This is a genomic window from Streptomyces sp. V3I8 (assembly GCF_030817535.1).
Taxonomy (GTDB): Bacteria; Actinomycetota; Actinomycetes; order Streptomycetales; family Streptomycetaceae; genus Streptomyces.
Genome location: NZ_JAUSZL010000002.1, coordinates 4,733,867 through 4,789,533, shown reverse-complemented (window position 1 = coordinate 4,789,533; position 55,667 = coordinate 4,733,867). Strand labels below are relative to the sequence as shown.

The 55,667-nt window shown below is 71.4% G+C and carries 53 protein-coding genes, 1 tRNA gene and 1 pseudogene (2 of these 55 running past the window's edge); 26 read left to right on the top strand and 29 right to left on the bottom strand.

The window, feature by feature from the left end:
- Both QFZ75_RS21325 and bldG read right to left on the bottom strand, forming a co-directional pair.
- Positions 1 to 236 carry the 5' portion of an ATP-binding protein gene (locus tag QFZ75_RS21325; protein WP_307539199.1) on the bottom strand. The gene continues 208 nt to the left of window position 1, outside the view, so the window shows 236 of its 444 coding nt (coding positions 1–236); it begins with the start codon at positions 234 to 236; the stop codon falls past the left edge of the window.
- A 151-nt stretch (positions 237 to 387) separates the two neighbouring features.
- A complete protein-coding gene (gene bldG, locus QFZ75_RS21320) occupies positions 388 to 729 on the bottom strand; it encodes an anti-sigma factor antagonist BldG (protein WP_003975386.1) in 342 nt (113 codons plus the stop codon).
- A gap of 80 nt (positions 730 to 809) precedes the next feature.
- Between bldG and QFZ75_RS21315 the strand changes: the two genes are divergently transcribed.
- Complete coding sequence (locus QFZ75_RS21315) at positions 810 to 3,410, top strand: DEAD/DEAH box helicase (protein ID WP_307539198.1); 2,601 nt, start codon at positions 810 to 812, stop codon at positions 3,408 to 3,410.
- On the opposite strand, the gene QFZ75_RS21310 is transcribed toward QFZ75_RS21315, so the two are convergent.
- The 7 genes from QFZ75_RS21310 to ssd all read right to left on the bottom strand — a co-directional run bounded on the left by QFZ75_RS21310 (position 3,407) and on the right by ssd (position 8,891).
- Complete coding sequence (locus QFZ75_RS21310; protein WP_373465913.1) at positions 3,407 to 3,775, bottom strand: Rv3654c family TadE-like protein; 369 nt, start codon at positions 3,773 to 3,775, stop codon at positions 3,407 to 3,409. The two genes, QFZ75_RS21315 and QFZ75_RS21310, sit on opposite strands and share 4 nt — an antisense overlap.
- Before the next feature lie 185 nt (positions 3,776 to 3,960).
- Positions 3,961 to 4,311, bottom strand: a complete 351-nt coding sequence (locus QFZ75_RS21305) for a TadE family type IV pilus minor pilin (protein WP_307539194.1) — start codon at positions 4,309 to 4,311, stop codon at positions 3,961 to 3,963.
- An 82-nt stretch (positions 4,312 to 4,393) separates the two neighbouring features.
- Positions 4,394 to 4,531: a DUF4244 domain-containing protein gene (locus QFZ75_RS41165; RefSeq protein ID WP_373465912.1), complete on the bottom strand. Its 138-nt coding sequence runs from the start codon at positions 4,529 to 4,531 to the stop codon at positions 4,394 to 4,396.
- 202 nt (positions 4,532 to 4,733) lie between these two features.
- Positions 4,734 to 5,615, bottom strand: a complete 882-nt coding sequence (locus QFZ75_RS21295) for a type II secretion system F family protein (RefSeq protein WP_307539190.1) — start codon at positions 5,613 to 5,615, stop codon at positions 4,734 to 4,736.
- Positions 5,612 to 6,487, bottom strand: a complete 876-nt coding sequence (locus QFZ75_RS21290; protein WP_307539188.1) for a type II secretion system F family protein — start codon at positions 6,485 to 6,487, stop codon at positions 5,612 to 5,614. Before QFZ75_RS21290 ends, QFZ75_RS21295 begins: the two co-directional genes overlap by 4 nt.
- A gap of 14 nt (positions 6,488 to 6,501) precedes the next feature.
- Positions 6,502 to 7,698 (bottom strand): TadA family conjugal transfer-associated ATPase, encoded by a 1,197-nt coding sequence (locus QFZ75_RS21285; RefSeq protein WP_307539186.1) that lies wholly within the window; start codon positions 7,696 to 7,698, stop codon positions 6,502 to 6,504.
- A gap of 89 nt (positions 7,699 to 7,787) precedes the next feature.
- A complete protein-coding gene (gene ssd, locus QFZ75_RS21280; RefSeq protein WP_307539184.1) occupies positions 7,788 to 8,891 on the bottom strand; it encodes a septum site-determining protein Ssd in 1,104 nt (367 codons plus the stop codon).
- A gap of 571 nt (positions 8,892 to 9,462) precedes the next feature.
- Between ssd and QFZ75_RS21275 the strand changes: the two genes are divergently transcribed.
- A complete protein-coding gene (locus QFZ75_RS21275; RefSeq protein ID WP_307539183.1) occupies positions 9,463 to 10,287 on the top strand; it encodes an HAD family phosphatase in 825 nt (274 codons plus the stop codon).
- Positions 10,288 to 10,624: 337 nt separating this feature from the next.
- On the opposite strand, the gene QFZ75_RS21270 is transcribed toward QFZ75_RS21275, so the two are convergent.
- A complete protein-coding gene (locus QFZ75_RS21270) occupies positions 10,625 to 11,476 on the bottom strand; it encodes an oxidoreductase (RefSeq protein WP_307539182.1) in 852 nt (283 codons plus the stop codon).
- 101 nt (positions 11,477 to 11,577) lie between these two features.
- On the opposite strand from QFZ75_RS21270, the gene QFZ75_RS21265 reads away from it, so the two are divergent.
- Positions 11,578 to 12,558, top strand: coding sequence for an ATP-binding protein (locus tag QFZ75_RS21265; RefSeq protein ID WP_307539181.1), 981 nt, complete (start codon positions 11,578 to 11,580; stop codon positions 12,556 to 12,558).
- A gap of 97 nt (positions 12,559 to 12,655) precedes the next feature.
- Here QFZ75_RS21265 and QFZ75_RS21260 read toward each other — a convergent pair whose 3' ends face one another.
- Positions 12,656 to 13,948, bottom strand: coding sequence for a hypothetical protein (locus tag QFZ75_RS21260; protein ID WP_307539180.1), 1,293 nt, complete (start codon positions 13,946 to 13,948; stop codon positions 12,656 to 12,658).
- A 270-nt stretch (positions 13,949 to 14,218) separates the two neighbouring features.
- On the opposite strand from QFZ75_RS21260, the gene QFZ75_RS21255 reads away from it, so the two are divergent.
- The 6 genes from QFZ75_RS21255 to QFZ75_RS21230 all read left to right on the top strand — a co-directional run bounded on the left by QFZ75_RS21255 (position 14,219) and on the right by QFZ75_RS21230 (position 22,370).
- Complete coding sequence (locus QFZ75_RS21255) at positions 14,219 to 16,588, top strand: bifunctional SulP family inorganic anion transporter/carbonic anhydrase (RefSeq protein ID WP_307539178.1); 2,370 nt, start codon at positions 14,219 to 14,221, stop codon at positions 16,586 to 16,588.
- A gap of 253 nt (positions 16,589 to 16,841) precedes the next feature.
- Positions 16,842 to 18,800, top strand: coding sequence for an acetate--CoA ligase (gene acs / locus QFZ75_RS21250; RefSeq protein ID WP_373465911.1), 1,959 nt, complete (start codon positions 16,842 to 16,844; stop codon positions 18,798 to 18,800).
- A gap of 314 nt (positions 18,801 to 19,114) precedes the next feature.
- A complete protein-coding gene (gene nhaA / locus QFZ75_RS21245; protein ID WP_307544649.1) occupies positions 19,115 to 20,464 on the top strand; it encodes a Na+/H+ antiporter NhaA in 1,350 nt (449 codons plus the stop codon).
- Positions 20,465 to 20,567: 103 nt separating this feature from the next.
- Entirely contained in the window at positions 20,568 to 21,056 is a 489-nt protein-coding gene (locus QFZ75_RS21240) for a phage holin family protein (RefSeq protein WP_307539176.1), read from the top strand.
- On the top strand, positions 21,053 to 22,003 hold the full coding sequence (locus QFZ75_RS21235; protein WP_307539175.1) for an alpha/beta fold hydrolase: 951 nt from the start codon (positions 21,053 to 21,055) through the stop codon (positions 22,001 to 22,003). Before QFZ75_RS21240 ends, QFZ75_RS21235 begins: the two co-directional genes overlap by 4 nt.
- Before the next feature lie 187 nt (positions 22,004 to 22,190).
- The gene (locus QFZ75_RS21230; protein WP_307539173.1) at positions 22,191 to 22,370 is read left to right on the top strand and encodes a hypothetical protein; all 180 of its coding nucleotides are present in this window, start codon (positions 22,191 to 22,193) and stop codon (positions 22,368 to 22,370) included.
- A 109-nt stretch (positions 22,371 to 22,479) separates the two neighbouring features.
- Here QFZ75_RS21230 and QFZ75_RS21225 read toward each other — a convergent pair whose 3' ends face one another.
- The 3 genes from QFZ75_RS21225 to nth form a co-directional block, all read right to left on the bottom strand.
- The gene (locus QFZ75_RS21225) at positions 22,480 to 23,679 is read right to left on the bottom strand and encodes a MarP family serine protease (RefSeq protein ID WP_307539171.1); all 1,200 of its coding nucleotides are present in this window, start codon (positions 23,677 to 23,679) and stop codon (positions 22,480 to 22,482) included.
- A 120-nt stretch (positions 23,680 to 23,799) separates the two neighbouring features.
- Positions 23,800 to 24,495 (bottom strand): CoA pyrophosphatase, encoded by a 696-nt coding sequence (locus QFZ75_RS21220; RefSeq protein WP_307544647.1) that lies wholly within the window; start codon positions 24,493 to 24,495, stop codon positions 23,800 to 23,802.
- 97 nt (positions 24,496 to 24,592) lie between these two features.
- A complete protein-coding gene (gene nth, locus QFZ75_RS21215) occupies positions 24,593 to 25,708 on the bottom strand; it encodes an endonuclease III (RefSeq protein ID WP_373465910.1) in 1,116 nt (371 codons plus the stop codon).
- Between nth and QFZ75_RS21210 the strand changes: the two genes are divergently transcribed.
- Both QFZ75_RS21210 and QFZ75_RS21205 read left to right on the top strand, forming a co-directional pair.
- A complete protein-coding gene (locus tag QFZ75_RS21210) occupies positions 25,683 to 26,297 on the top strand; it encodes a hypothetical protein (RefSeq protein WP_307539169.1) in 615 nt (204 codons plus the stop codon). The two genes, nth and QFZ75_RS21210, sit on opposite strands and share 26 nt — an antisense overlap.
- Positions 26,298 to 26,489: 192 nt before the next feature.
- A complete protein-coding gene (locus tag QFZ75_RS21205; RefSeq protein ID WP_016642758.1) occupies positions 26,490 to 27,164 on the top strand; it encodes a Crp/Fnr family transcriptional regulator in 675 nt (224 codons plus the stop codon).
- A 115-nt stretch (positions 27,165 to 27,279) separates the two neighbouring features.
- Here the strand turns inward: QFZ75_RS21205 and QFZ75_RS21200 are convergent, their stop codons facing one another.
- From QFZ75_RS21200 to QFZ75_RS21185, 4 genes are all read right to left on the bottom strand, one after another.
- Positions 27,280 to 28,119 carry an MBL fold metallo-hydrolase gene (locus QFZ75_RS21200; RefSeq protein WP_307539168.1) on the bottom strand — a complete coding sequence of 280 codons (840 nt, stop codon included), beginning with the start codon at positions 28,117 to 28,119 and terminating at the stop codon, positions 27,280 to 27,282.
- Positions 28,116 to 28,985, bottom strand: coding sequence for an NUDIX hydrolase (locus tag QFZ75_RS21195; protein WP_307539166.1), 870 nt, complete (start codon positions 28,983 to 28,985; stop codon positions 28,116 to 28,118). The genes QFZ75_RS21200 and QFZ75_RS21195 overlap by 4 nt, the downstream gene beginning before the upstream one ends.
- Before the next feature lie 220 nt (positions 28,986 to 29,205).
- Entirely contained in the window at positions 29,206 to 29,673 is a 468-nt protein-coding gene (locus tag QFZ75_RS21190) for a RidA family protein (RefSeq protein WP_307539164.1), read from the bottom strand.
- Positions 29,670 to 29,831 carry a DUF4177 domain-containing protein gene (locus QFZ75_RS21185; protein ID WP_014178397.1) on the bottom strand — a complete coding sequence of 54 codons (162 nt, stop codon included), beginning with the start codon at positions 29,829 to 29,831 and terminating at the stop codon, positions 29,670 to 29,672. The genes QFZ75_RS21190 and QFZ75_RS21185 overlap by 4 nt, the downstream gene beginning before the upstream one ends.
- A gap of 286 nt (positions 29,832 to 30,117) precedes the next feature.
- Between QFZ75_RS21185 and QFZ75_RS21180 the strand changes: the two genes are divergently transcribed.
- Positions 30,118 to 31,095 (top strand): ArsA-related P-loop ATPase, encoded by a 978-nt coding sequence (locus QFZ75_RS21180; protein ID WP_307539161.1) that lies wholly within the window; start codon positions 30,118 to 30,120, stop codon positions 31,093 to 31,095.
- On the top strand, positions 31,092 to 32,645 hold the full coding sequence (locus QFZ75_RS21175) for an ArsA family ATPase (RefSeq protein ID WP_307539160.1): 1,554 nt from the start codon (positions 31,092 to 31,094) through the stop codon (positions 32,643 to 32,645). Before QFZ75_RS21180 ends, QFZ75_RS21175 begins: the two co-directional genes overlap by 4 nt.
- 137 nt (positions 32,646 to 32,782) lie before the next feature.
- On the opposite strand, the gene wblA is transcribed toward QFZ75_RS21175, so the two are convergent.
- Positions 32,783 to 33,121 (bottom strand): transcriptional regulator WblA, encoded by a 339-nt coding sequence (gene wblA, locus QFZ75_RS21170; protein ID WP_055515737.1) that lies wholly within the window; start codon positions 33,119 to 33,121, stop codon positions 32,783 to 32,785.
- A gap of 407 nt (positions 33,122 to 33,528) precedes the next feature.
- On the opposite strand from wblA, the gene QFZ75_RS21165 reads away from it, so the two are divergent.
- The gene (locus QFZ75_RS21165; protein WP_307539158.1) at positions 33,529 to 35,865 is read left to right on the top strand and encodes a transglycosylase domain-containing protein; all 2,337 of its coding nucleotides are present in this window, start codon (positions 33,529 to 33,531) and stop codon (positions 35,863 to 35,865) included.
- 199 nt (positions 35,866 to 36,064) lie between these two features.
- On the opposite strand, the gene QFZ75_RS21160 is transcribed toward QFZ75_RS21165, so the two are convergent.
- On the bottom strand, positions 36,065 to 36,529 hold the full coding sequence (locus QFZ75_RS21160; RefSeq protein WP_307539156.1) for a GatB/YqeY domain-containing protein: 465 nt from the start codon (positions 36,527 to 36,529) through the stop codon (positions 36,065 to 36,067).
- A 108-nt stretch (positions 36,530 to 36,637) separates the two neighbouring features.
- On the opposite strand from QFZ75_RS21160, the gene QFZ75_RS21155 reads away from it, so the two are divergent.
- The 3 genes from QFZ75_RS21155 to QFZ75_RS21145 all read left to right on the top strand — a co-directional run bounded on the left by QFZ75_RS21155 (position 36,638) and on the right by QFZ75_RS21145 (position 38,682).
- Positions 36,638 to 37,579, top strand: a complete 942-nt coding sequence (locus QFZ75_RS21155) for a metallophosphoesterase (protein WP_307539153.1) — start codon at positions 36,638 to 36,640, stop codon at positions 37,577 to 37,579.
- Between the two features lie 161 nt (positions 37,580 to 37,740).
- Positions 37,741 to 38,559, top strand: a complete 819-nt coding sequence (locus QFZ75_RS21150; RefSeq protein WP_307539152.1) for a Pr6Pr family membrane protein — start codon at positions 37,741 to 37,743, stop codon at positions 38,557 to 38,559.
- A gap of 49 nt (positions 38,560 to 38,608) precedes the next feature.
- Positions 38,609 to 38,682 (top strand) — tRNA-Pro (locus QFZ75_RS21145).
- Between the two features lie 479 nt (positions 38,683 to 39,161).
- On the opposite strand, the gene QFZ75_RS21140 is transcribed toward QFZ75_RS21145, so the two are convergent.
- Positions 39,162 to 39,569, bottom strand: a complete 408-nt coding sequence (locus tag QFZ75_RS21140; protein WP_307539150.1) for a PIN domain nuclease — start codon at positions 39,567 to 39,569, stop codon at positions 39,162 to 39,164.
- Entirely contained in the window at positions 39,566 to 39,793 is a 228-nt protein-coding gene (locus QFZ75_RS21135) for a type II toxin-antitoxin system VapB family antitoxin (protein ID WP_307539148.1), read from the bottom strand. The genes QFZ75_RS21140 and QFZ75_RS21135 overlap by 4 nt, the downstream gene beginning before the upstream one ends.
- A gap of 239 nt (positions 39,794 to 40,032) precedes the next feature.
- On the opposite strand from QFZ75_RS21135, the pseudogene QFZ75_RS41160 reads away from it, so the two are divergent.
- Positions 40,033 to 40,134: pseudogene (locus QFZ75_RS41160) on the top strand (restriction endonuclease); the annotation flags it as partial.
- Positions 40,135 to 40,347: 213 nt separating this feature from the next.
- On the opposite strand, the gene QFZ75_RS21130 reads toward QFZ75_RS41160, so the two are convergent.
- A complete protein-coding gene (locus QFZ75_RS21130; protein WP_307539146.1) occupies positions 40,348 to 40,881 on the bottom strand; it encodes an ATP-binding protein in 534 nt (177 codons plus the stop codon).
- 177 nt (positions 40,882 to 41,058) lie between these two features.
- Between QFZ75_RS21130 and QFZ75_RS21125 the strand changes: the two genes are divergently transcribed.
- The 5 genes from QFZ75_RS21125 (at position 41,059) to QFZ75_RS21105 (ending at position 44,373) form a co-directional block, all read left to right on the top strand.
- The gene (locus QFZ75_RS21125; RefSeq protein ID WP_307539145.1) at positions 41,059 to 41,973 is read left to right on the top strand and encodes a helix-turn-helix transcriptional regulator; all 915 of its coding nucleotides are present in this window, start codon (positions 41,059 to 41,061) and stop codon (positions 41,971 to 41,973) included.
- Positions 41,930 to 42,067 carry a DUF397 domain-containing protein gene (locus QFZ75_RS21120; RefSeq protein WP_307539144.1) on the top strand — a complete coding sequence of 46 codons (138 nt, stop codon included), beginning with the start codon at positions 41,930 to 41,932 and terminating at the stop codon, positions 42,065 to 42,067. The genes QFZ75_RS21125 and QFZ75_RS21120 overlap by 44 nt, the downstream gene beginning before the upstream one ends.
- A 281-nt stretch (positions 42,068 to 42,348) precedes the next feature.
- The gene (locus tag QFZ75_RS21115; RefSeq protein WP_307539142.1) at positions 42,349 to 43,254 is read left to right on the top strand and encodes a hypothetical protein; all 906 of its coding nucleotides are present in this window, start codon (positions 42,349 to 42,351) and stop codon (positions 43,252 to 43,254) included.
- Between the two features lie 85 nt (positions 43,255 to 43,339).
- Entirely contained in the window at positions 43,340 to 43,996 is a 657-nt protein-coding gene (locus QFZ75_RS21110; protein WP_307539140.1) for a DUF433 domain-containing protein, read from the top strand.
- Positions 43,966 to 44,373 (top strand): toxin-antitoxin system, toxin component, PIN family protein, encoded by a 408-nt coding sequence (locus tag QFZ75_RS21105; protein ID WP_307539138.1) that lies wholly within the window; start codon positions 43,966 to 43,968, stop codon positions 44,371 to 44,373. The genes QFZ75_RS21110 and QFZ75_RS21105 overlap by 31 nt, the downstream gene beginning before the upstream one ends.
- A gap of 133 nt (positions 44,374 to 44,506) precedes the next feature.
- Here the strand turns inward: QFZ75_RS21105 and QFZ75_RS21100 are convergent, their stop codons facing one another.
- The 3 genes from QFZ75_RS21100 to QFZ75_RS21090 form a co-directional block, all read right to left on the bottom strand.
- Entirely contained in the window at positions 44,507 to 45,505 is a 999-nt protein-coding gene (locus tag QFZ75_RS21100; RefSeq protein WP_307539137.1) for an SMP-30/gluconolactonase/LRE family protein, read from the bottom strand.
- 164 nt (positions 45,506 to 45,669) lie between these two features.
- The gene (locus QFZ75_RS21095; protein WP_307539135.1) at positions 45,670 to 46,416 is read right to left on the bottom strand and encodes a TIGR03943 family protein; all 747 of its coding nucleotides are present in this window, start codon (positions 46,414 to 46,416) and stop codon (positions 45,670 to 45,672) included.
- Entirely contained in the window at positions 46,413 to 47,336 is a 924-nt protein-coding gene (locus tag QFZ75_RS21090; protein WP_307544642.1) for a permease, read from the bottom strand. The genes QFZ75_RS21095 and QFZ75_RS21090 overlap by 4 nt, the downstream gene beginning before the upstream one ends.
- Before the next feature lie 455 nt (positions 47,337 to 47,791).
- Here QFZ75_RS21090 and QFZ75_RS21085 point away from each other — a divergent pair, with 455 nt between their 5' ends.
- From QFZ75_RS21085 to QFZ75_RS21075, 3 genes are all read left to right on the top strand, one after another.
- Complete coding sequence (locus QFZ75_RS21085; protein ID WP_307544640.1) at positions 47,792 to 49,792, top strand: NAD(P)-binding protein; 2,001 nt, start codon at positions 47,792 to 47,794, stop codon at positions 49,790 to 49,792.
- A gap of 278 nt (positions 49,793 to 50,070) precedes the next feature.
- Complete coding sequence (locus QFZ75_RS21080) at positions 50,071 to 51,909, top strand: prolyl oligopeptidase family serine peptidase (RefSeq protein WP_307539133.1); 1,839 nt, start codon at positions 50,071 to 50,073, stop codon at positions 51,907 to 51,909.
- 118 nt (positions 51,910 to 52,027) lie between these two features.
- Entirely contained in the window at positions 52,028 to 52,894 is an 867-nt protein-coding gene (locus QFZ75_RS21075) for an SURF1 family protein (protein ID WP_307539131.1), read from the top strand.
- 78 nt (positions 52,895 to 52,972) lie between these two features.
- Here QFZ75_RS21075 and QFZ75_RS21070 read toward each other — a convergent pair whose 3' ends face one another.
- The 3 genes from QFZ75_RS21070 to QFZ75_RS21060 form a co-directional block, all read right to left on the bottom strand.
- A complete protein-coding gene (locus QFZ75_RS21070; protein ID WP_307539130.1) occupies positions 52,973 to 54,496 on the bottom strand; it encodes a hypothetical protein in 1,524 nt (507 codons plus the stop codon).
- Positions 54,493 to 55,068, bottom strand: a complete 576-nt coding sequence (locus QFZ75_RS21065; protein ID WP_307544638.1) for a SigE family RNA polymerase sigma factor — start codon at positions 55,066 to 55,068, stop codon at positions 54,493 to 54,495. Before QFZ75_RS21065 ends, QFZ75_RS21070 begins: the two co-directional genes overlap by 4 nt.
- A 519-nt stretch (positions 55,069 to 55,587) precedes the next feature.
- Positions 55,588 to 55,667: the 3' portion of an aspartate-semialdehyde dehydrogenase gene (locus QFZ75_RS21060; RefSeq protein ID WP_307539127.1), read on the bottom strand. 970 nt of this gene lie beyond the right edge of the window; the window shows 80 of its 1,050 coding nt (coding positions 971–1,050); the start codon falls outside the window, past its right edge; its stop codon occupies positions 55,588 to 55,590.

The window sequence follows — 55,667 nt, the reverse complement described above, 5'->3', positions numbered from 1 at the left end:
CCGACCTCGATGGAGAACAGCTTCTCCTCCTCGATCAACGAGACCCGCACCGGAGCCGAGATTCCGGCACTCTGGTGCAGGCCGACGGCCCGGGTGCAGGCTTCGCCGACGGCGAGCCTGACCTCGTCGAGGACGGCCTCGTCCACTCCGGCCCTGCGCGCCACCGCTGCCGCCACCAGTCGGGCGGTCCTGACGTGCTCGGGCAGCGCGCTGAAGCGGAGTTCAACGGTGGCCATGCATCCCCCTCGGAACTACGGGCGTGCGGTCGGGGGGTCGGGTCGCCGAGACCTGACCCCCCTCCATTGACTTCTGCCTCCCGGGACGGGCCCGGGTTCCGGCTGTCGGCGACTGAACCGGCCGGTCAGGGACAGGCCGGACGACAGCCGATCAGTCGGTGGCCGCCACCGCTTCCTCGACCGAGGTGTGGATCGGGAACACCTTGGTGAGGCCGGTGATGCGGAAGATCTTCAGAATGCGCTCCTGGTTGCAGACCAGCCGGAGCGAGCCCTCATGAGCACGCACCCGCTTCAGGCCACCCACCAGCACGCCGAGACCGGTGGAGTCGAGGAAGTCCACGCCCTCCATGTCGACGACAAGATGGAAACTGCCGTCGTTCACCAGCTCGACCAGCTGTTCGCGCAACTTGGGCGCGGTATATACATCGATTTCGCCACCGACCTCGACGACCGTACGATCGCCGACGGTACGGGTCGACAGGGACAGGTCCACGGATCCTCCAGCACCTTGCTATCGAGCGGTCATCCCAAGGGACACCTCGGCGGAGCCCCCGGGACGGTTCGCCAGCCGCGATGGCATTCAATCACTTACCGGCAGGCGTGCACGACGCCTTGGGTCCATTGTCCGTCACGCCGGTGACACACTCGATGCCGATGGCCAATAATCTCCGACCCGATCGCACCTCGACGGACACCGCATCCCGCCCCTCGCCGGGCGAGATCCTGGACCGGCTGGCCTCTGGGCCGAGCCGGGCTTCGCGCATCACTCATACGGAGCACTTGCCCCCACGTGAGGGTCGCCATGCCGTGTGGCCCGACCGGATCCGTTCGGAGGTCATCGCGGCGGTGCGGTCCGCCGGCATCGAACATCCCTGGGCCCACCAGGCACGCGCCGCCGAGCACGCCCTGGACGGCGAGTCGGTGATCGTCTCCACCGGCACCGCCAGCGGCAAGTCCCTGGCGTACCTGGTCCCCGTCCTGTCGGCGCTCCTCGACGGCTCCGAAGCACCGAACGGCCGCGGCGCGACCGCCCTGTACCTCGCCCCGACCAAGGCCCTCGCCGCGGACCAGCGCCGGTCCGTGAAGAAACTCTCACAACCGCTGGGCAACGCCGTGCGCTCCGCGGCCTACGACGGGGACACCCCGGTCGAGGAACGCGAGTGGGTACGCCAGTACGCCAACTACGTCCTCACCAACCCCGACATGCTGCACCGCGGCATACTCCCCTCCCATCCCCGATGGGCCTCCTTCCTGCGCGCCCTGCGCTACGTCGTCGTCGACGAGTCCCACACCTACCGGGGCGTCTTCGGGTCACACGTCGCCCAGGTCCTCCGCCGGCTGCGCCGCCTGTGCGCCCGCTACGGCTCCTCCCCCGTCTTCCTCATGGCCTCGGCGACCGCCGCCGAGCCCTCGGTCGCCGCCTCCCGCCTCACCGGTCTGCCCGTGGTGGAGGTCGCCGACGACGCGTCTCCCCGCGGGGAACTCCTGTTCGCCCTGTGGGAGCCGCCCCTCACCGACCTGCACGGCGAGAAGGGCGCCCCCGTCCGCCGGACCGCCACCGCCGAGACCGCGGACCTCCTCACCGATCTGACCGTGCAGGGTGTCCGCTCGGTCGCCTTCGTACGGTCCCGCCGCGGGGCCGAACTGATCTCGGTGATCGCCCAGGACCGGCTCGCCGAGATCGACCGCTCCCTGGTCCGCCGCGTTGCCGCCTACCGCGGCGGATACCTCCCCGAGGAACGCCGCGCTCTCGAGAGCGCCCTCCACTCCGGAGAACTCCTCGGCCTCGCCGCCACCACCGCCCTGGAACTGGGCATCGACGTCTCCGGCCTGGACGCCGTCGTCATCTGCGGCTACCCGGGCACCCGGGCGTCCGTGTGGCAGCAGGCGGGCCGCGCCGGCCGGGCCGGGCAGGGGGCGCTCGCGGTGCTGGTCGCCCGCGACGACCCGCTGGACACCTTCCTCGTCCATCACCCGGAGGCCCTGTTCGACCGGCCGGTGGAGTCCACCGTCCTCGATCCGGACAACCCGTACGTCCTCGCGCCCCACCTGTGCGCCGCCGCGGCCGAGCTGCCCCTCACCGAGGAGGACTTCGCTCTCTTCGGTCCGGCCACCGCCGAGCTGATGCCGCAGCTGGAGGCGGCAAAACTGCTGCGCCGCCGCACGAGGGCCTGGCACTGGACGCGCCGGGAACGGGCCGCCGACCTCGCCGACATCCGCGGCGGAGGCGGCACCCCGGTGCAGATCGTGGAGGCCGGTTCCGGCCGGCTGCTGGGCACGGTCGACGCCGGGGCCGCGCACACCAGCGTCCACGAAGGCGCCGTCCACCTCCACCAGGGCCGTACGTACCTGGTCAGGGAACTGCACCTGGACGACTCGGTCGCTCTCGTCGAGGAGGCCGACCCGCCGTATTCGACGGTCGCCCGCGATACCACCGCCATCTCCGTCCTGGAGACGGACGTCGAGGTCCCGTGGGGCGACGGCCGGCTGTGCTACGGCTCCGTCGAAGTCACCCATCAGGTCGTCTCCTTCATGCGTCGTCGTCTCATCACCGGCGAGGTGCTCGGCGAGACCAAACTCGATCTGCCTCCCCGCACGCTCCGCACCCGCGCCGTGTGGTGGACGGTCACCGAGGACCAGCTCGACGCCGCCCGCGTGAACCCGGAGATCCTCGGCGGCGCCCTGCACGCCGCCGAGCACGCGTCGATCGGCATGCTGCCGCTCTTCGCCACCTGCGACCGCTGGGACATCGGCGGGGTCTCCGTCCCGCTGCACCCGGACACCCTCCTGCCCACCGTCTTCGTGTACGACGGCCACCCCGGCGGCGCGGGTTTCGCGGAGCGCGCCTTCCACACCGCCCGCGAGTGGCTCACCGCCACCCGTCAGGCCATCGCCTCCTGCGAGTGCGACGCCGGCTGTCCGTCCTGCATCCAGTCCCCCAAGTGCGGCAACGGCAACGAACCGTTGCACAAGCGGGGTGCTGTACGCCTGCTGACGGTGCTCCTGCGGGGAGCCCCGGAGCCACCGCAGGCGTCGGTGTCCCCGCAGGCGTCGGATTCACCGCAGGCACCGCAGGCCCCGGATTCACCGCAGGCCCCGGAGGCACCGGAGGTGTGCGCCGACTTGGGGTCCGCCGGCCAGGAGGGTGCGCTCGGCGAGGCCGCAGGGGGCTAGGGCACGGCAGTGGGCGTGAGCCAAGGTCTCGCCTCCGCCTCCGCCTCCGCCAGCCCCGGCCCCGGCCCTCCCGTACCGGCCGGACCCGCCCGTGACCGCACCTCGGCCGTCAACGGCCCCCGTCCCGCCGCGACCGTGACGTCGGAGATGTCACCGTCGACCGCACACCGCACGATCCGTGTGTCCTGGGCCCGTGCCACCCGGCCCGCCCGAGCGCATGCCTCCGTCCTCCCGTCCATCCAGTGGTCGGCGGCCGCGAGAGCCGCCAAGTCAGCCGCACCGCCCGCCCGGTGACGGACCACCACCGCCTGTCCCATCACGAGCACGGTGCCGAAGACCACGCACAGCACCGCGATCGCGCCCACGGTCCAGACGGTCGCCGACCCTCTGTCCGAAGCAGTCCTCGACCGCGTCCTCGGCCGCACCCCCGGCGCACGCGACCTCTCCCGCACACGGAGAGCGCGCCTTCCCCGCTCCCGCATCAGGCCCCACACCGCCCCCATTCCCACCCTCTTCGCCGCTCCTGCCGCTCCCGCCGCTCCCGCCGGTCTCACCGGACCGCCCCCACCGTCTCCTCGGCCAGGGCGGTGGCCTCCTGCGTCAGGTCGAGGGCCAGCGCGTCCGGCCCCGGCGTCCCGGCCCGGACCCGTACGTGCACCAGATCGCCTTCGCGCCGGACGGAGACCCTGGCGCCGCTCGGCGCCGCCCGCCGGGCGGTCTCCATGACCGTGGCGGGCGGCTCCTGCCGAGCCGCCGCACGGGCACCGGCCCGGGCCGCGTCCACGCACTGGATCAGCGCGGCCGCGGCCAGCAACGCCCAGACCAGCGCCATCGTGAACGCAACCAGCGCGGGCAGCACCACGGCCGCCTCCGCCGTCACGAAACCGCGGTCCCCGGCCACCGCGGGCGAACCCGGGCCTCGCCTTCGTCCCCGCAGCCGCCCAGGGACGGCCGCCCCGGTCGCCGGAGCGGCCGTCCCCGCCTCAGCGCCGCTCACTGAGCGCCCGCCCCACGATGTTCTGCAACTCCTCACGGACCTGGCCACTGGTCAGCACCTCGTAGAGCAGCGCGGCGAACCCCACCGCCGCGATCAACCCCATCGCGTACTCGGAGGTCACCATCCCGGCATCCCTCCGCACCGCCCGCGCCCACCGCACACGTGCCCCGTCGCCCGGGGTCCCCGCTCGAACCCACCCCCGTACCCGCTCGACCCCGCTCCGCCCGGCCCTGCTCCGCTCCACCTTGCTCATCCGAACCCCCGTGCGTTTCTGTCCTGTTGGCCTTGCTCATGTGTCGTCCAGCCCGTCCCACCCGCTCAGTGCGTCATCCGCCGCCCCCTCCCAGCACCCCGCTCGCGAGTCCCAGCACCACCGGCAGTACGCCGATCGCGATGAAGGCGGGCAGGAAGCACAGCCCGACGGGTGCGGTGACCAGCACGCCCGCCCGCCGTGCGCGAGCCGTGGCGGCACGCTCCCGTTCCGCGCGGGCCTCCGCCGCGAGGCGCGCCACCGGTACCGCCGCGGGTACGCCCGACTCGCCGGCCCGCTCCAGCAGCCGGGCCAGCGCCCGGGCCCCCGGCAGCGCGGCCAGCCCGCGCCACGCCTCCGCCGGTTCGCCGCCGAGCCGCACCTCGGCGGCTCCCCGCGCCAGCCGTTCCCCCACGGGCCCGTCCAGGGCCTCCCCCACCGCCCGGGCGGCCAGGACCGGGCTCGCGCCCGCCGCGATGCAGGCGGCCAGCAGATCGGCGGCAAGGGGCAGTTGCCGCGCGGCCCGCACCGCGTCGAACTCCTCCACCGGTGCCGGTCTGCGCTGCCACCGCCGCATCCCGAACGCCGCCACCAGCCCCACCGCGGCCCCGGTCGTGCCCCCGATCAGCACCCAGCAGGCGCTCAGGGCGCCGATCACCGGCAGCCACCGCCGCACGGCAGCACGCGTCTGCGGAAGCCGCTCGAGGAAGACCCGCTCAAAGAAACCCCACCCAGAGAAACCCCTCCCGGAGAAGGCTCCCTCGGAGGAGGCCCTCCCGGAGGAAGCTCCCCGCACGGCTGCCGGCCCGCGCTCGGCGGCCAAGAGCGTCAGCAGCGCCGCCAACCGCCTGCGCGTCCTGCGTCCCCGCCGCGCCGCGCCCAGGGTCCGGGCCAGCGTCCACACCCCCGTCGCCACGCACAGCGCCACCCCCAGCCTGTGGACAGCCTCCGCGCTCATGCCGCCTCCGCTCCCCGTACGATCCGCAGCGCCCACCACAGGCCGACGCCCTCCAGCACCCCGCCGACCAGCAGGCAGCCGAAGCCCGCCCCGGTGTGCAGCACGATGTGCAGCGGGTCGGCGCCGAGCGCGGTCCCCAGGAGCAGGCCGAGCACCGGCAACCCCGCGAGCAGCACCGCCGTCGACCGCGCTCCCGCCAACTGGGCGCGCAGGTCCGCTCGCTGGTCGCGCTCGGCACGCAGTGCGCCCTCCAGCCGATCGAGTCCGGCCGCGAGTCCCGCGCCCCGGTCAACCGCGACGCGCCAGCACGCGGCGAGCCCCAGCAGACCTTCGGCGCCCGGCCGCCGTGCCGCTCCGGTCAGTGCGCCGGGCACGTCCCCGCCGAACCGGGCCGCCGCCAGTACCACCGTCTGCGCGTCCCCGAGCCCTCCCGAGTCCCTGGCGGCGGCGAGCAGCGCCTCGCCCGGCTGCCGACCGGCCCGGACCTCCCCCGCGAGCGTGCCGCAGAGCGCGATCACCGCTCCGGCCCGCCGGTCGTGCGCCCGGCGCGCCGCCCCGGCCCGCCGGGCCCGCCGTACCAGGGGGACCCCGAGTGCCCCCAGGACGACCGGCACCACGGACGCCCCCAGCAGGCCGACCGCCAGTCCCGCGACCAACGCCCACCATTCGCCCCGCGTGCCGTGCAGCCGCCGGAGCCGTTCCCCCACGCGTACCGCGCGCTCGGACGACGGCGACCCGACCCGCGCCGCACCACCGCCGCGGCCGACGCCGCCCGCGCACACCACCGACGCCCGCCTCGCCCCCGGACGTCGAGGACCCCCCATCAGCCAGGCGGCCGCCCCGGCACAGGCCGCCGCCCCCACCACCGACATCCCGGCGCTCCCCGTCACAGCCCCGCCCCTCTCGCACCCGAACCGCTTGCGCCCCGCACACCACCGAGCAGCTCGCGCAGCCGCTCCCACCCGGGCCCGTACGTGAAGGCCTCCGTGCCCCACCGCAGGGCCGGCACCGTCACGACCGGCCCCGCCGGATCCCGCTCCAGCACATGCACCTCGGCGATGCGCCGCCGTCCGGCCCGGTCGCGTACGAGATGGAGCACCACCGACAGGGCGGCCGCCACCTGGCTGTGCAGCGCCGCCCGGTCCAGTCCCGCGGCCGTGCCGAGGGCCTCCAGGCGGGCCGGCACGCCGGACGCGGCATTGGCGTGCACGGTCCCGCAGCCGCCTTCGTGCCCCGTGTTCAACGCGGCCAGCAGGGCGACCACTTCGGGTCCGCGCACCTCTCCGACGACGAGTCGGTCCGGCCGCATGCGCAGCGCCTGGCGCACCAGGTCCTGGAGCGTGACGAGTCCGGCGCCCTCCTGGTTGGGAGGTCTCGACTCGAGGCGTACGACGTGAGGGTGGTCGGGGCGCAGCTCCGCCGAGTCCTCGGCGAGCACGATCCGCTCGCCCGGTCCGACGAGGCCGAGCAGAGCGCTCAGCAGTGTCGTCTTGCCGCTGCCCGTGCCGCCGCTGATCAGGAAGGACAGCCTCGCGTCGAGCAGTGCCCGCAGCAGCCGGTCCCCGCCCGGCGGCACCGTCCCGGCGGCCACCAGTTCGTCCAGCGTGAACGCCTTCGGCCGGACGACCCGCAGCGACAGACAGGTCGAGCCGACGGCGACCGGTGGCAGCACCGCGTGCAGCCGGGTGCCGTCGGGAAGCCTGGCGTCCACCCAGGGGTGCGCGTCGTCCAGCCGCCGCCCGGCCACGGCCGCGAGGCGCTGCGCGAGGCGCCGTACGGCCGCCGCGTCCGGGAAGGACACGGCTGTCAGCTCCAGGCCGCCGCCGCGGTCCACCCACACCCGGTCGGGCGCGGAGACCAGTACGTCGGTCACGGCCGGGTCGTCGAGCAACGGCTCCAGCGGTCCGCTCCCGACCAGCTCCGAGCGCAGCCGCTCGGCCGCGCCGAGGACCTCGGTGTCCCCGAGCACCCGCCCCTGCTCCCGCAGGGCCTGGGCCACCCGCGCCGGGGTCGCTTCACCCCCGCTCTCGGCCAGCCACTGCCGGACCCCGTCCAGCAGCCCCGTGTCGGCAGGCACGCTCACGCCCGGCGACCCGCCCGCCTGCGCCCCCGCACCCGTACGCCCGCCTGCCGGTCCCACCGGTACGACACCACGCGGGCCCGTGCCCCCGCTCACGGCGCCCCTCCCGCAACCGCGGCCCGCTCCCAGAACGCCGAGCAGAAGCGCGCCAGCGGTCCGCGGCCGTCCCCCGCGGGCGGAGTGCCCCGGTCCTGGGCCGCGAGCAACCCGCTCTCCAGGGGCACTTCGCCCATCAGCGGCAGTCCGAGGAGCCGGGCGACCTCGCGGTCGTCCAGGCCCGATGCGTACGGCCCGCGCACCGCGACGCGCAGGTCCCGCAGGACCATGCCGACCACGGATGCGACTCGCCCGGCCGCCGCGACGGCGCGCAGCTCGGCGGGGACCACGAGCAGTCCCAGGTCGACCTGGGCCAACACCTGCGCGACCCCTTCGTCGACGCGGCGCGGCAGATCCACGACCACCACCCCGCCGCGCCGTCTGGCCGCGGCCAGGACCGCCCGGACGGCCTCGGGAGCGATGGTGACCGAGTCGCCGCGGTCCCAGCTGAGGACCCGCAGGGCGTGCAGCGCGGGCAGCGACTCCTCCAGGGCGCCGCCGCCGACCCGCCCGCGCGAGGCGGCGAAGGCGGGCCAGCGGAGCCCTTCGGCGGCCTCTCCGCCGAGGAGTACGTCGAGTCCGCCGCCGAGGGGATCCGCGTCGACGAGGAGCGTGCGCCTGCCCTGGCGTGCCGAGGTGACGGCGAGCGCGCAGGCGAGCGTGGACGATCCGGCGCCCCCGCGACCGCCGATCACGCCGACGGTGAGGGCGGGCGGTCCGACCCCCTCGGCCACGTCGGCAATCCGGTCGACCAACCATTGTTCGCCATCCGGCAGCAGCAGCACATGGTCCGCGCCGATCTCCACAGCCCGCTGCCAGACCCCGGAATCGTCCTGATCCCGCCCGACGAGCACCACTCCGCGTCTGCGTGCCGCGCCGCGCACCCGTCGCGCGGCGTCGTCACCGACGAGCACCAGGGGTGCCGTGTCCCAGCCCCCTCCGCGCTCCGGCACCCCGGGGTGGACTTCCGGCCGGGCGCCTGCCGCGGCGCACAGCCGCAGCAGGTCGTCCAGCAGATCGGCGTCCTCCGTGACGATCAACGGCCCGTCCTGCCGCCCCTCGGCGGCCGACAGCCGGTCGTGTGTGATGGCTCCCGCCATGCTCTCCAGCCCCCTTCGCTGCTTCTCCGCGAGGCCTTCGCGGCCCCGCGATTCCCGCCCGGCGCGAGAACCGGCAACCGGCCCTCCATATGAACCGCCGATACGAACCGGCCATAGCCGCCGAACAATCGGAACCGGCCATGAACTTCCGCGAGCGGTACGCGCTGGAATCACGGTGCAGCGATCCGGGAAATCGTGTGGATCTTGGTCGATAACTGTGGACATCCCGGCGGTTGTGAATATCGCCTTCACCCGAACCGGTGGCCGTTGTGCGACTTCCATGGACGACACGGCGACTACGCACAGTGATGAATCCTGTACGCACACAGAGAAACGCCGGACCCCGTGGAACGGGGCCCGGCGTTCTCGGAAACGGATGGGAAAACCCATCCGGACATGCGACGACCCCCGCCGGGGGGGAGAGCGGGGGTCGTCTCCACGGTTCGACTCGGGGGGGGAGGAGCCAAACCGGGGTAGCACGGTCGCGAACGATCCGTGACTTCCATGGTGTACCCGAGAGCTCTCTCAGGCAAACCCACACGTCCCACACTAGCCCGAATGGCGGGCGCATATGCTCAACCCCGTGGAAAACCACTCCTTGCCCCGTACAGCGGCCTTCTTTGACCTGGACAAGACGGTCATTGCGAAGTCGAGCACGCTCACCTTCAGCAAGTCGTTCTACCAGGGCGGCCTGATCAACCGCCGGGCGGTGTTGCGTACCGCATACGCCCAGTTCGTGTTCCTCGCGGGCGGCGCCGACCACGACCAGATGGAGCGGATGCGCGAGTACCTGTCCGCGCTGTGCCGCGGCTGGAACGTCCGGCAGGTGAAGGAGATCGTCGCCGAGACCCTGCACGACCTCATCGACCCGATCATCTACGACGAGGCCGCCTCCCTCATCGAGGAGCACCACGTCGCCGGCCGCGACGTCGTGATCGTCTCCACGTCCGGCGCGGAGGTCGTCGAGCCGATCGGCGAGCTCCTGGGCGCCGACCGGGTGGTGGCGACCCGCATGGTCGTGGGCGACGACGGCTGCTTCACGGGCGAGGTGGAGTACTACGCGTACGGCCCCACGAAGGCCGAGGCCGTCAAGGAGCTGGCCGCGTCCGAGGGGTACGACCTCTCGCGCTGCTACGCGTACAGCGACTCGGCGACCGACATCCCCATGCTCTCGGCGGTCGGCCACCCCCATGCGGTGAACCCGGACCGCGCGCTGCGCCGCGAGGCCCTCGCGCGCGCCTGGCCCATCCTCGACTTCAACCACCCGGTGCGGCTCAAGCAGCGGCTGTCCGCGCCGCCCCGGCCGGCCATCGTCGCGGCGGCGGCCATAGGAGCGGCGGCGGCCACGGCGGGACTCGTCTGGTACGCCAGCCGGCGCCGCGCGGCGACCACCTGAGCCTCCCGGTGCCCGATTCGCTCGGCTTTGCTCGTAAAAGTAAAGAAGTACGGCGAGGGGTTCCGCTTGCCCCGGACCAGGAGTACAAAGGGTTTAACGGCCCGCGAGACCAGGGACATCCGAAAGGAATACCTTACTAACGCAACCGAGGCCCCACGGACCGCGCATGAACGCCGGGCACCCACGCGACGTCGACCCGTCGATTACGGGCCAGCCGCACCAGGCGACGGGCAACAGTTCCCGACCTGATGGGCAACACTCCGAGGACGCTTGGTAACCCGGTGGACATGCCAGCGGCGGTACGGACATCCGTACCGCCGCAACCCTGTTCAGGGACTCAGGCGGCGCCGCGCTGCAGCGCCTCACACACGGCCGTCGACTCCCTCGCGCCGAGTTCGGCCGCCCTCCCGCAGTGCGCGATCCAGGCCGCCATCCCCTCCGGGGTTCCGGAGGCGTAGCCGTCGAGGGCGGCCGCGTAGGCCGCGCGGCCGAGTTCCGCGTGGCCGACCTCCGGCGGGCAGACCGACTTGGGGTCGAGGCCGCTGCCGATGAGGACGATCCGTTCGGCCGCGCGCGCGACCAGACCGTTGTGGGAGCCGAAGGGACGCAGCGCGAGGAGCTCGCCGTGCACGATGGCCGCGGTCACCAGCGCGGGCGCGGAACTCCCCGCGACGACGAGCCGCGCCAGACCGTCGAGGCGGCCCTCCACCTCGGCCGCGTCCGGCAGCGGGAGCCCGATCAGCGGCGGCCCGGCCGCCCCCGCCGCCGGGGTCTCCGTGACGGGCTCGCCGTCCAGGCGCGGACGTCCGACCGCGTCCCCGTCGTCGGCGGCGGCCACCAGATGCAGCCGCGCGAGCACCCGCAGGGGCGACTGCCGCCAGATGGAGAGCAGTTCGCCCGCCTCGGCGGTCAGCCTGAGGGCCGCGCCCACCACCCTGGCCTCGTCGTCGCCGCTGAAGTCGGTCCTGCGGCGCACCTCTTCGAGGGCCCAGTCGGCGCCGGACAGCGCCGCGGACCCGCGTGAGCCCCGCAGCGCGGCCTCCCCGGTGATCTCGTTGCTGCGGCGCCGCATGATGCGGTGCCCGTAGACCCGGTCCACGGCCTTGCGCACGGACTCGACGGATTCCGCCACGCCGGGCAGCGAGGCCAGCGTCGCGAGGGGGTCGGCGTTCGCACCTGTCGTACTCATGAGTACGACCCTACGCACACCCGGCCCGCACCCCACGAACGAGTGGTCTTCTTCACGTGTGGCACGCCCCGGACACCGGCACGCCACTACTCTTTATGAACATGAAAACTGCTTTCGTCGGGAAGGGCGGCAGTGGCAAGACCACCCTGTCCTCGCTCTTCGTCCGCCACCTCGCGACCACCGGCTCGCCCGTCGTCGCGGTGGACGCCGACATCAACCAGCACCTCGGCCCCGCACTCGGCCTCACCGACGCCGAGGCGCGGCGGCTGCCCGCCATGGGCGACCGCCTGGGTCTCATCAAGGACTACCTGCGCGGCTCCAACCCGCGCGTCGCCTCCGCCGAGACGATGATCAAGACCACCCCGCCCGGCGAGGGCTCCCGGCTCCTGCGGGTGCGCGAGGACAACCCGGTGTACGAGGCCTGCGCGCGGCCGGTGGAACTCGACGGCGGCGCCGTCCGCCTGATGGCCACCGGCCCGTTCACCGAGGCCGACCTGGGCGTGGCCTGCTACCACTCCAAGACCGGCGCGGTGGAGCTCTGCCTGAACCACCTCGTGGACGGCCGCGGCGAGTACGTCGTCGTCGACATGACGGCCGGCTCGGACTCCTTCGCGTCCGGCATGTTCACCCGTTTCGACATCACGTTCCTCGTCGCCGAGCCGACGCGGAAGGGGACTTCCGTCTACCGGCAGTACAAGGAGTACGCGCACGACTTCGGGATCAACCTGAAGGTCGTGGGCAACAAGGTGCAGGGCCAGGACGACATCGACTTCCTCAGGGACGAGATCGGCGACGACCTGCTGCTGACGTTCGGCCACTCGGACTGGGTACGCGCCATGGAGAAGGGCCGTCCGCCCCGGTTCGAGCGGCTGGAGGACGACAACCGCCGTGCGCTCCGCGCCCTCCAGGAGGCCGTCGACGCGACCTACGAGCAGCGCGACTGGGAGCGCTACACGCGGCAGATGGTCCACTTCCACCTGAAGAACGCGCAGTCGTGGGGCAACGAGCGGACGGGTGCCGACCTGGCCGCCCAGGTCGACCCCGCCTTCGTCCTGCGGGAGGCCGAGCCCGCGACGGCGTGACCCCGCACGCCACCGGGCCCGTGCACCGCCGCCGGGCCCGCGCACCGCGGGCCCGTACGCCACAGAGTCCGTACACCGCAGAGTCCGCAGCCGGTCGCTACGGCCTGGCGGCCGGCGCGCCCGGTACCCCCTTGGGGGCCGGGGCGGGCCGGCCGGACAGGAACGACGCCCAGTTCCGCTTCGGGGACTCGCCCACCTTGAGGGTGCGCAGCTTCGCGAGGACCTTCGGGTCCTGGGCGTCGAGCCAGTCGGCGAGCTGCCGGAAGGAGACGCAGCGCACCTCGCGCTCGGTGCAGACGCGCTCGACGGTCTCCTCGATGGCACGCATGTACGTGCCGCCGTTCCAGGACTCGAAGTGGTTCCCGATGATGAGGGGCGCGCGATTGCCCTCGTAGGCGCGCGAGAAGCCCTTGAGCAGGCCGTCACGCATCTGGTCGCCCCAGTACTCGTGCTTCGCGGGGTCGCCGTGGGACGTGGTGCCCGACTGGTTGACCATGAAGTTGTAGTCCATGGTCAGCGTCTCGAATCCGCGGCCCGGGACCGGCACGAGCTGCATCGACAGGTCCCACAGGCCTCTCTTCTTCTTGGGCCACACCTGGTCGTTGACGCCACTGGTGTCGTAGCGGAAGCCCAGCTCGCGGGCGGCCCGCATGAAGTTCTTCCGCCCCTCCAGGCAGGGTGTGCGGGCGCCGATGAGCTCCTTGTCGTAGTCGAAGGGCAGCGGGGCGGCCTTCGACGTGCCCGTGTTGGTCTTCCAGGACTTGACGAAGGACTTGGCCTGGGCGATCTCGTCCTTCCAGTCCTCGACCGACCACTCGCCGACCCCGCCTCCGCTGCCGCAGAAGTGGCCGTTGAAGTGCGTGCCGATCTCGTTGCCCTCGAGCCAGGCGCCGCGCAGCTGCTTCACGGTGTCGCGAATGCCCCGCTCGTCGTTGAAGCCGATGTCGGAGCGGCCTGGTGAGTGCCGCGGCGGCCGGTAGAGGTCGCGCTTGCCCTCCGGGAGCATGTACACGCCGCTGAGGAAGTACGTCATGGTCGCCCGGTTGTCCTTGGCCACCTCGCGGAAGTGCGAGAACAGCCGCTGGCTGTCCTCGCCCGCCCCGTCCCAGGAGAAGACCACGAACTGCGGCGGCCGCTGACCGGGTTTCAGGCGCTCGGCATGCGGCAGCCGCGGCTGCGCGCCGGTGAACGCGGTGGAGCCGTCCCCGATCAGACGGATCCTGTTCCTGGGCGCCGGAGCGCCCACGGCCTTCTTGGCGCCGTGCGCGCCCTCCCCCCGCGCGCCCCTCTCGGCGCCGGTGTCACCGCTCCCGCATCCGGCGAGCGCCGTGGCGCAGACAGTGGTGAGGGCGAGGGCGACGCCCGTGGTGGTCCTCCGAGTGGCGGCCATGTTCCGCCCACCTTCTTCCTTCGATCGGGACAAAACAGACGGCGAGGCCAAGATCGCAGGGGCTCAGGAAGAGGCCGGTATGACAAGCCGATCAAAATGACTAATCACTCTCCGGAGTGAACAGTTGCACCATATGCGCTATTTTTACTGACACGTCCTTTACTCTCCATTACGATTCATTTACTGAGCGTTGATAAATCCCGCCGCTGTACGCCGTGACCCACGGCCGCGCCCCAAGCGACCGCGTAGCCCCGGAAAGACGGGAAAGCCATGACTGCCTTCGTCCCCCTCCGCACCGACGACTCCTCGCACACCCCGGACGAAGGGCGGCCGCACAGCCCGCCCCGATCCGGCCGCCGAGCTCCCCGGATGCCCCGGCCCCCCCGTATCGCGACCGCCGACCTGTCGGCCTCCGTCGCCGTCTTCCTGATCGCCCTGCCCCTGTCCCTGGGCATCGCCCTCGCCACCGGAGCACCGCTGCAGGCGGGGCTCGTCGCCGCCGCCGCGGGCGGGCTCGTGGTCGGCCGGCTGGGCGGCGCGCCGCTCCAGGTGAGCGGCCCCGCCGCAGGCCTCACGGTGGTCACCGCCGATCTCATCCAGACCTACGGATGGCGCACGACCTGCGCCATCACCGTCCTCGCCGGACTCGTCCAACTCGCCCTCGGCTGCGTACGGGTGGCCCGTTCCGCCCTCGCCGTCAGCCCGGCGATCGTGCACGGCATGCTGGCCGGCATCGGCATCACCATCGCCGTCGCCCAGCTGCACATCGTGCTGGGCGGCTCCCCCAGCAGTTCGGTCGTCGCCAACATCCTGGAGCTGCCCGCCCAGTTGGCACATCCGCAGGTCGCGGCGCTCGCGATGAGCGCCCTGACGCTGGCCCTCCTGCTGACCTGGCCCCGGCTGCCGGGCCGCACGGGGCGGATGCTGCGCACCGTTCCGGCCGCCCTCGTCGCCGTCGCCGCGGCCACCGTGACGGCGGCCCTCGCCGGGCTGACCCTGCCCAAGGTCGACCTGCCGTCCTGGCGCAGCCACGCGCTGGCCGGGCTGCCCGAGGGGCCGGCGCTCGGGCTCGCCGCCGCCGTGCTCACCACCACGCTGGTGTGCAGTGTCCAGTCGCTGCTGGGCGCCGTCGCCGTGGACAAGCTCACGGCCGGACGGCCGGTCCAGCAGGGCCGCTCCGACCTCGACCGCGAGCTGCTCGGCCAGGGCGCCGCCAACATCGTCTCCGGGACGCTCGGCGGACTCCCCGTCGCGGGCGTGGCCGTGCGCAGTTCGGCGAATGTGCAGGCGGGCGCGGTGAGCCGCAACTCCACGATGCTGCACGGCGTCTGGGTGGTGGTGGCCGCGTTGCTGATGGTCCCGCTCCTGGAGCTGATCCCCCTGGCCGCACTGGCCTCCCTGGTGATGGCCGTCGGCATCCAGATGGTGTCCCTGCACCACATCCGCACGGTCACCCGCCACCGGGAAGTACTGGTGTACGCCGTCACCACCCTCGGCGTCGTCGTCCTCGGCGTCCTGGAAGGCGTCGCGCTCGGGATCGCCGTGGCCGTCGGCGTCGCCCTGCACCGCCTCACCCGTACCCGCATCACCTGCGAGGTGGCCCCGGACGGCGTCCATCACGTCCGGGTGCGCGGGCAACTGACGTTCCTGGCCGTGCCCCGGCTCAGCCGGGCCCTGCACCTGGTTCCCCCGGGGGCCGACGCGGTGGTCGAGCTGGACGGCTCGTTCATGGACCACGCGGCCTACGAGTCGCTGCACGACTGGCAGAGCGCGCACACCGGCCGGGGCGGCTCCGTCGAGCTGACCGGACGCACCGGAGCACGGCTCGCGGAACCGCACACCCGGGACGGCCACGGGCAGGCCTCGCACTGCCACTGCGGGCCCTGGACCCCCTGGCGCAACCACCACTGCGAGAGCCCCGAGACACCGCCGCCCGGCGGACGCCGCAGCGGGCACCAGCTGGCGAGCGGCATCAGCTCGTTCCAGCGCAACACCGCGCCGCTGGTCCGCGGTGAGCTGGCCCGGCTCGCGCGGGAGGGGCAGCGGCCCTCCCAGCTCTTCCTGACCTGCGCCGACTCCCGGCTCGTCACGTCAATGATCACTTCGAGCGGCCCGGGCGACCTCTTCGTGGTCCGCAATGTCGGCAATCTCGTACCGCCGCCCGGCGAGGAGAGCGGCGACGACTCGGTGGCCGCGGCGATCGAGTACGCGGTGGAGGTGCTGCAGGTGCGGTCCATCACCGTGTGCGGGCACTCCGGCTGCGGGGCGATGCAGGCGCTGATGAACACCGAGCCGGGCGGTGCGCGGACGCCGCTCAAGCGGTGGCTGCGGCACGGACTGCCCAGCGTGGAGCTGATGGCCGCCAAGGACCGGCCCGGGACGCGGATCGCCGGGCGGGCGCCCGCCGACGCCACCGAGCAGCTCTGCCTCACCAACGTCGTGCAGCAGCTGGAGCACCTGAAGGCGCACGGGTCGGTGGCCCGCGCGCTGGAGCAGGGCGCGCTCGAGCTGCACGGGATGTACTTCCACGTGGGAGAGGCCCAGGCCTACCTCCTCACGGAGGCCACGTCCCGCGACGCCGGGGAGGGCGAGTTCTTCGACCGGGTCGCGGCGACGGCCCTGCACGACGCTCCCGCCTGAGCCCCCGGCCTGAACCGCTCCCCTCCCCCGTCCGTGAGAACGTGTGGCCGCCCGTGTCCGCGGGCAGGCCACACGCACACAGGATCCCGGGCACATGATCCGGACACAGGTCTAAACCAATTCTCGGACGACCCTTGTCACCAGGGGTCCACGTCTGATGAGCTGTGGCCTGGGACACAACGGACACCCTGGGAAAGGGAGATGTCGTGAGCAACGAAAGCCTGGCCGGCCGGCAGAGGGAGGAGGGGGAAGCATGAGTGAGCCGTCTTCCCTCTCCAACCTGCTCAAGGAAGAGCGCAGGTTCGCGCCGCCCGCCGACCTGGCCGCGCACGCCAACGTCACCGCGGAGGCGTACGAACAGGCCAAGGCCGACAGACTCGGCTTCTGGGCCGAGCAGGCCCGCCGCCTGACCTGGGCCACCGAGCCGACCGAGACACTGGACTGGTCGAACCCCCCGTTCGCGAAGTGGTTCAAGGACGGAAAGCTCAACGTCGCCTACAACTGCGTGGACCGGCACGTCGAGGCCGGCCACGGCGACCGCGTGGCGATCCACTTCGAGGGCGAGCCCGGTGACGGCCGCGCCATCACCTACGCCGAGCTCAAGGACGAGGTCTCCAGGGCCGCCAACGCCCTCACCGAGCTGGGCGTCCAGAAGGGCGACCGGGTCGCCGTCTACCTGCCGATGATCCCCGAGGCCGTCGTCGCGATGCTGGCCTGCGCCCGCATCGGCGCCGCGCACTCCGTGGTCTTCGGCGGCTTCTCCGCCGACGCCATCGCCACCCGCATCCAGGACGCCGACGCCAAGCTGGTCATCACCTCGGACGGCGGCTACCGCCGCGGCAAGCCCGCCGCGCTCAAGCCGGCCGTCGACGAGGCGGTCTCCCGGGTCGACGGCGTGGAGAAGGTGCTCGTCGTGCGGCGTACGGGCCAGGAGGTCGCGTGGACCGAGGGCCGCGACGTCTGGTGGCACGAGATCACGGCCGCGCAGTCCGCCGAGCACACGCCCGAGGCGTTCGACGCCGAGCACCCGCTGTTCATCCTCTACACCTCGGGGACGACGGGCAAGCCGAAGGGCATCCTGCACACCTCCGGCGGCTACCTCACCCAGGCCGCGTACACGCACCACTCGGTCTTCGACCTCAAGCCGGAGACCGACGTCTACTGGTGCACGGCCGACATCGGCTGGGTCACCGGGCACTCGTACATCACGTACGGCCCGCTGGCGAACGGCGCGACCCAGGTCATGTACGAGGGCACGCCCGACACCCCGCACCAGGGGCGCTTCTGGGAGATCGTCCAGAAGTACGGCGTGACGATCCTCTACACGGCGCCGACGGCCATCCGGACGTTCATGAAGTGGGGCGACGACATCCCCGCGAAGTTCGACCTGTCGAGCCTGCGCGTGCTCGGCTCGGTCGGTGAGCCGATCAACCCCGAGGCGTGGATCTGGTACCGCAAGCACATCGGCGGCGACCGCACCCCGATCGTGGACACCTGGTGGCAGACCGAGACCGGCGCGATGATGATCTCGCCGCTGCCGGGCGTGACCGAGACCAAGCCGGGGTCCGCGCAGCGGGCGCTGCCGGGAATCTCGGCGACGGTCGTCGACGACGAGGCGCGGGAGGTCCCGGACGGCGGCGGCGGTTACCTGGTGCTGACCGAGCCGTGGCCGTCGATGCTGCGCACCATCTGGGGCGACGACCAGCGGTTCATCGACACCTACTGGTCGCGCTTCGAGGGCAAGTACTTCGCGGGCGACGGCGCCAAGAAGGACGAGGACGGCGACATCTGGCTGCTCGGCCGGGTCGACGACGTGATGCTCGTGTCCGGGCACAACATCTCGACCACCGAGGTCGAGTCGGCGCTCGTCTCGCACCCGTCGGTCGCCGAGGCGGCCGTCGTGGGCGCGGCCGACGACACGACCGGCCAGGCGATCGTGGCGTTCGTGATCCTGCGCGGTTCGGCGTCGGAGACCGAGACCCTGGTGGGCGAGCTGCGCGACCATGTCGGCAAGGTGCTCGGCCCGATCGCCAAGCCGAAGCGGATCCTGCCGGTGGCCGAACTGCCCAAGACCCGCTCCGGCAAGATCATGCGCAGGCTGCTCCGTGACGTCGCGGAGAACCGCCGGCTGGGTGACGTCACCACGCTGACCGACAGCACGGTCATGGACCTCATCCAGACCAAGCTTCCGGCGGCGCCCAGCGAGGACTGACGCGGATCGCGTACGGACGCGAAGGGGCGGGGACACCCGGCGGCGCACACGCCGGGCGCCCCCGCCCCTTCGCGGGTAGGCTGCGGAAGACGTCAACACGCGTCACCGCACGACAAAAGAAGTCCGGGCTCCGAACGGCCCGGAACCTCCATAGGTGCGCCGGGAAGTCTGGTCGGCATGCGATCAGTCCTGCCCACCGACCGGAGGTCGACCTCGTGCCCGCGCCCACCCCTTCCTCTCCCTCCCCCGCGCCGGACCACCGCGCACCCGACCACCGGGGCGCCAAGGACCGCAGAGTCCTCGGACGGCTCTCGCTGCCCGAACGGAACTCGGTCACGGACGCGCTGCGCACCGAGACGGTCGGCGGCATCCTCCTGCTCCTCGCCGCCGTCGCCGCGCTGATCTGGGCGAACACCCCGGTCCGGGAGAGTTACGAGTCCGTCCGGGACTTCCACTTCGGGCCCGCCGCTCTCGGTCTGGACCTCTCCGTCCAGCACTGGGCCGCCGACGGACTCCTCGCGGTCTTCTTCTTCGTCGCCGGCATCGAACTCAAGCGCGAGCTGGTCGCCGGTGATCTCAAGGACCCGCGGGCCGCCGCGCTCCCCGTCGTCGCCGCACTCTGCGGGATGGCCGTCCCCGCGCTGGTCTACACCCTGGTCAACGTCACCGGCGGCGGCTCGCTCGCCGGCTGGGCCGTGCCCACCGCGACCGACATCGCGTTCGCGCTCGCCGTCCTCGCCGTCCTCGGCACCTCGCTGCCGAGCGCCCTGCGCGCCTTCCTGCTCACCCTCGCCGTCGTCGACGACCTCTTCGCGATCCTGATCATCGCGGTCTTCTTCACCGACGACCTGGACTTCGCCGCGCTCGGCAGCGCCGTCGCCGGCCTCGTCGTCTTCTGGCTGCTGCTCAGGAAGGGCGTCCGCGGCTGGTACGTGTACGTGCCGCTCGCCCTGGTCGTCTGGGGCCTGATGTACAACAGCGGCGTCCACGCCACCGTCGCCGGCGTCGCGATGGGCCTGATGCTGCGCTGCACCACCCGCGAGGGCGAGGAGCGGTCACCCGGCGAGCACGTCGAACACCTCGTGCACCCGCTGTCGGCGGGTCTCGCCGTACCGCTGTTCGCGCTGTTCAGCGCCGGGGTCGCAGTGTCGGGCGGTGCACTCGGGGACGTGTTCACGCAGCCGGAGACCCTCGGCGTGGTGCTCGGACTCGTCGTCGGCAAGGCGGTCGGGATCTTCGGCGGTACGTGGCTGACGGTCCGCTTCACCAGGGCGTCGCTCTCCGACGACCTCGCCTGGCCGGACGTCTTCGCGGTGGCCTCGCTCGCCGGCATCGGCTTCACCGTGTCGCTGCTCATCGGCGAGCTCGCCTTCACCGGCGACCCGGCGCTCACCGACAGCGTGAAGGCCGCCGTCCTGACGGGCTCCCTGATCGCGACCGTCCTGTCGGGCGTGCTGCTGAAGATCCGCAACAGCAGGTACCGCGGACTCTGGGAGGAAGAGGAGCGCGACGAGGACCACTCCGGCGTCCCCGACGTGTACGAGCAGGGCGACCCGGCCTACCACCTGCGCATGGCCGAGATCTACGAGCGCAAGGCCGCCGAACACCGAAGGCTTGCCGAAGTGACGGGCGGGGCAGGCGTGGAGCACGACGGTCCGGCATGATCTGACACACACGGTCCGAAACGTACGGCCCGTACCCAAGACGCCCACTGCGCCGAACCAAAGACGAGCAAGACAACGGCGACAAGACAACAGGGAGAACGCGATGAGCGCACCCGACGGCAGCCCGGTCGGCGCCGAACGCAGCATCGGCCAGCTGGTCGCCTCGGCGACGACCGAGCTGTCCGCACTGGTGCATGACGAGATCGCGCTGGCGAAGGCGCAGCTCAAGCGGGACGTCAAGAAGGGAGCGGTCGGCGGCGGCGCGTTCAGCGCGGCCGGTGCCGTGCTGATCTTCTCCCTGCCGATGCTGAGCTTCGCACTGGCGTACGGCATCCGCACCTGGAGCGGCTGGAACATGGCCGTCTGCTTCCTGCTGTCGTTCGCCGCGAACGTGCTGGTCGCCGCGGTGCTCGCGCTGATCGGCGTGGTCTTCGCGAAGAAGGCCAAGAAGGGCAAGGGCCCGCAGAAGACCGCGGCCTCGGTCAAGGAATCGGCGGCCGTACTGCAGAACGTGAAGCCCCACCCCCGGGAGGCGGCCCCGCTGGACCGGGTCGGTGACGGAGCCGAGGCTGTGGCACGCTCGTCCTCATGACGGATTCCGCTCCATCATCGGCGCAACCCACCTCTGTCGTACGGCTCGACGTGCCCGGCGCGAAAGAGGTGATCCACCGGAACGTCGCCGCGAACGGCGCGCGCTTCCACATCGCCGAGATGGGTGACGGACCGCTGGTCCTGCTGCTGCACGGTTTCCCGCAGTTCTGGTGGACCTGGCGGCACCAGCTGGTGGCGCTCTCCGAGGCGGGCTTCCGCGCGGTCGCCATGGACCTGCGCGGCGTCGGGGGCAGCGACCGCACCCCGCGCGGCTACGACCCGGCGAACCTCGCGCTGGACATCACCGGGGTCGTCCGCTCCCTCGGCGAGCCCGACGCCGCGCTGGTCGGCCACGACCTGGGCGGCTACCTGGCGTGGACGGCGGCCGTGATGCGTCCCAAGCTGGTGCGCCGGCTCGTGGTCTCCTCGATGCCGCACCCCCGGCGCTGGCGCTCGGCGATGCTGTCGGACCGGAAGCAGACCGCAGCCGGTTCGTACGTCTGGGGCTTCCAGCGGCCCTGGATCCCGGAGCGCCGGCTGATCGCCGACGAGGGCGCGCTGGTCGGCCGGCTCATCCGGGACTGGTCGGGGCCGCGGCTGCCGGAGGACGACGTCGTGGAGACGTACCGGCGGGCGATGCTCATCCCCTCGACGGCGCACTGCTCGGTCGAGCCGTACCGGTGGATGGTCCGCTCGATGGCCCGTCCCGACGGCATCCAATTCAACCGGCGCATGAAGCGGCCGGTGCGGGTGCCGACGCTGCACCTGCACGGCTCGCTCGACCCGGTGATGCGTACGCGCAGCGCGGCGGGGTCCGGCGAGTACGTCGAAGCGCCGTACCGCTGGCGGTTGTTCGACGGACTCGGGCACTTTCCGCACGAGGAGGATCCGGTGGCGTTCTCCACGGAGCTGGTGAACTGGTTGAAGGACCCCGAGCCGGACCGCTGAGGCCCGCGCACCGGGCCGCCGGGACCCCCGCACCGCAGGTCCGGCGGCTGTCCGTGCCGCTCCTCGCACCACGCGTCACACAGGCCTCTGGAACGCCTGTTCTACGAACGCCAATTGCCCGGCGCATAGGCCAATTGGGGGGCGTGGGAGCGGTTATCGACCTTGGGGCAGGGGCAGACGTCGGTGTATGGGCTGGACGCACGACTACAGTGACGCCACACGCAACCGCCGCTCGATCGGCGGGCTGAGCTCCCACCAGAGGGGCACTCCGCAGTTGCAGGGCACCGATCCCCGATTGGGAATTCCGCGCATTCTGCGGCGCCGGGCCCGCTGGGTCTCGGCGCGCCTGCGTCATCCGCGCAGCTGAACCGCCCAGGAACCGCCGCCCGTACGGCCTTCGGAGCCGCCCGCACTGCAAGGACCGGTGCTCGCACGACAATGAGGGCGGTGCTCAGCCGTGTCCGTCGGGCGGGGTCCTAGAGCGCGCAACTGTCGCTGTCCACCTGCTGGTTGGCGGTACGGCCCTTGGTGATGTCCTCCCGGACCTCGTCCACGGTGAGCGCGTAACCGGTCTCGGGGTCGTCGAGGGACTTCGCGAACACCACTCCGTACACCTTGCCGTCCGGGGTGAGCAGGGGACCGCCGGAGTTGCCCTGGCGCACGGTCGCGAAGAGCGAGTACACCTCCCGCCGCACGGTGCCCCGGTGGTAGATGTCCGGTCCGTTGGCGGTGATGGGACCGCGCACCCGCGCCGCGTTGACCGTGTACGAGCCGTTCTCCGGGAAGCCCGCGACGATCGCGCCGTCCCCCCTGACCGCCTCGCGGCCGGCGAACTGCAGGACGGGCGCGCGCAGGTCGGGCACGTCGAGTACGGCGATGTCGCGCTCCCAGTCGTAGAGCACGACCTTCGCGGCGTGCCGCTCGCCCTCGCCGCCTATCTGGACGTAGGGCTCGTCCACGCCGCCCACCACATGGGCGTTGGTCATCACACGGCGCTGTCCGAAGACGAAGCCGGTGCCCTCGATGACCTTGCCGCAGCTCTGCGCGGTGCCGGTGACCTTGACGATGGAGCGCTGGGCGCGGGCGGCGACCGGGCTGGTCGCGAGGGCCGGGTCCGGGTCGTCCACCTTGTCGATCTGCTCGTCCGAGAAGGGGCTGAAGACCTGCGGGAAGCCGTTCTGCGCGAGGACCTTGGAGAAGTCCGCGAACCAGATGTCGGCCTGGGCGGGCAGCGTCCCCGCCACCCCGTGCAGCACCTTGGACTCGCGGACCTCCCTGCCGAGCGTCGGCAGCGTCGTACCGGCGAGGGCGGATCCGATCAGCCAGGCGACGAGGAGCATCGCCACGACGTTGACGAGGGCGCCGCCCGTGGCGTCCAGGGCGCGGGCCGGGGACCAGGTGATGTACCGGCGCAGCTTGTTGCCGAGGTGAGTCGTGAGGGCCTGGCCGACCGAGGCGCAGACGATCACCACGATCACGGCGACGACGGCGGCGGTCGTCCCCACCTTCGCGTCGTCGGTCACCGCGTCCCAGACGACGGGCAGGAGGTAGACGGCGACGAGGCCGCCGCCGAGGAAGCCGATCACCGACAGGATGCCGACGACGAAACCCTGGCGATAGCCCACGATCGCGAACCACACGGCGGCGACCAGCAACAGGATGTCCAGCACGTTCACTGCTTCGAGCCTCGCCTCGTCACTTTGCGGTAGCCACGTCCTGACCCGGGGGCCGGCCCGCCGTACGGCGGCAGGGGGACACGGAGCCCCCCGGCAGGACACAGCGCAGGTGCCACCCTGTCATGCGCGCCAGTCGAGCGGGACCTGCTTGTCGCCGTCCCAGGGGCGTTCCCAGTTCGCGTAGTGCAGCAGGCGGTCGATGATTCCGGCCGTGAAGCCCCACACCAGGGCCGATTCGACCAGAAATGCCGGACCCGTGTGGCCCCGGGGGTGGACCGCCGTCACGCGGTTGGCGGGGTCCGTGAGATCCGCCACGGGGACGGTGAAGACCCGCGCGGTCTCGGCCGGATCGACCGCGCCGACCGGTGTCGGCTCGCGCCACCAGCCGAGGACCGGGGTGACCACGAAGCCGCTCACCGGAATGTAGAGCTTCGGGAGCACGCCGAAGAGCTGCACTCCCCGGGGGTCGAGCCCGGTCTCCTCCTGCGCCTCGCGCAGGGCGGCCCGCAGGGGTCCGTCGGTCGCCGGGTCGCCGTCCTCGGGGTCGAGGGCGCCGCCGGGGAAGGCGGGCTGTCCGGCGTGCGACCTCAGCGACGTGGCCCGCTCCATGAGCAACAGCTCCGGGCCGCGCTCGCCCTCCCCGAAGAGGATCAGCACGGCCGACTGGCGTCCCGCGCCGTCCTCCGGCGGCAGGAAGCGGCTCAGCTGGCGGGGCTGGACCGTCTCGACGGCGCGCACCACCGGGTCCAGCCAGCCGGGCAGCCCGGCCGTGGTCAGGGCCGGGCCGCCGTCCCGCGTGTCGTGCGTGTCGTGCATGTCGTGCGTGTCCTGCATGTCGTGCGTGTGGCTCGCGTGCGTCATCGCCACCCCCGTTCATCTGCTCTCAACGCCCGCGGCGCCGTGATTCGTTCCGTCATCCGGTGCCCCGCGCGGGTGAACCGGGCGCGGAGACGTCGGGCGCGGTCGCTCCGAGGGGCGGGGCCGGGATGCCGCCGGCGTCCAGGTAGGACTGCGGGGGGTTGAGGCGCTGGCCCGGGAAGCCGCCCTTCTCGTACTTCAGGAGCTTCTTCGCCTTCTCCGGGTCCGTCTCGCCCTCCCCGTACGCCGGGCAGAGCGGGGCGATGGGACAGGCGCCGCAGGCGGGCCTGCGGGCGTGGCAGATACGGCGGCCGTGGAAGATCACGTGGTGCGACAGCATCGTCCAGTCGCTCTTCGGGAAGAGCTCGGCGACAGCCGCCTCGATCTTCTCGGGCTCCTTCTCCGCGGTCCACTTCCAGCGCCGTACGAGCCGCTGGAAGTGGGTGTCCACGGTGATGCCGGGGCGTCCGAAGGCGTTCCCGAGGACCACGAAGGCGGTCTTGCGGCCGACGCCGGGCAGCTTGACCAGATCCTCGAGGCGGCCCGGGACCTCGCCGCCGAAGTCGTCCCGCAGGACCTTGGAGAGGCCCATCACCGACTTGGTCTTGGCCCGGAAGAACCCGGTGGGCCGGAGGATCTCCTCGACCTCCTCCGGGTCCGCCGCCGCCAGGTCCTCGGGCGTGGGGTACTTCGCGAAGAGCGCCGGTGTCGTCTGGTTGACCCTCAGATCGGTCGTCTGCGCCGACAGGACGGTGGCGACCACCAACTGGAAGGGGTTCTCGAAGTCCAGCTCCGGATGGGCGTACGGGTACACCTCGCCGAGTTCCCGGTTGATGCGCCGGGCCCGCCGGACGAGAGCGGTGTGCGACTCGTTCCGGGGCGGGGCGACGGGGGCGACCTCGGCGGGCGCGGCCTTCTTGGCCGCCGCCGTCTTCTTGGCTGCCGCAGCCTTCTTCACGGGCGCCGTCTTCTTGGCGGACGCGCCCTTCGTGGCGGGCACGGCGTTCTCGGTGGACACGGTTTTCTTCGCGGGCACGGCTTTCCTGGCGGACGGGGGCTTCTCAGCCGGTGGGGTTCCCTCGGCGGGAGCGGATGTTTTCGCGGGCCCAGCCCTGCCGGCGGCTGCCTTCGCAGGTGTGGCCCTCTTGGCGGACGCGGACGCGGACCGCACGGCCGACGCCGCCCTTTCGCTGAGCGCGCCCTTCCCTGCGGCGGCCACAGGCTTCCTGCCGACCGCGGCCTTCTCGGCTGCCGCAGGCTTCTTGGAGGGCGCCCTGACGGACACAGCCTTCCTCGCGGACGCGGACGCAGACGCGGACATGGGCGTAGCCCTCACGGCCGAGGCGGCCTTCTTCGCTGTTGCCCCGACTTTCGCAGCCGAAGCCGACCTTCCGGCGGGCGCGGCCTTTTTGGAGGCGGTTTTCCTGGCAGCCGTCTTCCCGGCAGCTGTCTTCCTGGAGGCAGTCTTCTTGGAGGCCGCCTCGGCCGGCGCAGCCTTCCGCGCCGTCCTCTTCGCCGCGGCCGCCTTCTTGGCGACCGCCACCTTCTTCGCCGCCGCGGCCATCTCCGAGGCAGCGGCTCCCACGGCCTGCCCGGCGGCCCCGGCCGCGCTTCTCACCGGCCCCGACGCTGCCGGTTTTGTCGTTTTCTTCGCTCCACCGGAGTCCTGTTCGCCCACAGCGGAATCGCGACGTACACCCACGCTCCCAGCCCCCTTGGCCTGTGCTCTCACCGGCGATTTGGACACCCGGCCAGCCTAAAGCCCACCGCCCACATCTGCCCCGACCACCATGGATCAGCCTCCGATTGGCCCCCTGCCGCACTGCCGGACACGCCGGTGCGGCAGACTTGTGACTGATCACACTGTTTGGACCGTCCAGCAAAACGGGGAACACGGACCCCTGATACACCGGGAACAAGATCCCCTGAGCAGGTCGACAAGGAGAGAACTCGTGGACGACGTTCTGCGGCGCGCCCCGCTCTTCGCGGCGCTCGATGACGAGCAGGCCGCGGAGCTCCGCGCCTCCATGAGTGAGGTGACCCTCGCACGCGGCGACGCGCTCTTTCACGAAGGCGACCCCGGAGACCGCCTCTACGTGGTCACCGAGGGCAAGGTGAAGCTGCACCGCACATCCCCCGACGGCCGCGAGAACATGCTGGCGGTCCTCGGCCCCGGCGAGCTCATCGGTGAGCTGTCGCTGTTCGACCCGGGTCCGCGCACGGCGACCGCCTCCGCGCTGACCGAGGTGAAGCTGCTGGGCCTCGGCCACGGCGACCTCCAGCCCTGGTTGAACGCGCGGCCCGAGGTGGCCGCCGCCCTGCTGCGCGCCGTCGCCCGCCGACTGCGCAAGACCAACGACCAGATGTCGGACCTGGTCTTCTCCGACGTGCCGGGCCGGGTGGCCCGTGCGCTCCTGGACCTCTCGCGCCGCTTCGGCGTGCAGTCCGAGGAGGGCATCCACGTCGTGCACGACCTGACGCAGGAAGAGCTGGCCCAGCTGGTCGGCGCCTCCCGCGAGACGGTCAACAAGGCACTCGCGGACTTCGCGGGCCGCGGCTGGCTCCGCCTGGAGGCGCGCGCGGTGATCCTGCTGGACGTGGAACGCCTCGCGAAGCGCTCGCGCTAGCCGTACAGCACGTCTTCGGGACATTTGAGGAAGGGCCCCGTCACACGGCGGGGCCCTTCTCGTGGTGGGTTCGTCCTGGATTCGTCGTGGGTGCGTCGTGGGTGCTCGGCGCGTCTCACTCCCGGCCGATGAGCCCGTGCTCCCGGAGGTAGTCCAGCTGGGCCCGTACCGACAGTTCCGCCGCCGGCCACAGGGAGCGGTCGACGTCCGCGTACACGTGCGCGACGACCTGGGACGGGTCCGTGCAGCCGTCCTCGGCGGCCGTCTCGACCTGGGCGAGGCGGTGGGCCCGGTGGGCGAGGTAGAACTCGACGACGCCCTGCGCGTCCTCCAGGACGGGCCCGTGGCCCGGCAGGACCGTGTGCACGCCGTCGTCGACCGCCAGGGACCTCAGCCGCCGCAGCGAGTCCAGGTAGTCGCCCAGGCGCCCGTCGGGGTGGGCCACGACCGTGGTGCCCCGGCCCAGGATCGTGTCGCCGGTCAGCACGGCCCGGTCGGCGGGCAGATGGAAGCAGAGCGAGTCGGCGGTGTGGCCGGGTGTCGGTACGACCACCAGTTCCAGCCCGCCCACGGTGATCACGTTCCCGGCGGCCAGCCCCTCGTCACCGAGCCGCAGCGCCGGGTCGAGCGCCCGCACCTTCGTCCCCGTGAGTTCCGCGAACCGCGCCGCGCCCTCGGCGTGGTCCGGGTGCCCGTGCGTCAGCAGGGTCAGGGCGATCCGCCTGCCGGCCTTCTCGGCCGTGTCCACGACGTTCCGCAGGTGTACGTCGTCCAGGGGGCCCGGATCGATCACCACCGCCAGTTCGGAGTCGGGCTCGGCCACGATCCAGGTGTTCGTGCCGTCCAGGGTCATCGCGGAGGCGTTCGGGGCGAGGACGTTGACGGCGCGCGGGGTGGCGGGGCCGGAGAACACCCCGCCCCGTGGCTGGCCGGGAAGGGCTGCGGCGTCGGTCATGCGGGGGCTCCACCGGTCGGGATGTGCTTGGTGAACTCGTCGTGGCCCGGCCAGCTGAGGACCAGCTCGCCGCCCTCCAGCCGGGCCTGGGCCAGGACCGGTGTCAGGTCCCGCCCGGGTGCCGCCGCCAGGGCCTCGGCGGCGCTCGCGTACGCGCCGATCTGGCGCAGGGTCGCGATGGTGGGCGGCATCATCAGGAGCTCGCCCCTCTCGTACCCGTCCATCGCCTCCGCGGGGCGGATCCAGACGGTGCGGTCGGCCTCCGTGGACGCGTTGCGGGTGCGCTGCCCCTCGGGGAGGGCCGCCACGAAGAACCAGGTGTCGTAGCGGCGGGGCTCGAACTCCGGGGTGATCCAGCGCGTCCAGGCGCCCAGCAGGTCGGAGCGCAGGACGAGCCCTCGGCGGTCCAGGAACTCGGCGAAGGACAGGTCGCGGGCGACCAGGGCGGCCCGGTCGGTCTCCCAGTCGTCCCCGGTGGTGTCGCCGACCACCGTGTCCGGCGTCGGGCCCGCGAGCAGGACGCCCGCCTCCTCGTACGTCTCGCGGACCGCCGCGCAGACGATCGCCTGGGCGGAGTCCTCGTCGACGTCGAGCCGGGACGCCCACCACGCGCGCGTGGGGCCCGCCCAGCGCACGTGACGGTCGTCGTCCCTCGGGTCCACGCCTCCGCCGGGATACGCGTACGCGCCTCCGGCGAAGGCCATGGAGGCGCGTCTGCGCAGCATGTGCACGACGGGGGCGGACGCGGTGTCCTTGAGGAGCATGACGGTGGCCGCCCGCCTGGGGGCGACCGGTGTGAGCGTGCCGTCCGCGAGTGCGCGGATCCTCTCGGGCCACTCCGGGGGGTACCACTGACCGTTCGCCATGGGCGGAGGCTATCCCGGAGTGAGCTGATGTTCGAGAGGCAACCATCGCGTCCCCGGGGAGGCCCGTCCATCGCGTCCCTGGGGAGGCCCGTCTGTGCGCCGGCCTCCCGCGGGAGCCGACGAGACGCCCCCCGCGAGCGGACGCCGGCGGGCGCACGCCTGCCTACGCCCGAGCCGGCTGTCCACGCCCGAGTCGCCTGCCCACGCTTGAGCCGGCTGCCTACGCCTGGGTCAGCTCCACCTGGATCTCGACCTCCACGGGTGCGTCGAGCGGCAGGACCGCCACGCCGACCGCGCTGCGCGCGTGCACGCCCTTGTCCCCCAGGACCTCGCCCAGCAGCTCGCTCGCGCCGTTCAGCACGGCGGGCTGGCCGGTGAAGTCGGCGGCCGAGGCGACGAATCCGACGACCTTCACCACGCGCGCGATGCGGTCGAGGTCACCCGCGACCGACTTGACCGCCGCGAGGGCGTTCAGCGCGCAGGTGCGGGCCAGTTCCCTGGCCTCCTCCGGCGTGACCTCCGCGCCCACCTTGCCGGTGAGCGGAAGCTTGCCGTCCACCATCGGGAGCTGGCCGGACGTGTACACGTACACGCCCGACTGCACCGCCGGCTTGTAGGCGGCCAGCGGGGGCACGACGCCCGGCAGGGTCAGTCCCAGCTCCGCCAGCTTGGCCTCGACAGCGCTCACGCGGCCTTCTCCCGCTTCAGGTAGGCGACGAGCTGCTCGGGGTTGTTCGGCCCGGGCACCACCTGGACGAGCTCCCAGCCGTCCTCGCCCCAGGTGTCCAGAATCTGCTTCGTGGCGTGGACGAGCAGAGGCACGGTTGCGTATTCCCACTTGGTCATGAGAGCGACTGTATCCGCTGACGAGGCACGCCCCTCCTGGGCACCGGCCACCCGGCGACGGGCACCGGCCGCCCGGTGACCGGCACCGGCCGCCCGATGACTGGGCGGCGCGCTCCGTGGGCACCCGTATGCGTGGCAGGGCCGAGGGGTTCGTGGCCGCAGACCGGTGGGTTCGTGGCCGCGGACCGGGGGGATGCATGGTCACGGACCAGGGATACGTGGTCACGGGCGCCACAACCCCACCCACGGCCACCGCGACACCGAGTGAGGAATTAGGCTCGAAGACGTGAGCAGGCTTCAGGTCGTCAGCGGCAAGGGCGGTACCGGAAAGACCACGGTCGCCGCAGCACTCGCGCTCGCCCTCGCGACCGGGGGCAGGCGCACCCTTCTGGTCGAGGTCGAGGGCAGACAGGGCATCGCGCAGCTCTTCGAGACGGAGGCGCTGCCCTACGAGGAGCGGAGGATCGCCGTCGCTCCCGGTGGCGGGGAGGTGTACGCGCTCGCCATCGACCCCGAGCTGGCCCTCCTGGACTACCTCCAGATGTTCTACAAACTCGGCGGCGCAGGCCGCGCCCTGAAGAAACTGGGCGCCATAGACTTCGCGACCACCATCGCGCCGGGCCTGCGGGACGTGCTCCTGACCGGGAAGGCCTGCGAGGCCGTCCGCCGCAAGGACAAGCGCGGGCGGTTCGCGTACGACCACGTGGTGATGGACGCGCCGCCGACCGGCCGGATCACCCGCTTCCTGAACGTGAACGACGAGGTGGCCGGGCTCGCCAGGATCGGCCCGATACACAACCAGGCACAGGCCGTCATGCGGGTCCTGAAGTCGCCCGAGACCGCCGTGCACCTGGTGACGCTCCTCGAGGAGATGCCCGTCCAGGAGACCGCCGACGGCATCGCGGAGCTGCGGGCCGCGCGGCTGCCGGTGGGGCGGACCATCGTGAACATGGTGCGGCCCGCGATCCTCGACGAGGCCGACCTGGAGTTCACGCGCGAGGCGCCGCGCACGGCCGTCGCCAAGGCGCTGTCGGCCGCCGGTCTCGGCGGGGCGCGCCGCGGCGGGGTCGCCGAGCGGCTGGTGGACCCGCTGCTGGAGCAGGCGCACGAGTACGCCGAGCGGTACGCGCTGGAGCGCGAGCAGCGGGCCGTCCTCCAGGACCTGGGTCTGCCCCTGCACGAACTGCCGTTGCTCGCCGAGGGAACGGACCTCGCGGGCCTGCACGAACTCGCCACGGAACTGCGTCAGCAAGGGATCTCATGAGTCCGGACCCGGCCCGCGCAAACGATTCTGCCCCCGGCCGCGAACCTGCCGGCCGCGAACCCGCCCGTACGCCTGACCCGGACCGAACGATCGACTCGGCGACTGCGGCTGCGACTACGGCTACGGCTACGGCTACGGCTACGGCTACAGCCGAGGCCGCAGTCGTCCTCGGCGTCGACCCGCTGATCGACGACCCCGGGACCCGCATCGTGGTCTGCTGCGGTTCGGGCGGCGTCGGCAAGACCACCACCGCGGCGGCCCTGGGGCTGCGGGCCGCCGAACGCGGCCGCAAGGTGGTCGTCCTCACCATCGACCCGGCGCGCAGGCTCGCCCAGTCCATGGGCATCGACGCGCTGGACAACACCCCGCGCCGGGTGAAGGGCATCGACGACTCCGCGAGCGGCGAGCTGCACGCGATGATGCTCGACATGAAGCGCACCTTCGACGAGATCGTGGAGGCGCACGCGGACCGCGAGCGGGCGGCCGCCATCCTGAACAACCCGTTCTACCAGTCGCTCTCGGCGGGCTTCGCGGGCACGCAGGAGTACATGGCGATGGAGAAGCTGGGGCAGCTGCGGGCGCGCGACCAGTGGGACCTCATCATCGTCGACACGCCGCCCTCGCGCTCGGCCCTCGACTTCCTCGACGCCCCGAAGCGGCTCGGGTCGTTCCTGGACGGCAAGCTGATCCGGCTGCTGACCGCGCCGGCGAAGCTGGGCGGCCGGGCCGGGATGAAGTTCCTGAACGTCGGGATGTCGATGATGACCGGCACCCTCGGCAAGCTGCTGGGCGGCCAGCTCCTCAAGGACGTACAGACGTTCGTGGCCGCCATGGACACCACCTTCGGCGGCTTCCGCACCCGCGCGGACGCCACGTACAAGCTGCTCCAAGCGCCCGGCACGGCGTTCCTGGTCGTCGCGGCCCCGGAGCGGGACGCGCTGCGTGAGGCGGCCTACTTCGTGGAGCGGCTGGCCGCCGAGGACATGCCGCTCGCCGGTCTCGTGCTGAACCGGGTCCACGGCAGCGGTGCCACCCAGCTGTCCGCCGAGCGCGCGCTCGCCGCCGCGGAAAATCTTGTTGAGGCCCGCATTGTGGATCAGGTGGACGGGAAAGCTGGACTTCGTAACTCTCCCGACACGCACGGCAGTTCAGAAACACCCGCTACCGGGACCAGCACCGAGACCAGTACTCCCGAGGCTCCCTCTTCCGACGCAGGCTCCCCCGCCGCGGACCGGACGACCAGTGCCGAAGGAACCGGGAAGGGAACCGGAGCGCGGACAGGACAAGCGAAGACAGGAACAGCGGGGACAGGGACCGGGACGGCCGACCGCACCGTCGCACAACTCACCGCAAGCCTGCTGAGGCTGCACGCCGAGCGCATGCAGCTGCTCTCCCGCGAGCGGCGCACACGTGACCGCTTCGCCGCGCTCCATCCGGAGGTGGCGGTGGCGGAGGTGGCCGCACTGCCCGGCGACGTGCACGACCTGGCAGGGCTGCGGGACATCGGGAACCGGCTCGCGGCCGGTACCTCGCCGGCCGGAGCTTCCTGAGCCTCACAGAGGGCCTCGAAGGGAGTCCCACAGGGAGTCCCTGTGGGCCACGGGGCCCTGACCGCGCACACCCCCTGCGCAAAACCGCGCGCACTCCTGCGAGGGAGCCGGTCAGCGGCTGGTAAGCGGCCGGCCGGTCAGCCCACCGCTGCGTAGTTCTCGTACACCTCTTCCTCGTCGAGGGGCAGGATCCCCGCCCCCCGCTCGTACTCGGTACGCGCGGTTTCGAGCAGCCTGCGCCAAGAGGTGACGGTCGGTCGCCTGCGCAGCAGTGCGCGGCGCTCCCGCTCCGTCATTCCTCCCCACACGCCGAACTCGACGCGGTTGTCCAGCGCGTCGGCCAGGCACTCCGTGCGCACCGGACATCCGGTGCACACCGCCTTGGCCCTGTTCTGCGCTGCTCCCTGCACGAACAGTTCATCCGGATCGGTAGTGCGGCAGGCCGCCTGCGCACTCCAGTCGGTTACCCAGCCCATACCGGCGCCGTCCTCTCCCGAATCGAGGCTCCCCCACGGCGGCAGCGGCATATTCACCGCCGCCAGTTGAGGACGTTACGGAAGGTGGGCAGAGTCAACCAGCCCCTTCGGGCCCAATCTTGAATGGTCCGAATGGACTATGGGTACGCGACAGATCACCCAACGGAGTGACCCGACGACATACGTGACTTTCCCGGCGGACCAGGACGATTGAGTTGCGTCACAACGGACGCCAGGTGACACATACGGCGTATCCGGGCACGTGCTCAACAAAAAAGTCGAGTGAGGTCCGAAACGATTCGGGGTCGCCGGACGTATTGATACGTAGCCCTACTGCTGTGACAGTTGAGAGCAGCTTAGGCCAATGCCTTACGCGTGTCCGGCGAATGAGAACGTAGGCTGCCCTCATGCCAAAAAAGCGCTCGGGCGGTGGTCTGTCTCCCACGCAGCAGGCCGCCAAGTTCCTCGGTGTCAGTGTGCTCGCGGGGGCCGTCATGGCCGGGATCGCCGTACCGGCGTTCGGCGCGCTCGGTCTCGCGGCCAAGGGGTCGGTCGAGGGGTTCGACGAGATCCCGGCCAATCTGAAGCGGCCGCCGCTGAGCCAGCGCACCACGATCCTGGACAACCAGGGCGGCCAGATCGCCACGGTCTACTCGCGTGACCGCACGGTGGTCGACCTGAAGGACATGTCGCCGTACATACAGAAGGCGATCGTCGCGATCGAGGACTCGCGGTTCTACGAGCACGGCGCGGTCGACCTCAAGGGCGTCCTGCGCGCCCTCAACAAGAACGCGCAGAGCGGCGGCGTCTCGGAGGGCGCCTCGACGCTCACGCAGCAGTACGTGAAGAACGTCTTCGTGGAGGAGGCCGGCAACGACCCGACGAAGGTCGCCCAGGCCACCCAGCAGACCCTGGGCCGCAAGGTCCGCGAGCTGAAGTTCGCGATCCAGGTCGAGGAGGAGCTGGGCAAGAAGAAGATCCTCGAGAACTACCTGAACATCACGTTCTTCGGGCAGCAGGCCTACGGCGTGGAGGCCGCCGCCCAGCGCTACTTCTCCAAGTCGGCCAAGGACCTGGAACTGCAGGAGGCCGCGCTCCTGGCGGGCATCGTCCAGTCGCCGAGCCGGTACGACCCGGTCAACGACGAGGCCGAGGCCACCAAGCGGCGCAACGTGGTGCTGCAGCGCATGGCCGAGGTGCACGACATCACGCGGGCGGAGGCCGCCGCGGCGAAGGCGAAGCCGCTCGGCCTGAGGATCAGCAAGCCGAAGAACGGCTGCATCACGGCCGTCAAGGACTCCAGCTTCTTCTGCGACTACGTGCGCGAGGTCTTCCTGAACGACCCGGTCTTCGGCAAGACCCAGAAGGCCCGGGCCAAGGTCTGGAACCAGGGCGGCCTGACGATCCGTACGACGCTCGACCCGCAGGCGCAGAAGTCGGTCCAGGCCTCGCTCAAGAACCACGTCAACAAGACGGACAAGGTCGCGGCGGCGTCGACGCTCGTCGAGCCGGGCTCCGGCAAGATCCTCGCGATGGGCCAGTCCAAGCCGTACGGCTACGGGAAGAACGAGACCGAGATCAACTACTCGGTCGACCACTCCATGGGCGGCTCGAACTTCGGCTTCCCGACCGGTTCGACGTTCAAGCCGTTCCTGGCCGCGGCGGCGCTGGAGGGCGGCAAGCAGCCCACGCAGGTCTATCCGGCGCCGTACGAGATGCCGTACCCCGACAGTGTCCAGGCGTGCAACGGCAAGACCTGGCGCAACACGGACAACGCCAAGGTCGAGAACGAGGACGAGGCGGAGGTCGGCCCGTACCCGCTGAAGAAGGCCATGGAGCTGTCGGTCAACACGTACTTCGTGCAGATGCTCGAGGACATCGGCATGTGCCCGGTGGTGGACATCACCAACAAGCTGGGCGTCGTGCAGGGCAACGGCACCAAGCTGCCGCAGCAGCCCGCGTCGATGACCCTCGGATCCACCGGTATCTCGCCGCTGACCATGGCGAGCGCGTACGCCGCCTTCGCCAACCGGGGCACGTACTGCACACCGATCGCGATCGCCTCGATCAGCCAGCAGCTCGGCGGTGAGAAGAAGTCCCTGCCGGTGCCGAAGTCCTCGTGCTCGCGCGCGATGTCGGAGACCACCGCGGACACCATCAACACGCTGCTGAGCGGTGTGGTCGACTCCGGTACGGGTCAGCAGGCCGGTCTCACCGACCGCGCCAACGCCGGCAAGACCGGTACGACGGACTTCCGCAAGAACGCCTGGTTCGTCGGCTACACGCCGAACATGTCCGGCGCGGTCTGGGTCGGCAGTGCCACCCAGAAGGTCAAGATGGTCAACATCACGATCGGCGGGCAGTGGCACGAGAAGGTCTTCGGCGGCGCGGTGCCGGGGCCGATCTGGAAGGACGCCATGACCGGCGCCCTGTCGGGCAAGGAGTCTCCGGGCTTCAACCTCGTCGACATCCCTGATCCCAAGGAGGACAAGGATCATGACGACGGGGACAACGGGGACGACGGCAACGACGGCCGGGGCGACGGCGACAACGGCGGCAACGGAAACGGGAACGGGGAGAACCGGGGAAATGACAATGGGGGCGGCGACAACGGCGGCCCCGGTCAACCCCAGAACCCGACGCCGACCTTCTCCTTCCCGGACGAGTGGACGATCGGCGGCAATGACGGCGGCAACAACGGCAACAACGGTGGAGGGAACGGGGACGGGGGCACCTGGCCGTAGGCCGGTTCCGGTCCCATAGCCGTACGCGTACGCCGATGGGGGCGCCCCGTGTGATCAGGGGCGCCCCCATCGGCGTACGGCGGCGGTCGGTCAGCGGCGCACGACGGCAGTCAGGGCGCCGAGTTGCCTGGGCTGCATGGGTGCCTGGGCTGCCTGGGCTGAGAACCCGGGCCGAGCTCGTCCCGGCTTCAGCCCGGCTTCAGCCCGCGAGCAGCTTCTTGACCGCGGCGGCGACGCGGCCGCCCTCGGCCAGACCGGCCACCTTCGGGTTCACGATCTTCATGACCTGGCCCATGGCCCGGGGGCCCTCCGCACCGGCCGCCTTCGCCTCCTCGACCGCCTGCGCGACGATCTGCTGGAGCTCGTCGTCGGAGAGCTGCTTCGGCAGGTACTCGGCGAGGACCACGCCCTCCGCCTTCTCACGCTCGGCCGACTCGGCGCGACCGCCCTGCGCGAAGGCCTCGGCCGCCTCGCGGCGCTTCTTCGCCTCCTTGGCGATCACCTTCTGCACCTCGTCGTCGGAGAGTTCGCGCTTCTGCGTACCCGCGACCTCCTCCTTCTGGACGGCGGCGATGGTCAGCCGGAGCGTCGAGGAGCGGAGCTCGTCGCGCTCCTTGATCGCGGCGTTGAGGTCTGCCTGCAGCTTCGACTTGAGCGTGGTCATGGGGCGATTGTCGCAGGTGTGGTGCGAATGCCGCCCGTGGATTTAGGTCCGGCCGGCCGGCGGGCTCCCGCGGGGTTCGGGGCGGCCGGGGTCTGACACGATGGGCGTATGCGCGCGCGATACGGAGTACCCCTGGGAATTGCGGCGGTTGGCGCCGCCGGTCTGCTCTACTCGGCGGGGTTCGAAGCCCGCTCGTTCCGTCTTCGACGGGTGACCATCCCGGTGCTGCCCCCCGGGATGCGCCCCCTGCGTGTGCTCCAGGTCTCCGACATCCACATGGTGAGCGGCCAGCGCAAGAAGCAGCGCTGGCTGCGTTCGCTGGCCGGGCTGCGCCCCGACTTCGTCATCAACACCGGGGACAACCTCTCCGACCCCGAGGGCGTACCGGAGGTCATGGACGCCCTCGGCCCGCTGATGGAGTTCCCGGGGGCGTACGTCTTCGGCTCGAACGACTACTACGGGCCCACACTCCGCAACCCGGCCCGCTACCTGTACGAGAGGACGCAGGGCCGGCACGGGCTGAACGGCAACGCGCCCGCCACGAACGTGGTCCACAACCCGTGGGAGGAACTGCGCGACGGGTTCGACGCCGCGGGCTGGCTGAACCTGACGAACGCCCGGGGCTCGCTGAAGATCGACGGCCACGAGATCGAGCTGACCGGGCTCGACGACCCGCACGTCAAGCGTGACCGGTACGCGCGCGTGGCCGGCGGTCCGTCCGACTCGGCCGACGTCTCGCTGGGCGTCGTGCACGCGCCGTACCTGCGCACGCTGGACGCGTTCACCGCGGACGGCTATCCCCTGATCCTGGCGGGCCACACGCACGGCGGCCAGCTGTGCATCCCCTTCTACGGCGCCCTGGTCACCAACTGCGACCTGGACACCGACCGGGTGAAGGGCCTGTCCACGCACACGGAGGCGGAGTCCGGGCGGACGTCCTACATGCACGTGTCGGCGGGCTGCGGGACGAGCAGGTACACCCCGGTACGGTTCGCGTGCCCGCCGGAGGCGACACTGCTGACGCTGACGGGGGCGGCGGTTTCCGCGTAGCGCGTAGCGGGGGCGGCAGGAGGGGCTGGCCGGGCTGGCTGGCTGGCTGGCTGGGCTAGGGAAAGGCCCAGGCGGTACCTAGGTCAGGCTGGGTCAGGTCAGGTCACCCGTCCAGCGGAGCCCGCATCGCCCCTTTTGCCCGATTTGCTTAACGTGAGGGCATGACCGCCCCCATACCTGCGGAGATCCCGGACATACCCAGGATCCCCGGCATAGCCGCCAACGCCGCCGCTGCCGCCGTCCCCGTCGTCCCGGCGTACGCGGTGGTCCCGCGCGTACGCCGCCCCGTGGTCACCGTCTTCCGCCTCCTGGTGGCCCTGGCGGCGGTCGCGGGCGTGGCGCTCGACCTGCTCCTGGGCAGCCCGATCCGCGTCCTGAGCTACTTCACGATCCTGAGCAGCCTCCTGGTGGCCGCGGTGTTCACGGTCACGGCCAGGAGGGCCTGGACCGCACGCCACCCGCTGCGGGCGTCCGTCACCGCCTGCACGCTGCTGTACGCGGTCGGCGGGAGCCTGGTCTACCACCTGCTCCTGGCCGACAACCCGACCACGTTCTCCATGACGGGCACCGGCGGTCCGCTCACCGGCCCGCTCACCGGCTGGCACGCGGCGACGAGCCTGCTGCTGCACACGGTGATCCCGGTCCTGGTGGCGCTGGACTGGTTCCTGCTGACCCTGCCGGGAGCGCTGCGCCTGCACAGCGCGGCCACATGGATGATCCTGCCGCTCGCGTACCTGGCCTTCACGGTGACCAGGGGACTGCTCCTGCCCCCGGGCACGCAGAACCGCTACCCGTACCCCTTCCTGGACGTCTCCGAGCACGGCTTCGTCGAGGTCCTGGGCAACATCACGATCCTGGGCGTCGCCTGCTACGGCCTGGCGGTCCTGATCATCGCCCTGGACCACGTCAGGCCCGGCTCACGCCGCCACCGGCCCCCCGAAAACCGGATTTCGTCTCCGGCCACCAGTGGGCTAAAGTAAACGACGTCGCCACGGCACAGACCACGAGAGTGGCCCGCCACAGCGACATCGGGGTGTAGCGCAGCTTGGCAGCGCGCTTCGTTCGGGACGAAGAGGTCGTGGGTTCAAATCCCGCCACCCCGACAGTGAAGTACCAGATCAGGGGTCTGATCCGCTTAGCGGGTCGGGCCCCTGAGTCATTTGCGGGGTCCGCTTGGGAGCCGACTTTAAGGCCGGCCCCCAAAGGCGCGTCTGCTAGATCGTCGTTATCAACCGTCGGCAGGGCAATTCTCCGCCTGAGATGAACGAGCCTGCTGGACGGCAGGACGGCTGGAAAAGTTCATGACAGGGGACGCCTTCAACAAGTACCTGCTGATGTCATCGACCGGTGCGGAATACTCCGTACCGTTCCGAACTGACGATCATGCACTGAGTTGGGGCAAACAGCGGCGGGAGGAGCGGGCAGCGGCCTCGCCGCGGAATGGGGCACTCCGCGAAATCGGCAGCCCGTGTGGCCCCAGTCCTTCAAGCACGTGATCTTGCGGGAGAGCCTGGAGGGTACGGCCATCGCCATGGCGGAGGTCGGGGTGTCTGCGGTGGCAATGGACCGGGAAGCCGACCGGCTACTTGAGGTCGATCGTTCGGACCGGCTGCCCGGTGGTGCGGGCGATGGTTTCGAAATCGCGGTCGTAGTGCAGCAGCGTGAGTCCTGCTTCTTCTGCGGCTGCGGCCACGAGGAGGTCGACGGCTCCGGCGCTGCGGTGCTCGCCCTTGGTGGTGAGCTCGCGCTGGACGACGCGGGCGCGACGGTAGATGCCGTCGGGCATGGGGCACCAGGCGAACTGACTCAGCCGTCCCTGGATGGCTTCGCGGTCTTTCGCAGAACGTGCGGAGTAGAGGACTTCCAGTTCGGTGAGGTCGCACAGGGCGATCAGACCGCCGCCCATCCTCTGCTCCCACTCTTCGGTTGTCTGACGCAGCAGAACGCGAGCCAGGGCCGACGTATCGACGAGGTAGTCGGCAACGCTCACCGGGCGGAACCACCCCGGTAGTTGCGCTTGTCCAGGAGGAATTCCACGTCGAGGGCGCCTTCATCCGCGAGATCCTGCAACTCATGCAGGGCACGCAAGCGACGGTTGCGTGCCACGATCTCGCGCAGGGCTGTATTGATGGTGTCCCGCTTCGTGGAAGTGCCCAGCTCCTTCGCTGCGGCCTCCAGCGCGTCGTCGTCGAGATCGATGACGGTTCTGCTCATGGACCCACCTCCATACACATAAGGCAGTGTATCAATATACATGATCGAATGTATCGAGCGGGGAAGCGGGACCAGTCCTGACGCTTGCGGGCCGACGGGCACCCGATGGGCAGCAGGAACCCGCCCACCCCTCATTCGGGACGAAGAGATCTTCGCCGGAGCCGCGGGGCGGCCGGCACCGGAGTTTCGAGCAGCGCTGCGGCACGAACCGTCGCTGGTTCAACAAGGGAGCCCTCGGCCTCGGACCCCGGCCAAGCACCCGTCCCGTCACCGCGATCCACCGCTCCTGGCACACCGGCCAGGTCTTCCGGTGCAGTCCACGTCCCTCTACGGCCGACTGATCGCCGTGCGTCGGGCACGGTCCCATTGGCAAGGGGTGTGAACCAGAAGCACGGTTCTTTGTCTTCACCTCCGACGTCGACGACCTGGAGAAGCCGGTTCCGGCTCGGTCGGGAGGCGGGTGAGGTGGTCCGCAGTCCCGATGAGATCGTGGCCGGCGGTGCGGGTCTGCGCGGTCGCCCTCTCCGCTGCGACACCAGTCGTTCTCCGACGGCCTACGACAGGGCGTCGCGGATCGTCGTCACCTCCGCCCAGACCGTCTTACCCAGCGGGTGACGGGGACTTGAGCCCCAGCGTGTGGACAGGACGTCCACCAGCAGCAGCCCCCGGCCGCTCTCCGCGTCCGGGCTGGCGGGTAGCGGAGCGCTTGGGGGTCGCTTGCCGGTGGCTGCGTCCGCGACCTCGATGCGGATCAGGTCCACCGTCCCGTCGAGGCCGAGTCGCAGGCCGAGTCGCAGGCCGAAACCATGGCCTGGGACGCTGCCGTGCTGCACGGCGTTCGCTGCGAGTTCGTTGACGATGAGAGCCACTGTGCACGACACGTCCGACCGCTGCGGATGTCCCCACTCCTCCATGCACCACACAGCCAGGCGCCGGGCCAGGCGCACGCCTCGTAGCGATGACGTGAACTGCCGGACGCACAGGTGCGGTTCCGATGAGCCGCCTTCGGGTGTCGTCCACTCTTGCCCGGCGCGCTCCGCGTTCCTTCGCGGGTGGTCGTCCTCGGTGGTGGTGGTTCCTGTCAGCATGGCCTGTGCGTCCTTTCCGCAGTGCTCCGCAATGTCCCGCCGTGTATGCGAGTCATTACTTTCCGTGCTCAAGGATCGTCCGGTCGTCCTACGCTCGGTAGGTGACGCAGCCTTACCTCTCAGTCCGTAAGGAACGGAAGTAACGCCTTGGCCAACGCAATTGACCCCAGCGCATCCATGGCAGCGCTGTTCGGCACCCGTGTACGCCGACTCCGTACCGCCGCCGGCCTGACCCAGGCCGAACTCGGTCGGAGAACGCATGTCGTGAGCACGCGCATCACCCAGATCGAGCGCGCCTCGGGGGCCAGGCCGACGCTGGAACTGGCACGGGCGCTCGATGCGGCACTGGCGGCCGACGGCCTGCTGACCGATCTCTGGCCGTACGTGTACCGGGAGGCGTTCCCGGACTGGTCACGGGCGTTCATGGAGCACTCCGAACGGGCGGTGAGCATCGCGCAGTACGCGGCCCACGTCGTCCCTGGTCTGTTGCAGACGGAGGATTACGCACGGGCCGTACTGAAACTGGACGCGCTCCTCAGCGGGGAAGCTCAGTTGGAAGAACGCGTCGCCGCCCGGATGAGTAGGCAGGAACGGCTCCGCACGCCGAGCCACCCCGCCCTGTGGGTCGTCCTGGATGAGGCGGTGCTACGACGTCCGGTCGGCGGCCCTGCAGTGATGCAGGCACAGTTGGCCAGGCTGCTGGCAGCCGCCGCCGATCCCCGCATCACCGTTCAAGTGCTGCCTTTCGACCAGGGTGAGCACGAAGCGATGGGGGGATCTCTGAGCGTTCTGACTCTTCCTGACGGCTCCGAGATGGCCTACACGGAAGGCTCGGATTACGGCCGTCTCATCGAGGATCCGGACAACGTCAGCCGCTACAAGGTGATTTACGATCGATTGCGGGCAGCGGCCCTGCCTCCGATCATGTCACTCGACATGATCCGGTCCGTGTTGGAGGGCAACCACCGTGGCGCGAACGTCCCGTCCAGATCTGAACGGCGCCGCCTGGCGCAAGAGCAGCTACAGCAATCAAGCGGGGGGCGACTGCGTGGAGGTCGCGGACGGATTCCGCGGCATCGTCCCCGTGCGTGACAGCAAGGTTCCGTACGGCCCCGCGCTGTCCTTCGGAGCCGCCTCCTGGGCAGTGTTCATAGGCGAGTTGGCGGCTGCGCAGCGCCGCGTCTGAGTCGGCCGCTTGCCGGTCGCCGGTCGGTCTTCGGAGTCGCCGGGTCCTTGTCCGCGAGGGTCCGGTGTGCTCCTGACCTCCTCAAAGAACCGGGGGAAAGAACTACCCACCCTCCCGCCCTCCCCGGCCGAGCGGCCCGCGTCACCCATCCGAGTGACCGGCTTGCAGATGGGGGATACGGACCGTTACGTTCGCCGCGACAACCGAAAACAGATACGGCCCCCGGCCGGGACGGCAATCCCGAACGAGGGCCTGACCAACCAGGAAGAAGACCCTTCCCGATGGCTGAATCGCAGTCTAACGCGCCCCTGCGCGCCGACGCCGGAACTCCGACCTCCGGCGTGATCCACGTACGCACCCGTCTCACCGCCGACTTCACCGTCATCTCCAACGCCCTCGCCCAGCGGCGCGGCAGCGCTGTCACGGTCGGTGTCGCGACGTACATCCTCTCCTTGCCCGATGGCTCGCCCGTCAGCATCGCCGCGCTGTGCGAGCACTTCGACGAGGGCGAGATTCTGATCTCCCGAGCTCTGAGGGAGCTTGAGCGGGCGGGTTACCTGGAGCGTCGGCGCGAGCGCGGGCCCGGTGGGCACATTCGTACGCGGACGTTCTTCCATTCCGTGCCCGGTGGCCGTCCGGAGCCGGACGGACCTCCCGATCCGCCGAAACCTCCCAAGCCGTCCAAGTCGGCGAAGCCGGCGGAGCCGCCGAGGCCCCGGATGCCCCTGGCCGTGGAGGCCGTACCGGCTGCGCAGGAGGCGACGCACGTACGACACGAGGCGGAAGAGCAGTCCCCGCTCGCCGCAGCCGACCCCCGGGCTGTCGCCGTGCTCGCCTCGCTGCGGCATGTCGACTCCCGGCTGCTCCTGTCCGGACAGGACGTGGCCCGGCTGGCTCCGGCGGTCACGCAGTGGCTCGCGGCCGGTGTCCTGCCCACACACATCACCGAGCACCTCACGGCCAGGCTCCCCGACCACCTCCTGGCACGTCCGGCGAGCATCCTCGCCTTCCGCCTCCGGGAGACTCCCCTGCCCCCACCCGCACGGGCCAGGATCGTGGAACCTGAGATTCGCACGGCGATCGTGCCTTTCCAGACCTGTGACGGCTGCGAGCGGGCGTTCCGCGCGGCGGTACCCGGGCATTGCCGGGACTGCCGGTCCGGAAGGCGGCTGCGTGCGGCTGGTTGAGCGGGTGAGCCGGTGTGCTGTCGGCCCGCAGGTGGGAGGCTTGATATGCGACTATGCGGGACCTGGCGGCAAAAGGAGGTGGATCATGGTCGACCGGTTCGCGGACGGGCTGCTGACGCCCACGGAGACATCCTCCTACCTCGGGATTCCACGCTCGACCCTCAATTCGTGGTTGAAGGGCCGAGCAGCCGGAGCGCCCCTGGTCCATCAGGTGGAGCCGGTACGGAGGGGCCAGCCCTCGGTTCCCTTCATCGCTGTGGCCGAGGCCCACGCACTCCGCTCCCTGCGTGCCCTGGGGCTACGGATGAGCGAGATCAAAGAGGCCGCAGCCGCCGTAAGGGACGCCTTCGACACCCCCTACGGCCTCGTGTCGAAGCGGATCGCCACGGACGGTGTGGACATCTTCGTCGAGCACGGCTTCGGTGATCTCCGCAGGGCCCGGGACGGTCAGGCACCCATCCAGGAAGTGGTCTCCGACTATCTCCGCTATCTGACCTGGGAGCAGGACGACGACTTCCCTTCCAGTCTGCGGCTGAGGCAGTACCCAGACTCCGTCCCTGTCGTGATCGACCCGCGATTCGGTCACGGCCTTCCCGTCGTCGCCGCCAATCGCGTCTCGGTCAGTGCCATCACCGACCTGTGGGAGGCCGGGGAGACCGTCGAGGACATCGCGTACGACTTCGACATGACGCCTGAGCAGGTTGATGCCCTGTGCAGAGCAGTGGTGCGTCTTGCCGCCTGAGTTCTTCCTCGACCGGAACCTCGGCCGACGCGTCGCCGAGGGGCTGCGGGCCGGCGGGTGGGACAGTTCACCGCATCGGAGATGTCTTTCCCGACGACGGGCAGAGCGTTCCGGACGAAGAATGGATCACTCATGGTCTCGACCGGTCCTGGGTCCCGCTCTCGAAGGACGGTCGGATCAAGACCCGGGACCTGGAGATTCGGCCTGTCCTGGAACGCGAGGCCGTGCTGTTCTATCTCGACAACCAGCAGCTGCGCAGCATCGAGATGGTCGAACGCCTCGTCGCGCATCGTGACGCGATCCACCGGGCCGTCAAGAACGGCGGTCCGGCCGCTTATGCGGTACGTCATGACCGCATCGAGCGTACGTGGCCCTGACGGCCGGGTGCCCCGGCTGCCCACCCCCATGATCGGAACGGCGGGCATCCGGAGCGGCGGGCATCCGACCCGGACAAAGACTCAAGGCGGAGCTCCGGTTGTGGAGCCCCGCCTCATTCGTGCCTGCCGTCGATCAGATCGGTACCGCCACCCCCGTGAACGTCGTCTCCGGTGTCTGGGGGCTCGTGAAGCGGGCGTTCACCAGGTAGAGGCGGTTGCCGTGGCGGGCCGCCGTGGTGGGGACGTCGAAGCGGGGGTCCGTGATCGTGCCGGTCAGGGTCGCCGTCGTGGACCTCGCGTCCAGGTGGAACACGCTGATCAGGTTCAGGCGGTTCTGGACCACGTACAGGGTGCGGCCCGTGCGGTAGAGGCCGTCGCCGTTGACCACGTCCGTCGCACCGATCAGCGTGATCCTCGTGGCGTGGCCCGTGCGGGTGTTCACCTTGTAGAGCTCGCCCGGGGTGCTCTTGACGACGATCAGGGCGCGGCCGTCCGGGGTGCCCACGATGCCGTTGGCGTTGTTGACGTCCGGGAGCTGGACCCAGTCGCCGGTGAGGGGGAGCGTCCGTACGGCTCCGGAGCGGCCGCGGCTACGGCCTCGGCTGCGGTCGCGGCCGTGGCCGCGCGGGACCGCGTACAGGGCGGCGGCTCGTGAGTCCGTGAACCACGCCCGGTCGCCCAGCAGTGTCACGTCGTTGATGAAGTGGCCGGTCGGTTCGGACAGTTGGTGCGTCGCCAGTACTTCGCCCGTGCGGGCGTCGTGGGTTCGGGCCACACCCGTGCTGCCCGCCACGTACAGCAGGCCGTCGTCGTCGAGTTTCAGGCCCACCGCCACCAGGCCCGTGCCGCCCGGGAAGAGGATTCGGCCTTTCCCCGTGCGCAGATCCGTGCGGTAGAGCGCGCCGTTCGCCCGCGAGCCCATGTACGCGTACGGCTTGCCGCCGATGGCTATGCCCTCGGGGAGGAAGCCGTCGGGGAGCGGGAACTCCGTCGGCCAAGTGGCGGACGGGGAAGTCCCGGTGGTCGCGTTCGCCGTAGCCGTGCCGGTCGTTGTCGTCGCCGTCGCCAACGCCGTCAGGGCCGCGCCGCCCAGGAGTGCGCGCCTGGACGGGTGGACGTGATTGCGGATCATCGTTCCGGCCTCCTTGGAGGAAGGGGAGAAAACCCATCGTGGCCCAGCCTCTCCCGACTCCCCCGCGCCTCCCCCGTATCGGCGGCGGATCGACAGGGGATCGACAGCTTGCCGGGACGGGAACCGGAGTTGAGACCCGGGGCCGGGGCCGGTGGAAGGCCGGCTCAGCCGTTCCAGCTCTCGTCGTACGGGTCCCGGGGCGCCTTCACCGGTTTCGCCTCCGTGATGTCCAGGAACGGGATGATGCCGTCGTTCACCGGGTCCCTGGTCTGTCTGGCGGTGTACGTGCCCGTGACCTCCAGCCAGGTGTCCGGGCGCAGCACCGGAGGCGTCCGGCCCGTCAGGCCTATCTTCACCGGCTGGGCGTCCGCCGCGCAGCAGCTCAGCGCCATGCGGACCAGGTACGGCGTGCCGTCGCTCCCCAGCGCCACCAGACCGGCGGTCCTGATGCGGCGGTTCCCGAGTGAGCGGCCGTGGTCGTACGCCGCCCGGCCCGCGTAGTCGACCAGGCTCAGGCGGACGATTTCGGTGCCTTTGCCGGTGCCGGTGCCCTTGCCGGTGTCACTCGCGGGGAGGTCCGCGAAGCCCCACGGCTGCTTCTGCAGGGCCGTGCCCGTGCGCATCGCGCTGTACGAGCCCAGGGCCGGCGGCGCGACCATGACGAGGGCCAGGAGGGGGAGGACCAGGAGCCAGGCGACGCGGGGCTCTCTGTGCGCATGGGCTTCGGCCCGTACGCTCCGGCGCTCGTACCAGACCGTCGCCACCGCCGTCGCGATCAGGACCACGCCTGCCGCCAGCAGCAACGGCCGCAGCCCGGCCTTGACGTACCGCAGGTAGAGGTCGGTGAGGCCCGTGTGCAGGATCGCCCCGCCGGTGAGGAAGAGCACGGCTGCCTGTGCCTGGCGGTTCACAGCAGCACCGCCCCGACCAGGGACGACACCAGGACCGCCAGCGTGAACGTGGCGGGCGCGAAACGCAGGGCGAATCCCCGGCCGAACGTGGCCGTCTGCATCGCGAAGAGCTTCAGGTCGATCATCGGGCCGACGACCAGGAAGGTCAGTCTGGCCGTGAGCGAGAACTGGGTGAGGGACGCGGCCACGAAGGCGTCCGCCTCGGAGCAGATGGACAGGAGTACGGCCAGCGCCGCCAGGACGAGGACCGACACCACCGGGTTGCCGGCGGCGTGGCCGAGCCAGTCCGCCGGGACCACCGCCTTGAGCGTGGCCGCGGCCATCGCGCCGACGACCAGGAACCCGCCCGCGTGCATCACGTCGTGCCGGACCGAGCCCCAGAACGCCGCGCCCTTGCCGAGCCCTTCCGAGGACGGACGGGCCGGCGGGCGCAACCAGTCGGTGCGGCCCAGCCGTTGCCAGAGCCAGCCCATCGCACAGGCCACCAGCAGGCTCGCCACGAAGCGGGCCAGGACCATCTCCGGCTCGCCCGGGAACGCGACGGCGGTCGCGGTCAGCACGATCGGGTTGATCGCCGGCGCCGACAGCAGGAACGCCAGCGCCGCCGCGGGCGTGACACCCCGGCGCACCAGCGCCCCGGCCACCGGAACCGACGCGCACTCGCAGCCCGGCAGCACCGCCCCCGCCATCCCGGCGACCGGTACCGCGAGGGCGGGCCGCTTCGGCAGCGCCCGGGCGAAGAACGACGGCGGCACGAACACCGCGATGACCGCCGACAGCAGCACACCGAGCACGAGGAAGGGCAGCGCCTGCACGACGACCGCGACGAACACGGTCATCCAGCTCTGCATCACGGGCGCGGCCAGCGCTCCGCGGACGGGCCCCTGGAGCACCACTCCTGTGAGCAGCAGCATGGTCAGGACGAGGGGCGAGTTGAACTGCCAGCCCTTCGGCTCGCCCGGCTCACCCGGCTCGTTCGGCTGATCCGGCTCGTTCGGCTGATCCGGCTCGTTCGGCTGATCCGGCTCGTTCGGCTGATCCGGCTCGTTCGGCTGATCCGGCTGATCCGGCCCGTTCGGCTCGCGGGCTTCGGTCCGGTCCCCGGCCCGGTCCCCGGTCTGGCCCTCGACCCGGGCCTTGGCTGTGTCGGTTGTCGTCACGGGAGCGGTACCTCCGGTCGGGAGGGGCTCCGTCGGTGGATCGCCCTCCACCTTCAGTACGCCCGTTCCGGCACAGCTTCTCATCCGGGTTCCCGTCGAACTCCCGCCGGTGTCCGGGGCAGAGCCGCTGTGCAACCACCCGTACCCGTCAGGCACTCTGTGCTGTTGTGGGGAGCCTTCCGAATCAGAGCGGACCGGACGACCGTGCCGCGCACATGGTGGTGTGCGGGGACGACGCCCTCGCGCACCGGCTGGCGGCCGAGTTGCGTGGTGTCTACGGGGAACGGGTGACTCTGGTCGTGCCGTCCGCCGAGCGGACCGCGCGGCCACCGGTCGTCGGACGGGCGCGCGCGTCGACGCTGCTCGACCGCGTGTCGGCCGCCATGACCCGGGCCACCGGCAACGGCAACGGCAACAGCACCACGTCGTCACAGACACAGACACAGGCACAGGCACAGACGTCGTCCTCGCCGCTTCCGGCGGACGGCGCGTCCGGTCGCGGTGTCCGTCCGTCCGAAGAGCCGCGCCCGGCACGGGTGGTGGAGGCCGCAGTACTTACCGAGGCCGTTCTCGCCGATGCCGGGGTCGAGCACGCCGCCGCGCTGGCACTCGTCCATGACGACGACGAGACCAACATCCGCGCCGCCCTCATGGCACGCCGGCTCAACCCGCGCCTGCGTCTGGTCCTGCGCCTCTACAACCGGCGTCTGGGCCAGCACATCGAGGCCCTGCTCGACCAGGCGTCCGCCCTGGCCATGGCGGGAACCGGGGAGTCCGCGGACGCGCCCGCGCCCGGCCTCGTCGACGCCTCCACGACCGTGCTCTCCGACGCGGACACCGCCGCGCCCGCGCTGGCCGCCACCGCGGTCGCCGGGACCAGCAAGGTCGTACAGACCGACGGGCTGATGCTGCGGGCCGTGGAACGGCAGCCGCCGGGCCCCGGAGAGGTCGCCGACCCCGGTCTGTGCACCCTGGCACTGCTCTCGGCCACCACCAACGACCCGGCCGGGGCCGACGGTTCGGAGAGCAGCGGCGAGCACGGGCCGCGGCTGCTGCCCGACGAGGCGTCCGTGGCCGCCGCGACCGGCCGCGGCACCATCGTCCTGGAGAACGTGTCGTACTCCGGTCCCCCGCAGCCCGCGCGACGCGGTGTCCTGCCGGGCGGACTGTCCATCGGGCTGCCCCTCGGCAGGCTGTTCTCCCGGCGGCTGCGCTGGTCCTTCGCCGGGCTGGTGGCCTGTGTCGTCGCGCTCGCGGTCGCGTCCATGCTGGTCACCGGCGCGCATCCGCTGCACGCCACCTACCTGACCCTCCTCGACCTCTTCGCGATCAACGACCCCGCGCTCGACGATCCCCTCGGCCGCCAGATCCTCCAGCTCCTCTCCGGTCTCGTGGGGTTGCTGCTGCTGCCCGTCCTGCTGGCCGCCGTCCTCGAAGGCCTCGGTACGTTCCGCAGCGGGTCGGGGCTGCGGAAGCCGCCCCGGGGGCTCTCCGGGCACGTCGTCCTCCTCGGGGTCGGCAAGATCGGCACCCGTGTGCTGGCACGTCTGCGCGAACTCCACATCCCCGTGGTGTGCGTGGAGGCCGACCCCGAGGCGCGCGGGCTCGCGCTGGCACGCCGGCTGCGGGTGCCCGTCGTCCTGGGCGACGTCACCCAGGAAGGCGTCCTGGAAGCCGCCAAGATCCACCGGGCGCACGCGCTGCTCGCCCTGACCAGCGCCGACACCACCAACCTCGAAGCGGCCCTGTACGCCCGGTCGGTACGCCCCGACCTGCGCGTCGTCCTGCGCCTGTACGACGACGACTTCGCCACCGCCGTCTACCGCACCCTGCGCGCCACGCACCCGCACGCGCTCACCCGCAGCCGCAGCGTCTCCCACCTGGCCGCGCCCGCCTTCGCCGGAGCGATGATGGGCCGCCAGATCCTCGGCGCGATCCCGGTGGAGCGGCGGGTGCTGCTCTTCGCCGCCCTGGACGTCGCGGGGCATCCGCAGCTGGAGGGCCGCACCGTCGCCGAGGCGTTCCGCGCGGGGGCCTGGCGGGTGCTGGCCCTGGACACGGCGGTTCCGGCCGACCGCCGCCTGGTCCGGGACCTGCCGCCCGCCTACGTGCTCGGGCCGGGGGACCGCGTCGTCATCGCCGCCACCCGGCGTGGCCTCGCCGAGTTGCTGGGCCGGCGCCGAAGCCCCGGTCGCGATGGCGCGCCGGACCACTGACCGCCAGGCCACTGACCGCCTGTCCGTGGCCGCCTGTCCATGGCCCCTTTTCCGTGGCCGCCTGTCCGTGGCAGCTTGTCCGTGGTCGCTTGTCCGTGGTCGCTTGTCCGTGGCCGTCGGCACGATCCCGGACAGGCGGAGGGCATCGCCGCCCGCGCGTACGCCGACCTGCGCCATGACCAGCAGTGCTGACGTTCCCGGAGTTGTCCACAGGGGAGTTGTCCACAGGCTGAGGCCTCCGTCAGCACGAAGTCGTCCGGTGCGTGCAATATGGGGCCATGACTGAGAGCAACGGGGTCGTCCCGTCCGAGGGGACCATGCCCGACTGGGAGAAGCGCTTCCGGGCGCCGCGGGTGTCCTTGCCGGACTGGGCGCAGGACGCCCCGCACCGGTCCTTGTTCGTGTCGAACGCGACAGGGACGTACGAGGTGTACGCGTGGGACCGTGACACGGGCGCCCAGCGCCAGGTCACGGACCGGCCCAACGGTACGACGGACGGCGTGCTGTCGCCGGACGGCGAGTGGATCTGGTGGTTCGACGACAAGGACGGCGACGAGTTCGGGATCTGGCGGCGACAGCCGTTCGCCGGACCGGCCGGTGGCGGCGCGGCCGCTCCCGACGAGCCGGCGGCCCCCGGGCTCGACCCCTCCTACCCCGCGGGGCTCGCGCTCGGCCGGGACGGACGGACCGCGATCGTCGGCCGCTCGACCGACGAGGACGGTTCGACGATCTATGTCAGCCGGACCGGGGAGGACCCCGTCGAGGTCTACCGGCACCGCGAGTCGGCCGGTGTCGGCGACCTCTCGCACGACGGCTCGCTGATCGCCGTCGAGCACACCGAGCACGGCGACGCGATGCACTCCGCGCTGCGGGTGCTGCGGATGGACGGTTCGGTGGTGGCCGAGCTGGACGACACCAAGGGCGGTACGGCCGAACTGGGCCTGGAGGTACTGGGCTTCGCGCCGGTCACCGGTGACACCCGGCTGCTCGTCGGACACCAGCGGCGCGGGCGCTGGGAGCCGATGGTGTGGGACGTGGTCTCCGGCGAGGAGACGGATCTGGCGCTGGCCGCGCAGCTGGACGGCGACCTGAGCGCCGAGTGGTATCCGGACGGGTCGGCCCTGCTCGTCGTCAACAGTTTCGAGGCGCGCAGCGAGCTGTGGCGGTTCGACCTGGCCACCCGTGAGCTGGAGCGGGTGCGGACGCCGAAGGGCACGGTGTCGGGGGCGACGGCCCGCCCGGACGGCAGCGTGGAGTACCTGTGGTCGTCGTCGGCCGAGGCGCCGGTGGTCCGCTCGACGTCCGGTGAGGTCGTCCTCGATCCGCCCGGCATGAAGGCCCCGCGGTCGGTGCCCGTCGAGGACGTGTGGGTGACCGGTCCTGGCGGCCGTATCCACGCGCTCGTGCAGCGGCCGGCCGGAGCCACGGGTCCCCTGCCCGCCGTCTTCGACATCCACGGCGGCCCGACCTGGCACGACAGCGACTCGTTCGCGGCGGGCCCGGCGGCCTGGGTGGACCACGGGTACATGGTGGTGCGGATCAATTACCGGGGCTCCACCGGGTACGGGCGGGAGTGGACCGACGCCCTCAAGCACCGGGTCGGCCTGATCGAGCTGGAGGACATCGAGGCCGTACGGGAGTGGGCGGTCTCGTCCGGGTATGCCGACCCGGACCGGCTGATCCTGACCGGCGGTTCGTGGGGCGGCTACCTCACCCTTCTCGGCCTGGGCGTGCAGCCCGAGGCGTGGGCGCTGGGCATCGCCGCGGTGCCGGTCGCGGACTACGTGACGGCCTACCACGACGAGATGGAGGCCCTGAAGGCGATGGACCGCACGCTGCTCGGTGGCACGCCGGAGGAGGTCCCGGAGCGCTTCGAGGCGTCGTCCCCGCTGACGTACGTCGACGCGGTGAGGGCACCGGTCTACATCTCCGCGGGGGTCAACGACCCGCGCTGCCCGATCCGCCAGGTGGAGAACTACGTGACCCGGCTCGCCGCGCGCGGCGCGGACCACGAGGTGTACCGCTACGACGCGGGGCACGGTTCGCTGGTCGTGGACGAGCGGATCAAGCAGGTCCGCCTGGAGCTGGACTTCGCGGAGCGCCACCTGGGCCGGTGACCGCACCCCTGCGGGGGAGGCCGCCCGCCCGGTGACGCGCCGGTACCCCTCGTGGCGGGAGGGCCGGCCGAGGCACCCCCTCGGCCGGGTCCCTGCCCGGCCACGTACCTTTGAGGTTGTGTACCGGTTCCTGCTGACGCCCCGCTGGTGGGGGATCAACGTCTTCGTGCTGTTGGCCATCCCCTTCTGCGTGTTCATGGGGTCGTGGCAGTTGGGGCGGTTCGAGGACCGGGTCCAGGACCACCGCGACGCCGGTGAGCAGGCCTCGGCGGCGAAGACGCAGGCGGCCCGGCCGCTCGCCGAGCTGCTGCCGGTGGACAAGGAGACGTCGGGCAAGCAGGCCACCGCGACGGGCCGGTACGGGAAACAGTTGCTCGTGCCGGACCGTGAGCTGGACGACAAGCGCGGCTTCTACGTCCTGACGATGCTGCGTACCGACGACGGCAGGGCCCTGCCGGTGGTCCGGGGCTGGCTCCCCGGCGCCGCCGGCACCGCGAAGGCCCCGGCGGCCCCGGCCGGCGAGGTCACCGTGACCGGTGCGCTCCAGGCGTCGGAGACCCCCGGGTCGAACGGGGTGCCCGCGGCCGGGGGACTGCCCGCCGGACAGACGGGTGCGATCAGTTCGGCGTCCCTGGTGAACCTCGTGCCGTACGAGATGTACGACGCGTGGATCACGCTGGCCGACGCCGACCCGGGGATGAAGGCCGTGCCCGCCACGGCTCCCTCGGACACGGGCCTGGACCTGAAGGCGTTCCAGAACCTGGGGTACACCGGTGAGTGGTTCGTCTTCGCGGGCTTCGTGGTCTTCATGTGGTTCCGGCTGCTGCGGCGTGAGGTGGAGTCCGCGCAGGACGCGGAACTGGGTCTCACGCAGGAGACGCCCGCCGGACGGACGCCCGCGGAGAGCGGGGCCTCCCAGGACGACACCGGCAACGACAACGGCACCGGCACCGGCACCGCGAAGGTGTCGTCCGCTTCCCAGTGACCCGCGGGCCCGGGCCCGGGCCGGGTTCCCGGGCCCGGGCACACGGCCCGGGCCCGCGGTACGTGCGTTGCGGTGCCGTCAGGCTCCGGACAGGAGGCCGGTCCGGTAGACCGTTCCGGCGCAGGCGTTGGACACGGTCGTCGAGGTCGCCGGTGCGCCGCCCTCGGCGACGTAGGTCACGCTGACGCTTCCGTCGACGGTCCCGTCGGCCTTCATGAGCTGCGTGTCCACGCCGCTGGTGCCCTCCGAGGAGGTACCGCCGCTGTCGCCGGTCGGGTTGTCCGTGGGGGTGGGATCGGGCGAGGGCTCCCCGCCACCGCTGCCACCACTGGCCGGGCAGGTCTCCGACGGCACCCAGGCGAACTTCACCTGGTAGGTCCCGCTCGGCTGCAGCACCAGGGTGCCGGCGTACGAGGCGGGGTCGGGCAGTCCGACGGCCTGGTCGCCCGCCGCGTGGAGCATCGTGCCGACCCTGGACTGGTCCGCGGCGCCCAGTGCGGCCGAGGACACGGAACCGCTGCCGGTGACCGTACAGCTGGCGGCGGAGACGTTGGTGACCGTGAAGGAGCCGTAGACCGCGCCGCTGCCGTCGGGTGCGCCGACGCCGCCGCTTCCCGCGACGAGCTGCGTCGACGTGCAGCCGGGCACGCTCGCGGGGGAGGGCGTCGGCTGGGCGCCGGCGGTGCTGCCGTCGCTGCCCCTGCCCTTGCTCCCGCCGCCCTTCTTGCCGTCCTTGCCCGAGCCCTTGGACGAGCCCGAGGAATCGCCGGAGCCGCCGCCGACGGAGGACTGCTTGCCCTCGTTCGCGCCGCCCTGGGTCGCCGAGGTGGCGCCCGCCATGGCCGGGTCGGCGTCGGAGCCCGACGAGTTCGAGACGTGCACGAGGGCCGGGACGGCCGTGCCGATGAAGAGCGCGGCGGCCGCCATCCCGACGAGGGCCTGGCGCTTGCGGGCCCGCCTGGCCGGGACCGCGCGGCGCAGGTGGTCCAGCGTCCCGTCGCTGGGCTCGATCTGCTCGACGGCCTGGTGCAGCAGCCGCCGCAGGGCCAGCTCGTCGGAGCCGAACAGATCCGGGCCGGGCCCGTCGGTACCGAACATGTCCGGGCCGGGTCCGTCGGTGCCGGATGCGTCCACGGCCGATGCGTCCGCGTCGGATGCGTCCGCGCCTTCCGGCTTCGGGCCTGCGGGCTCCGTACCCGGATCGCCGGACGTGCCGTCCGCGGCGTCACCGGAGGCCCAGCGCGGTGTCCTGCCGGAGGCCCTGGGCGGCTTGCGGCCGATGATCTCCGTCGGTGCGTCCGCCTCCGGCGTGTCCGATTCCGGCGTGTCCGCCTCCGGTGCGTCCGCCTCCGGTGCCGTGCCCGGCGAGGTGGGCGAGTCGGCCGAGGCGGGCCGGGCGGGTGAGTCCGCCGCCTTCTCCGCCGCGTCCGCCGCCTTCTCCGACGTCAGGTCTGTCGTCGTGTCCGGTTGGCCCGTTTCTTCCGGGCCCGAGTTCTCCGAGGGGCCGTGATTCACAGTTCCGTTCCCAGCGTGCTGCTCGTGCTCGTCGTCGCCGTGGCGACCGTGCTCGTCGTGGCGTGCTCGCTCGTCGTACCCGCTCATGCCGGTGCCCCCATGGCGACGCGCAGCGCCGCGATGCCGCGCGAGCCGTACGCCTTCACCGAACCCAGCGAGATGCCGAGGGTGGCGGCGACCTGCGCCTCGGTCATGTCCGCGAAGTACCGCAGGCTCAGGACCTCGCGCTGGCGTCTCTGGAGCCCCTTCATCGCCTTGATCAGCGCGTCGCGCTCCAGCTGGTCGTACGCCCCCTCCTCCGCGCTCGCCATGTCGGGCATCGGCTTGGAGAGGAGCTTCAGACCGAGGATGCGCCGGCGCAGCGCGGAACGCGAGAGGTTGACGACGGTCTGGCGCAGGTAGGCCAGCGTCTTCTCCGGGTCACGCACGCGCTTGCGCGCCGAGTGCACCCGGATGAAGGCCTCCTGGACGACGTCCTCGCAGGACGCGGTGTCGTCGAGGAGGAGCGCCGCGAGGCCGAGGAGCGACCTGTAGTGGGCGCGGTAGGTCTCGGTCAGGTGGTCGACGGTGGTGCCGGCCGCCAGCGTCTCGTCGGCGCCTTCGCGCTGACCGGGGATACGGGCCGGGCGCGCTGCGGGCATGGGGGCGATCACCGGCATGCCGCCGCCGGGCGCGCCGGACATGCGGGGTCGGCGGGGCGGACGCAGGGTCGTGCCGCGCGCCGCAACAGTGAATTCGAGTACCTCAGCCACGCCAGTTGGACACGCGTCCCCCCGTCGGGGTTGTACGCGACAGGCATCACTTTTACGTCGGACTGCATGCCAGACAGTTCGTTAAGTGCCCTCATACGTAAAAGCCCATCCCCTATGCCCCATATGAACGTGGCGTCCGGTCACCCCTGAAGGGCGTCCGCAAAGACGCTCCCCGCCCTCCGCGTGGTTGCGGAGGGCGGGGAGGAAAATCTTCTGGACGCCACAGACACGGACACGAGTGGTACGGACCACAGCCTGAACCACGACCGGACCACAGAAGTCACACAGATCCTACAAACGTTTCAACCGACCACCAGAGGATTTCCCGCCCGGACCTGTCCGGACCCACCGTGACCTGCCCAAGAGGAGCGGTATGTCGCGAATCGCCGGAGGTCCCGGGCCGCAGGTCCGCGGCCCGGGCGCAGGTCACAGCTCCGCGGCCACCAGTTCGGCGATCTGAGCCGTGTTCAGCGCGGCTCCCTTGCGCAGGTTGTCCCCGCACACGA

What these genes read in the sequence shown, in the direction of transcription:
- QFZ75_RS21315 (WP_307539198.1), top strand. Translation starts at nt 810, where the DNA reads ATGGCATTCAATCACTTACCGGCAGGCGTGCACGACGCCTTGGGTCCA.
- QFZ75_RS41165 (WP_373465912.1), bottom strand. Translation starts at nt 4,531, where the DNA reads ATGGTGACCTCCGAGTACGCGATGGGGTTGATCGCGGCGGTGGGGTTC.
- QFZ75_RS21295 (WP_307539190.1), bottom strand. Translation starts at nt 5,615, where the DNA reads ATGAGCGCGGAGGCTGTCCACAGGCTGGGGGTGGCGCTGTGCGTGGCG.
- QFZ75_RS21290 (WP_307539188.1), bottom strand. Translation starts at nt 6,487, where the DNA reads ATGTCGGTGGTGGGGGCGGCGGCCTGTGCCGGGGCGGCCGCCTGGCTG.
- ssd (WP_307539184.1), bottom strand. Translation starts at nt 8,891, where the DNA reads ATGGCGGGAGCCATCACACACGACCGGCTGTCGGCCGCCGAGGGGCGG.
- QFZ75_RS21275 (WP_307539183.1), top strand. Translation starts at nt 9,463, where the DNA reads ATGCTCAACCCCGTGGAAAACCACTCCTTGCCCCGTACAGCGGCCTTC.
- QFZ75_RS21270 (WP_307539182.1), bottom strand. Translation starts at nt 11,476, where the DNA reads ATGAGTACGACAGGTGCGAACGCCGACCCCCTCGCGACGCTGGCCTCG.
- QFZ75_RS21265 (WP_307539181.1), top strand. Translation starts at nt 11,578, where the DNA reads ATGAAAACTGCTTTCGTCGGGAAGGGCGGCAGTGGCAAGACCACCCTG.
- QFZ75_RS21260 (WP_307539180.1), bottom strand. Translation starts at nt 13,948, where the DNA reads ATGGCCGCCACTCGGAGGACCACCACGGGCGTCGCCCTCGCCCTCACC.
- QFZ75_RS21255 (WP_307539178.1), top strand. Translation starts at nt 14,219, where the DNA reads ATGACTGCCTTCGTCCCCCTCCGCACCGACGACTCCTCGCACACCCCG.
- acs (WP_373465911.1), top strand. Translation starts at nt 16,842, where the DNA reads ATGAGTGAGCCGTCTTCCCTCTCCAACCTGCTCAAGGAAGAGCGCAGG.
- QFZ75_RS21240 (WP_307539176.1), top strand. Translation starts at nt 20,568, where the DNA reads ATGAGCGCACCCGACGGCAGCCCGGTCGGCGCCGAACGCAGCATCGGC.
- QFZ75_RS21235 (WP_307539175.1), top strand. Translation starts at nt 21,053, where the DNA reads ATGACGGATTCCGCTCCATCATCGGCGCAACCCACCTCTGTCGTACGG.
- QFZ75_RS21230 (WP_307539173.1), top strand. Translation starts at nt 22,191, where the DNA reads ATGGGCTGGACGCACGACTACAGTGACGCCACACGCAACCGCCGCTCG.
- QFZ75_RS21220 (WP_307544647.1), bottom strand. Translation starts at nt 24,495, where the DNA reads ATGCACGACACGCACGACACGCGGGACGGCGGCCCGGCCCTGACCACG.
- QFZ75_RS21200 (WP_307539168.1), bottom strand. Translation starts at nt 28,119, where the DNA reads ATGACCGACGCCGCAGCCCTTCCCGGCCAGCCACGGGGCGGGGTGTTC.
- QFZ75_RS21195 (WP_307539166.1), bottom strand. Translation starts at nt 28,985, where the DNA reads ATGGCGAACGGTCAGTGGTACCCCCCGGAGTGGCCCGAGAGGATCCGC.
- QFZ75_RS21185 (WP_014178397.1), bottom strand. Translation starts at nt 29,831, where the DNA reads ATGACCAAGTGGGAATACGCAACCGTGCCTCTGCTCGTCCACGCCACG.
- QFZ75_RS21175 (WP_307539160.1), top strand. Translation starts at nt 31,092, where the DNA reads ATGAGTCCGGACCCGGCCCGCGCAAACGATTCTGCCCCCGGCCGCGAA.
- wblA (WP_055515737.1), bottom strand. Translation starts at nt 33,121, where the DNA reads ATGGGCTGGGTAACCGACTGGAGTGCGCAGGCGGCCTGCCGCACTACC.
- QFZ75_RS21165 (WP_307539158.1), top strand. Translation starts at nt 33,529, where the DNA reads ATGCCAAAAAAGCGCTCGGGCGGTGGTCTGTCTCCCACGCAGCAGGCC.
- QFZ75_RS21160 (WP_307539156.1), bottom strand. Translation starts at nt 36,529, where the DNA reads ATGACCACGCTCAAGTCGAAGCTGCAGGCAGACCTCAACGCCGCGATC.
- QFZ75_RS21155 (WP_307539153.1), top strand. Translation starts at nt 36,638, where the DNA reads ATGCGCGCGCGATACGGAGTACCCCTGGGAATTGCGGCGGTTGGCGCC.
- QFZ75_RS21150 (WP_307539152.1), top strand. Translation starts at nt 37,741, where the DNA reads ATGACCGCCCCCATACCTGCGGAGATCCCGGACATACCCAGGATCCCC.
- QFZ75_RS21135 (WP_307539148.1), bottom strand. Translation starts at nt 39,793, where the DNA reads ATGAGCAGAACCGTCATCGATCTCGACGACGACGCGCTGGAGGCCGCA.
- QFZ75_RS21130 (WP_307539146.1), bottom strand. Translation starts at nt 40,881, where the DNA reads ATGCTGACAGGAACCACCACCACCGAGGACGACCACCCGCGAAGGAAC.
- QFZ75_RS21125 (WP_307539145.1), top strand. Translation starts at nt 41,059, where the DNA reads ATGGCAGCGCTGTTCGGCACCCGTGTACGCCGACTCCGTACCGCCGCC.
- QFZ75_RS21115 (WP_307539142.1), top strand. Translation starts at nt 42,349, where the DNA reads ATGGCTGAATCGCAGTCTAACGCGCCCCTGCGCGCCGACGCCGGAACT.
- QFZ75_RS21110 (WP_307539140.1), top strand. Translation starts at nt 43,340, where the DNA reads ATGGTCGACCGGTTCGCGGACGGGCTGCTGACGCCCACGGAGACATCC.
- QFZ75_RS21100 (WP_307539137.1), bottom strand. Translation starts at nt 45,505, where the DNA reads ATGATCCGCAATCACGTCCACCCGTCCAGGCGCGCACTCCTGGGCGGC.
- QFZ75_RS21085 (WP_307544640.1), top strand. Translation starts at nt 47,792, where the DNA reads ATGGTGGTGTGCGGGGACGACGCCCTCGCGCACCGGCTGGCGGCCGAG.
- QFZ75_RS21080 (WP_307539133.1), top strand. Translation starts at nt 50,071, where the DNA reads ATGACTGAGAGCAACGGGGTCGTCCCGTCCGAGGGGACCATGCCCGAC.
- QFZ75_RS21070 (WP_307539130.1), bottom strand. Translation starts at nt 54,496, where the DNA reads ATGAGCGGGTACGACGAGCGAGCACGCCACGACGAGCACGGTCGCCAC.
- QFZ75_RS21065 (WP_307544638.1), bottom strand. Translation starts at nt 55,068, where the DNA reads ATGCCGGTGATCGCCCCCATGCCCGCAGCGCGCCCGGCCCGTATCCCC.